Origin of the sequence: Aequorivita marisscotiae, from assembly GCF_029814825.1 — a bacterium.
In the GTDB taxonomy this organism is placed as follows: Bacteria; Bacteroidota; Bacteroidia; order Flavobacteriales; family Flavobacteriaceae; genus Aequorivita; species Aequorivita marisscotiae.
Map to the genome: position 1 here is coordinate 3,409,518 of NZ_CP122379.1, position 41,595 is coordinate 3,451,112.

The following is a 41,595-nucleotide window of genomic DNA, read 5'->3' on the forward strand; positions in this document are numbered from 1 at the left end:
GCAACGGTATAGGGTTGCGAAATAGTTTGATCTGCTGCAATCGGAAAAGCTTTGTCAACATAAGCGTGTCCCACGAAACCGGAATCCATAAAGAGATGCCGCGGAATTTTACCAATGGCCTGCAACACGTTTTTATCGGCAATACCTTTCTGTTTAAGCGTTTCAACCAATTTTTTTCGCATTCCTTGATGGGTAAATGTATCTTTCACTTTATTTCAGATTTTAGAAATTATACGCTAAACAATCAATCTTACAAAGTAACCAAATTTGGAGATGAAGCTACACGTTTCGCATAATAATTTCGAATTTATAGTTTAAGTGATAAATTTATAAAAACACAGAAAGGCTGCACGGTAAATTTCTCGAGGCTCTTACCCCCATAAACCTCCTAAAGGTTTAAACTTTCCCTCTAAAACACTTACATTTGTGAAAAATCACACGCCAATGCTAAAAGCAGGAGTTCTGGGTGCTGGTCACCTTGGAAAAATACATTTAAAATTGCTGCAACAATCTACTAAATACGAACTTGTAGGTTTCTACGATGCCAGCAAAGAGGCTTCAGAAAAAATAGAATCTGAATTTGGCTACAAGAGTTTTCCATCTATGGAAAGCCTTATAGATGCAAGCGAAATGGTAGTTGTAGTTACTCCTACCAGTAAACATTTTGAATGTGCTAAAATGGTAATTAATGCCGGCAAGCATCTTTTTATTGAAAAACCAATTACCCAAACCGTAACGCAAGCTGAAGAAATTCGCGATTTGGCAAAGCTTAAAAAAGTTCGCGGACAAGTGGGGCAGGTTGAGCGTTTTAACCCTGCATTCCAGGCAATTAAAGATAAAATTCACAACCCAATGTTTATTGAAACCCACAGGCTGTCGGAATTTAATCCACGCGGGACCGATGTTTCAGTAGTTTTAGATTTAATGATCCACGACATTGACGCTATTTTAAGTGTAGTAAAAAGCCCTGTAAAAGCGGTGAGTGCCAGTGGGGTTTCGGTTATTAGCGAAACACCGGATATTGCTAATGCCAGAATAGAATTTGAAAACGGTTGCGTAGCTAATTTAACGGCTAGCCGTATTTCGCTAAAAAGCATGCGCAAAGCACGCTTTTTTCAGCGCGATGCTTATATATCTGTAGATTTTCTTGAGAAAAAATGTGAAGTGGTAAAAATGAAAAACGCACCCGAAAAGCTGGATGATTTTGCCATGGTACTTACCAATGCCGAAGGCGTAAAAAAACAAATTTATTTTGAAAATCCAAAGATTGAAGCCAACAACGCAATTCTTGACGAGCTTGAAAGTTTTTACGAAGCAATTAAAGCAGACCGCACCCCCGAAGTATCTCTTAAACAAGGTACCGAAGCCCTGCGGGTTGCGATGTTGATAATTGAAAATTTTAAAAAAATATAGCACCTATTTCCTAAAAGGCAAATTAGAAACAAAAAAATAATCTGAGAACGGATAAAAGTTCTAAAATCTAAAATATAATATTTAAATAATGAAGAATATAGCAGTAATAGGCGCAGGAACCATGGGCAACGGAATAGCCCACACCTTCGCACAATTTGATTACAAAGTAAATTTAATTGATCTTTCTGAAACCTCGCTGGAGAAAGGAATGGCAACTGTTACCAAAAATCTGGATAGAATGGTGGCAAAGGAAAAAATTTCGGAAGCAGATAAAACGCGCACTCTAGGCAATATTTCAACATTTACAAAATTAGAAGAAGGCGTAAAAGGTGCCAACTTGATTGTAGAAGCGGCAACCGAGAACTTAGATTTAAAACTGAAAATTTTTAGGGATTTAGATAAATTTTGTCCTGCCGAAACAATTCTGGCCAGCAACACTTCATCTATTTCCATTACGCAGATTGCTTCCGCCACCTCTCGACCTGAGAAGGTAATCGGAATGCATTTTATGAATCCTGTGCCCATTATGAAATTAGTTGAAATTATTAAAGGGTACAGTACTTCTGAAGAAACGTTTAAAACCGTTGAAGAACTTTCAAAAAAATTAAGCAAAGTACCGGTAGAGGTTAACGATTATCCAGGCTTTGTAGCCAATAGAATTTTAATGCCAATGATTAACGAAGCTGTTGAAACACTTTATAACGGCGTGGCAGGCGTTAAAGAAATAGACACCGTTATGATGCTAGGCATGGCACACCCGATGGGTCCCTTAGCGCTAGCCGATTTTATTGGACTCGATGTATGTTTATCTATATTGAATGTAATGTACGATGGATTTAAAAACCCAAAGTATGCCCCGTGTCCGTTATTAGTAAATATGGTTATGGCAGGCAAACTGGGAGCAAAAAGCGGTGAAGGATTTTACGATTACAGCCAAAACCGAAAGGCAGAAACTATTTCCTCACAATTTAAAAAGTAATATTTTTTATTGCTTAACGCAGTAAGAATATAAATTATCAATTAAAATTTGGCAAAAATAATTCCTTTTAAAGCCGTCCGGCCTACGCGAGACAAAGTGAGTTTACTAGCAGCACGTTCGTACGAAAGTTACACGGCAATGCAGGTAGAATCGCGCTTGCGAGATAATCCGTTTTCGTTTTTGCACATTGTAAATCCAGGGTACAAATACCAAAAAGAGATTTCTGGCGAAGAACGTTACGGGTTGGTGCGCAATCGCTATCAAGAATTTAAGGAGGACGGAATATTTATGCAGGACGAAAAGCCTTCGTTTTACATTTATAAAATCGTTAATCGAGATGGCCGAAAATTTCACGGCATCGTGGCAGCTGCAAGCGTGCAAGATTACGAGGACGATGTTATTAAAAAACACGAAGATACGTTGGAGTTTCGAGAAGTGATTTTTAAGGAATATTTAAAAACAGTTGGTTTTAATGCAGAAGCAGTACTCCTAACCTATCCCGATAATGACAAATTAGGGGCAATTATTTCCGAAATAATGCAAACCCGGCCGGAGTACGAATTTACCACAACTTATAGAGACACCCACTATTTATGGAATGTTGATGAAAGTGCATTGTTGGAAAAAATTCAAAAAATATATGCAGAAATGCCAGCTTTATATATTGCGGACGGTCATCACCGCTCCGCCTCTTCCTATTTGTTAGCTAAGGACTTAAAGGTAGAAAACCCGCAGCATACGGGAGATGAGCCCTATAATTACTTTATGAGTTTCCTGATTCCCGAGAGCGATCTAAAAATTTATGAATTCAACCGTTTAATAAAAGACCTAAACGGTATGACCAAAGAAGAGTTTTTAATTAAACTGGATGAATATTTCAGAATTGAAAATCGCGGAATGGATTACTATAAACCTTCTAAACTGCATCATTTCAGTATGTATTTAGACGGCGAATTTTATTCATTGTACCTTCGTAAAACGAAATACCAAATAAACAATGCCCTCGATGCTTTAGACACGCATATTTTGTATGTTACAATTTTAAAGCCACTTTTAGGCATTGAAGATTTAAGAAACGATCAACGAATAGAATACGCACACGGCAAAAAAGACTTGGCGTATGTAAAAACAGTAGTAGATTCTGGCACATTTGCAGTTGGTTTTGGCTTGGTGCCCGTCACCACCGCAGAGTTGCGACAAATTGCTGATGAAGGTTTAAAAATGCCTCCCAAAAGTACGTATATTGAACCCAAACTTCGAAGTGGTGTTACGGTTTATGAGTTTTAATAAATGGATTAAAGGAAAAGAGAGAACACAATGACGATTTCAGAAAATTTAAAACATTTTAATTCCAAATTACCTACAAATGTTACCCTTGTGGCGGTTACTAAAACCAAGCCCGTTAGCGATTTAATGGAAGCTTATAATGCTGGGCACCGTGTTTTTGGTGAAAACAAAGTACAGGAAATGGAGCAGAAATGGCAAGAAATGCCAAAAGATATTCAATGGCACATGATTGGCCATGTGCAACGTAACAAGGTAAAATATATGGCACCGTTTGTGAGTTTAATTCACGCGGTAGATAGTGACAAACTTTTAAAGGAAATAAATAAAGAAGCTGGAAAAAACGATCGTATTATTAACTGCTTACTTCAAATAAAAATAGCAGAAGAAGAAAGTAAATTTGGCATGAGCGAAGAAGATGCTACAAATCTTCTCGATTCCGAGGAGATTAAAAACCTAAAAAATGTAAGTATTGTAGGGCTCATGGGGATGGCAACCTTTACAGATAATGAGCAGCAGATTTCGGAAGAATTTAAAAAATTAAAAAATACTTTTGATCACTTCAAAGAGAAATACAATCAATTTACCATTCTTAGTATGGGCATGAGCGGGGACTATAAAATTGCCATAACTAATGGCAGTACCATGATTCGCGTGGGCAGCGCCATTTTTGGAGAACGCAATTATTAATAGTCAGTAATTAAAATTAAAACCATAAATTTAATACGTGTACGCAATTTTAGACATAGAAACGACGGGAGGAAAATACAATGAGGAGGGAATCACCGAAATTGCAATATACAGGTTTGACGGCCATCAAATCGTCGATCAGTTTTCAAGTCTTATCAATCCTGAGATACCCATACAGCCCTTTGTTGTAAACCTTACCGGCATTAATAATGAAATGCTTCGGAATGCGCCAAAATTCTACGAAATAGCAAAGCGCGTTATCGAAATTACCGAAGACTGCGTAGTGGTAGCGCATAATGCACTTTTTGACAAACGAATTCTTACAACCGAATTTGACCGATTGGGATATCAATTTGAAAAGAAAACACTATGTACGGTAGAACTTTCAAAAAAATTGATTCCAGATATGCCATCGTATAGTTTGGGAAAATTAGTACGCGCATTGGGCATTCCTTTAAGCGACCGCCATCGCGCACAAGGCGATGCTAAGGCAACCGTAGCACTTTTTAAAATGTTGTTGGACAAAGACAAGTCTAAAGAAATAATTACCGAAACCCTTCGTAAAGACACCAAAAAACAGCTAGAGCCAAAGCTCTTAGATATAATTAAAGACACGCCTTCTGAAACTGGCGTATATTATATGCGCAATGAGGCCGGCAAGATTATATACATCGGGAAAAGTAAAAATATTAAGAAACGCCTAACACAACATTTCACAAGTGACAACAGAAAATCTAAAAAAATTCAGTTGGAAGTAAAGTCTGTTTCATATGAAAAAACAGGAAACGAACTTATTGCTCTATTAAAGGAATGCGAAGAAATAAAACACAACAAACCTTTGTACAACAGAGCATTGCGACATACTACATTTACGCATCAGCTTACATCGTTTGTAGATGAAAAAGGCTATATAAATCTAAAAATTGAAAAGGCAGATAATCGTAAAAAAGCCATAACTACCTTCGGCAATTATCAACAGGCCAAAACGGCACTGTTTAAAATAACTGAAGAATATCAACTTTGTGAAAAACTTACTGGACTAAACCATACAGAAAAACAATGTTTTAATTACACTATTCAAGAATGCTTTGGAGCATGTGTAAATAATGAGGCAGTTGCTGAATATAACAGCCGCGTAAATTCTTTTTTGGAAAAATGTAGTTACGAAAACCAAAACATGTTAATAATAGATCGCGGAAGGGAAATTGAGGAACGATCGGTAATTTTAATTGAAAACGGTGTTTATAAAGGATACGGTTTTTATAATTTGAACCATCAAATAAACAATCCTGAAATATTAAAATCTATCATAAATCCAATGCAAAACAATCGGGATGTACAGCATATTATCCAAAGTTATTTACGAAGGAAAAAAGTACTTAAAACGGTTAAGCTTACCGCCAATACTGTGAATTAAATTAAAGTTCCCTATTTTTAGTCTTTCAAATAATATAAATTGAAACCAAGCAATAAAAAATCCTGGCGCTATAAAATTCATGAGATAATCTATGAGGCAGATACGCCCATGGGGAAGCTTTTTGATATTATTCTACTTATATTAATATTACTTAGCGTAATAATTGTTATGCTAGAGAGCGTACGTTCTATAGATTTAGAATATCACAAATTGTTTTATGTTATTGAATGGATTATAACCATCTTTTTTACCATTGAATATATAGCTCGAATTATCACTGTAAAGAAACCAAAAAACTACATTTTCAGTTTCTACGGTATTATTGATTTGTTGTCAACCATTCCATTATACCTGTCTTTTATTTTAGTGGGAAGCAACTATTTGCTTACAGTGCGGGCCATGCGGTTGTTGCGCGTTTTTAGAATATTAAAAATAGCACGGTATATAGGTGAAGGCAATAAACTGAAAAAAGCACTTTTAGAAAGCCGAGCAAAAATATTTATATTCATTTTTGCCGTACTTATTGTCGCTATTATTGCAGGCACGCTTATGTATTTAATTGAAGGAGAAGAAAGTGGTTTTAAGAGTATCCCGGTTAGTGTATATTGGTGCATCGTTACCCTTACCACGGTAGGTTTTGGCGATATTGCCCCCGTTACACCTGCGGGTCAGTTTTTGGCAACCATAATTATGATTCTAGGTTATGGAGTTATAGCTGTACCCACGGGAATTATTAGTGCCCAATATGTAAGAAAAGAGAGAGACGATTTTGTTCACGTAAACACTCAGTCTTGTAGAAATTGCGGCGCATCTAAACATAGAGATGATGCAAAATTCTGTCATAAATGTGGCTATGAATTGCATTCAGAAACTAACCCCATAGCGTAATGCGTTCCAAAAAACCATTGCTTATTTGCGTTGTGGGCGCTACCGCCATCGGTAAAACTTCATTAGCTGTAAAACTTGCAAAGGCTTTTTCTACCGAAATAATCTCGGCAGATTCAAGACAATTTTTTAAAGAAACACACATTGGAACCGCTGTTCCCAGCGAGGACGAATTAAATGCGGCACCCCACCATTTTATTCAAACTAAAAGTATTTTAGAAGACTATTCGGTGGGCGATTTTGAAAAAGATGCCATTGCTTTGTTAACTACACTTTTTAAAAAGCACAACATTGTTATAATGGTAGGCGGTTCCGGACTTTATGTAGATGCAGTGGTAAAAGGATTAGACAATTTTCCGAAAGTAGAATCAGGCATACGCGACAAGTTAAATACCGAACTGATGGAAAGCGGAATTGAAGTACTTCAAAATGAATTAAAAAAGGCAGATCCTCATTATTTTGAAAAAGTTGATATTCAAAATCCACACAGATTGGTACGGGCGCTGGAAATATATCGAGGTACGGGAAAACCGTATTCGTCTTTCTTAAATAATAAAACCGTACATAGAAATTTTGAAACACTTTTTGTCGGCTTAACGGCAGACAGGGAAACCATCTATAGTCGAATTAATTTGCGGGTAAACAAGATGGTAGAGGCCGGCTTGGTTAAGGAAGCAAAAGCGTTACTACCTCACAGAAAAAGAAACGCGTTGCAAACGGTAGGCTATCGGGAGCTTTTTGAATATTTTGATGGAAACTTTACCTTGGAAGAAGCTATTGCTGAAATTAAAAAAAACACCAGAAGATTTGCAAAACGCCAAAATACGTGGTTTAAAAAAAATGATGCCATTCACTGGTTTGATTATAAAACCAGCGCTAAAATAATTGTAAAGTATATAAAAGAAAAAAACGCCCACTAGGAGGCGTTTTTTTACACATATCTTAATTTACACTACTAGTTGTCTACTTCGCTTTTAACAACCAATCGGAAACCTTCACCGTGAATATTGATTATTTCTACCCCATCATCTTTACTAAGATATTTTCTGAGTTTAGCAATGTAAACGTCCATACTTCTTGAGGTAAAGTAGTTATCATCTCTCCAAATCTTGGTTAGCGCCAATTCACGTGGCATTAAATCATTTTTATGAAGTGCCAATAAACGCAACAATTCGTTTTCTTTTGGCGATAATTTGATAGGGGTTTCTTTATTGTAGGTTAAGAAACGTAGCTTAGAATTTAAGTGGAAATTACCAATCTCAAATTCAAATTGCTTGCTATCTGCAATAGAATCTGTTGCCTTTCTTTGAATAATAGCTTTTATTTTCATCAACAATACTTCGCTATCAAAAGGCTTGTTTAAATAATCGTCTGCACCTACTTTATAGCCTTTTAGCACATCTTCCTTCATAGCTTTCGCTGTAAGGAAAATAATAGGTACGTCTTCATTTTTTTCACGTATTTCCTTAGCCAATGTAAACCCATCTTTGTAAGGCATCATAACGTCTAATATGCAGAGATCGAAATCGTCTTTTTTAAATTTTTCAAAACCTTCCATTCCGTTTTTTGCGTGTGTAACGTTATAATCGTTCATCGCTAGATAGTCTTTAAGAACTGTTCCGAAATTGGGATCGTCTTCTACTAAGAGTATTTTTTTGTTTTCTGTTTCCATAATTTTAAGATATTAAGATATTAGGTGTAGTTTTAATATAAAGGTGCTGCCTTTTCCTTTTTCACTTTCAACAAATATTTCGGCGTCGTGATCGTCTAAAATTCGTTTAACATATGCTAGACCGAGTCCGTGCCCTTTAACGTTGTGTATATCGCCCGTGTGTTCACGGTAAAACTTTTCAAATATTTTTTTCTGAACCCCTTTGCTCATTCCCATGCCTTGGTCGCGAATCTTTAAGATAACACTATTTTTAACGTTTTCTGAATAGATATCTATTTTTGGTTGCTCTTCAGAATATTTAATTGCGTTGTCCAATATATTTACTATTACATTTGTTAAATGCGACTCGTTTGCCAGTACCGTAGACTTAAGCGCTCCATAATGTGTGTTTATATAACCGCCTTTATCTTCAACTATTAGGCTTACGTGCGAGATTGAATCTTCGACCAAATCTTGTAAATCTACACGCTCTTTTGGTAGATCCAGCTCATTTTTTTCAAGTTTTGAAATTCGAAGTACATTTTCTACTTGTGCATTCATTCTTCTATTTTCATCTCGAATCATTCCCAAATATCGGTTCAAAAACTCTTTGTTATCCTTTACTTTCGGGTTTTTAAGGGAATCTAACGCTAAATTAATAGTCGCGATTGGCGTTTTAAATTCGTGCGTCATATTATTGATAAAATCACTCTTAATCTGAGAAATCTGACGCTGCTTATATATCTGCGAAATCGCGCTAGAATAGGCCAATATTATCACTGCCGTAAATACCAGTGAGAGGATGGCCATTCCTAAAATACTATTAATTACTAATTTCTCCTTTTCTGAAAAATTTACATAAAGCTCATAATTGCTTTTATTTTCATTTACGAACAGGGGAACGATATAGGTATTATCAGGATTGAACTTAAAATTTTTTGAACGTACTTTTGTTTCAAGGTTATTATTAAAAATAGCAAACTCAAATTTAGATTTTAACCCACGCTCCTTTAGCTCTTTTGAAATTAGTTTCGAAATCTCTTCTTCCTTAACCCGCTTGTATATAGGAACCATTGATGTTACATTACTAACAAAATCTTCAAATTGTTTGCGTTCGTAATCTTTTAATCTAGAAAACGACTCCACTCTCGTTTGGGTTGTGGTGGTTCCGTCTATTCCTTCAGTTATTTTTGTCTTTGTTTTTCTGCTGGTAAGTTTTCTAAATTGAATGCTATCCATTTCAGAATCAAAAAATCCAGAAGAAAGTTTGTAATCCTGTTCTAAAATTCCATCGGTAAAAATAAAAGTTTCATTTGTTGCCTTATTTTGAATTCGATAGGCTAACTCTGTAAAACTTTGGCTGTCGGGCACCTGTATGCTATCTACATACGCACTGTAAACTTGATAATACGCTTCGTTTTCTCGTAACTGAATTTCCCTTGCCACTGACAAAATCACCTGCTTGGAATTTATAGTAAACTGTTCCGCTTTTGTTTTATAAGCGTTTGATATCCAATATCCCTGAACAAATACTATTCCCAATAATGAGAGGCTCATGAGCGCTATAAGCAATACGAATAGCTTTTTGTTCATACCCCAAAAGTAAGATTTTAACATTTAGCCACTTGGTAGTTTAACCAAATGTTAACAAAAGAAATACAGCTATAACAACGCCTTACAACAGAAGCGTTTTATGGATTTCAGAAACGCGCTTTTTAGTTGCTTCAATAGTGGTATTTTCGATAATAATATCGGCCAATTTTAGCTTTTCTTTATCGCTCCATTGGTTATTAATGCGTTGCTCTATTGCTTCTTTCGAAGTTTTATCGCGTGCCATAACACGCGCTATTCTAATGGCTTTTGGCGCCGTAACAAGTATTGTAAGGTCGCAGTGTTTATAACCGCCGTTTTCAAAAAGGATAGCGGCTTCCTTTATTACATATGGAGCATTTTGTTTAGTAGTCCATTTTTTAAAATGCATGGCCACTCGTGGATGTATAATTTTGTTAACCGCTTGTAATAAGTTTGTATCGTTAAAGATTTTATCTGCGACGTAGGTGCGATTTAAACCTGCGTCTGTGTAGGCATTTTCACCTAAAAGAGCAATTAATTCCCTACGGATTATCTTGGAAGAATTGGTAAGTTTTTTAGCTTCAACATCGGCAATATATATAGGTACGCCTAGTTTAGAAAACATTTTTGCCACGGTAGTCTTGCCACTTCCTATCCCTCCGGTAAGACCAATAATTTTCATTGTGTAATATTTACGTTGTAATCGTTAAATTATTTAAAAATAAAGAAATCGATTTTTTTTGGCTCAAAAACAACGTTCAAAATACCCGGTGGCATTTTTTCTAAAGTAGGCAACATAAAATTGTCGTCTTTGTTTCTCTTGGCGTAATCGCATATAACCCTAAAATTTTCTTTAGAAATTTTGGTGAATTCGCTCACCGGCACATCGTACGATACGGTAACGGAGGGCGATATTAATTTTATTTCCATTTCTGGCGGAAGATTAATTACCTCTATGGGAAGGGTAAATTGTCCTTGGGAGTATTCCGCTACTTTTAAATTAATGGTTACGGTGTTGGGTTTAATTGAAACAATTTCGGAATTAGGGGAAACTAAACTTATAGATTTCGAAATACTTTTTTCTATTCCATTCAATGAAACTTCTTCGGTTCTAATTGAATTTATTTTTTTTAATGTACCCGAAGGACCCGAAATGGTTACAGAATCCGGACTTATTTTTATACTGTCCCTAGGTTTAAATCCGTCTTTAAAAGAAAGTTTTGTACTTGGAACTACTTTTACTTTTTTGAGCACAATTGGGTCCAAAACAACCTTTAATTCCTCTACCGATAAATTTTTGATACCTAAGTTTCTATTAAAATTAGAGGAAACCATTCGCGACAATTCATTTTTACTAATGGTGAAATGGTCTTTTTCATTGTCGTAAAATTCACTTACTTGTACATCAATTCTCGGTTTTTTAAATTTATAGAATAAAATTTCGAAACCATTTGCCGTTAAATCAAACATAATGGTGTGCAAGTTTTTTTCAGATAATGCCGTGGTTTCTGGTATATTTTCATAATTAATTTTGGCTTCCATTGTAGTAGTAAACTCTCTACTAAATTTGGTTAAAATCCAGAAAATAGCAGCAATTAGCAGAAAGAATAAAAAGCGTTTTATCTTTAAATTCTTATTCTTCTTAAAAATTCCTTTTGTCATACTATTTTTATTGGCCATCAATAAATTTACTTAAAAAATAAAAAAGGAAATTGTTCCTGTGGATCTTTCTTTAAAATGTTTATTAAAAAATTCGATTTTAAAAATGCAATCCCGTACCCGAAAAATTGAACAAAAACTGCTCGCAAGGTAAGAATACCAATATAGGCACTTCGATTTTTGAGGCTTGAGTCTATAAATATTAAAATTAAATACAAAAGAATTGGCAGTAAAAACCAAGGCGTTATAAGTATTGAAAGCAAGACGGAAAACAAGACAAACAATACAAATAAGGTTGGAAACCAGAATGTTATTTTAGCTGCATCCGGATGCCATTTATTTAATATAGGGCGAACCAATCCAAATTTTTTCACTTGCAAATAAAACTTACTCCAAGAAATCCGCCGTTTGTGATATACATAAGCCTCGGGTAAAAACGTAGTATCAAATCCTGTTTTTAAGATACGTTGCGAAAGATCTGGATCCTCACCTGGGTGTATTTTTGAATATCCCCCAGTTTTTAAAAATGCTTGTTTTGAAATGCCCATATTAAAACTTCGGGGTTCAAATTTATTTACACTTTTTATATTACCCCGAATCCCGCCAGTTGTAAGAAACGAAGTCATTGTATAATTAATTGCTTTCTGCAATGCAGTAAAACTTTTGTGTGCCGCATCTGCTCCGCCAAAACAATGGAAATAGTTTTCGTGAAGAAAGGTATCAACAGTTTTTAGATAATGCGGCGGCAATATACAATCTGAATCTAAAATTATAAAGTAGTTGCCTTTTGCGTGTTCCATTCCATAATTTCGAGAATCGCCCGGACCAGAATTCGGTTTAAAAAAGTATGAAATTGAAAGCTTCTTAGAAAATTGTGTCACAACCTCTTTTGATGTTTCGGTAGAACCGTCTTCCACGATTACAATTTCGAACTCTTTTTTAAAATCTAAGGCAACAAAACTCTCTAAAAGTTCCTTAACTTCCTGAGGACGGTTATATACTGGGATTATAAAAGAATAGCTTATTTGCATCGCGCTAAGTTAATGAAATAAAAAAAGCCACCCACTTTCGTGGATGGCCTTTATATAAGAATTGTGAAAAATTAGTTTTTCAAAATCTTGTATGTTCCAGTCTGGCCGTTTACGGTAACCTTTAATACGTAGGCACCAGTAGTAATTCCAGAAAGGTTAATATCTGAAGTAGTAGCACCAACTTCGGAACGCAATACTTCCTGTCCTAATAGGTTGTAGATAGAAACCGCTTCAATGTTACTTGCCGCTTTTAATGAAAGTACATCGGTAACTGGGTTTGGATAGTAAGAGAATCCTGCAAGTGCGTTATCGCTAACTCCTAAAGGATTACAGTTTCCTTCCCAGATGTAAACACCGTCCATTAATGGATCTGGAATGCCCCATGCTGCATCAAACTGAGCACTAGGATTACCTACCATAGTAGAAGAGGTAACTACCCAGAATACACTACCAGTTGCACCACCATCGGTAACCGAAAGTTCAACCCAGTAAGTAGTAGGTGATCCTGCCTGACCTGCAAAGGTAAATGGTGTAACGGTCAATTCAATCTCGTTAACGTCAAAACCAAAGTTGTTACCAATAACCGTTTGGTTGTCTATCGTAGCTGAAGCCTGAGAACCAATAAGGTTTCCTGGAAGACCAGCAGCATCGTCGTAATAGTTTACATCTACGTTGGTAATACCACCGTTTGCAAAGATACTTGCTGTAATGTTGGTTAGTTCAAAATCTTCGCCTGCGGCAACAGTTACGTCGTTAGCGGTCATAAATGCAGATGCAGAAGAGCAGTTAAAGCCATTTTCGAAAGTACCGTCGTTAGGATTCTCCTCTTGGCAAGCGCCACCGCCACCACCAATTGGGTCACAATCACCTTCCCAAATATAAACACCATCCATTAGTGGATCTGGAATTCCCCAAGCAGCATCAAATTGAGCACTAGGGTTTCCTTCCATAGTTGAAGAAGTAACTACCCAGAATACACTACCAGTTGCACCACCATCGGTAACTGAAAGTTCAATCCAGTATGTAGAAGAAGAACCAGCTTGTCCGTTAAAAACAAATGGAGTTACGCTCATTTCAACCTCGTTAACATCAAAACCAAAGTTATTTCCAATAACTGTTTGGTTGTCGATTGTAGCTGAAGCCTGAGAACCAATAAGGGCTCCTGGAAGACCAGCTGCATCGTCATAATAGTTAACATCTACATTAGTAATTCCACCGTTGGCAAAAATACTGGCAGTAATATTTGTTAACGTAAAGTTTTCGTCAGCAGCAACTGTAATATCGTTAGCGGTCATAAAAGCAGACGCAGACGAGCAGTTAAAGCCATTCTCGAAGGTACCATCGTTTGGGTTTTCCTCAGTACAGGCTGCTAAATAAGTTGGATTGTTGTTTCCCAACAAAGCAATATCTGTAACCGGTGCCGCATTGTTCGGCATGATTGTAGTTTGGTTTACTTCGGTGCGTTGTTGCTCAAAAATAACTGGATTGTCATTGCCGAGCATTTTTACTTGTTCCTGGCTAAAACCGATAGCAGCAACAAATAAGAACATCATAATTGTAATTTTCTTCATAATATTTAATGATTTAAGTTAATTAGCTATAAAGATATTTAAATATTCTTCCCCTCCAAAATTTTCTATTAATAATGATTGATTAAAAGATAGCTTAGGTAATACTCGATAACTCTTTACACTTGATAATTCTGTAGCCTATCCAATTACAAATAGTTCTGATTTTACAATGTTTGAGCTTTGGTGTACCCCTACTTTAACTCCAAGCAGTATTGGAAAATTTTCAGAAAAACATCTAAACAAAAAAAAGCCACCCACTTTTGTGGATGGCTTTTATATAAGAATTGTGAAAAATTAGTTTTTCAAAATCTTGTATGTTCCAGTCTGGCCGTTTACGGTAACCTTCATAACATAGGCGCCAGTAGTAATTCCAGAAAGGTTAATATCTGAAGTAGTTGCACCAACTTCGGTACGCAATACTTCCTGACCTAATAGGTTGTAGATAGAAACCGCTTCTATGTTACTTGCCGCTTTCAAAGAAAGTACATCGGTAACTGGGTTTGGATAGTAAGAGAATCCGGCAAGTGCGTTATCGCTAACTCCTAAAGGATTACATTCTCCTTCCCAGATGTAAACACCGTCCATTAATGGATCTGGAATTCCCCAGGCTGCATCAAACTGAGCACTTGGGTTACCAACCATAGTAGAAGAGGTAACTACCCAGAATACACTACCCGTAGCACCACCATCGGTAACTGAAAGTTCAATCCAGTATGTTGTTGGCGAAGCTACTTGTCCTGCAAAGGTAAAGGCCGGAACGGTCATCTCCACTTCGTTTACATCAAAACCAAAGTTGTTTCCAATAACCGTTTGGTTGTCGATTGTAGCCGAAGCAACAGAACCAATAAGGTTTCCTGGAAGACCAGCGGCATCGTCGTAATAGTTTACGGCCACATTGGTAATTCCACCGTTGGCGAATATACTTGCTGTAATGTTAGTTAAAACGAAATCTTCGTTCATAGCAACAGTTACGTCATTAGCTGTCATAAATGCAGATGCAGAAGAGCAGTTAAAACCGTTTTCAAAAGTACCGTCGTTAGGGTTCTCTTCTTGGCAAGCGCTGCCGCCACCGCCACCTAGAGGATCGGTTCCAAATGCTAGGTTACCAAACAATTCACCGGCATCAGCTTCCGCTTGAATTTCAATTCTACCTATAGCATCATCAGAAGTATAGCCTACAAAATTTTCAGTATTTGGTGTATTATTGACGGTAAATGTATCTAATAACGCACCTCCCATATCATAAACTCTAACCTCTGCATTTGACACAGCATCTACAAAAAGATCCATTCCAACAGCATGTGCTCCTAATGGCAAAAAGTTAACGATTGTAAAATCTGCAAAGGTATTAGCTCCCATAAGAGTTGAAGAGTTTCCTAAAGCAGTTTCGCCAATATAGATTACATCGTTTCCAGCCGTAGAAACGGTAATAGAAAATCCATCTTCAAGTTCACCTGCTGAGAAACATCCATCACCCGCACTACTTACCACGGGACCGCAAGCTTGAATAACACCAACTCCGGGACCACCAGCAAAATCCTCATTAACAAGTGTGCCGGGGTATGCAGCTTCAAAAGTAGCTCTATCTGTATATGGAGTAACTGCCATTGCACCTCTTTGTCCCGAGATTATTGAAGGACCATGGGTGGTTGTAACATTATATCTTTCAATGGGTACAAAAGCATTAAAGTCTTGAGCTCCCATTGGTTTCTCAAAACGTACAGTAGCGGTAGTAGTTACTGGATCACCCTGACTATATATAGGGTTATTGGTCGTATTTGGTAAATCCGCAATAGATTGCACATTTTGTGCACTCATAATACCTGAAAAGGCTATGAAGCAAGCAAATAACAGAGTAATTTTTTTCATAATAAGTTTTAGTTTAAGTTAATTTTATAATTATAAAGATATCCAAAATTTATTTCACTACAAAATTTTGAACTTATAACTTGGCAGAAGATCTTTCTTTGAAATAAGGACAAATATGTCATAAAACCTATGTTTGGTAAAATTTTTTTTACTGGTTTTATATTAAACAATAGTTCTAATAATTCAGGTATTATTAAATCTAATTCTATGAATCATGATTTCTTCAGAGGGTTAATTTACACTTATGTTTTTAAAGATTGTTCCAAAAAAAAAGCCACCCACTCTCGTGGATGGCCTTTATATAAGAATTGTGAAAAATTAGTTTTTCAAAATCTTGTATGTTCCAGTCTGGCCGTTTACGGTAACCTTTAATACGTAGGCTCCGGTAGCAATACCAGAAAGGTTGATATCTGAAGTAGTAGCACCAACTTCGGAACGCAATACTTCCTGTCCTAATAGGTTGTAGATAGAAACCGCTTCTATATTACTTGCTGCTTTTAATGAAAGTACATCGGTAACTGGGTTTGGATAGTAAGAGAATCCTGCAAGTGCGTTATCGCTAACTCCTAAAGGATTACAGTTTCCTTCCCAGATGTAAACACCGTCCATTAATGGATCTGGAATGCCCCATGCTGCATCAAACTGAGCACTAGGATTACCTACCATAGTAGAAGAGGTAACTACCCAGAATACACTACCAGTTGCACCACCATCGGTAACCGAAAGTTCAACCCAGTAAGTAGTAGGTGATCCTGCCTGACCTGCAAAGGTAAATGGTGTAACGGTCAATTCAATCTCGTTAACGTCAAAACCAAAGTTGTTACCAATAACCGTTTGGTTGTCTATCGTAGCTGAAGCCTGAGAACCAATAAGGTTTCCTGGAAGACCAGCAGCATCGTCGTAATAGTTTACATCTACGTTGGTAATACCACCGTTTGCAAAGATACTTGCTGTAATGTTGGTTAGTTCAAAATCTTCGCCTGCGGCAACAGTTACGTCGTTAGCGGTCATAAATGCAGATGCAGAAGAGCAGTTAAAGCCATTTTCGAAAGTACCGTCGTTAGGATTCTCCTCTTGGCAAGCGCCACCGCCACCACCAATAGGATCACCGTAAACCTGGAAAGGCATACCTTGAGGTGTTCCAGAACCACCATCCATAGCAGGTCCATAAACACCTGCCAGGTTTTGCAGTGCGTTTCCTGTAGTTGGGTCTCCCGTAATTACTATAGGCGGAGCCCAAGGTCCAGAAGCTCCTGTACCTCCGAAGGAATATTCTATCCAATAGGTTCCTGCGGTTAATGAAAGTCCAGCAGTATTTGCTTTAACTAATTGAATTTCTCTAGATGTATCACCAGGCGCACTTTCTAATTGTCTAAATGCATCAGAAGTAACCGTATTGTCTAGAATATTTGTTGTTAAGTCGCCCCAAATAACTGAAGCTCCACCGCCACTCGGGTCACCATCCCAAACTTGAAGATAAACTGCATCGATAGTTGGAGGTGCTGAACCAGTTTGATATGCATATACATCTATTGAAGTTATATCGAAATCTCCTGTTAATACCATATCGTCGGCCATACTATTAGAGCTTCCAAATTGTGCCCCAAAACCATAAGTTGACATTCCTAATGAAGCATCTTGCAACATACTTACCATAGGTGGTCCTGGGATATTATATACCAGACCGTTATCATAAACTAAAGCCGCGGTTGCATTATTATTAGGATCGCCATAAGTACCAGTAAAAGGAATCCGTTGGTTAGGATCAAAAGAAGTTGAAGTCATTCCTGCAACAGCTTCCGCCATAGGTACTGCGTTCGTATTGTTAAAATACGCAGCTGGAGCTGGAGCGGTACGTTGTGGATTGTTAATCACGTTTGGTAAATCCGCAATTGATTGCGAATTTACAAGCCCTGTAAATGCTACAAAGCATGATAGTAATAGAGTAGTTTTTTTCATAATTATAAATGATTTAGTTAAACTGGATTAAAAATATGTAAAAAAAGCATGACCACAAAACTTTTAAAGCTAAATAGTTAGCTTTTAAAGTAAAAAAACCACCCGCCATTAGCGGGTGGTTTATATTAAAGATATGCGTCAGAAATTAGTCCTTCAGCACCTTATAGGTTCCCGTCTCTCCGTTCACCGTTACCTTCATCAGGTAAGTGCCCGTACTTAGACCGGAAATGTCTATCTGTGATGAGGTAGCATCAACGCGGTTGTCCACCACTAGCTGCCCCAAAAGATTGTACAACGATACGTGATCGATATTCTCTACACTTTGTAGGTTCAATACACCCTTGGTCGGGTTCGGGTAATAACTGAAACCGGCAATGGTGTTGTCCGAAACACCAAGGTTAGTGCCATCTATCTTAATGTCCGTAATGGCACCGGTGTTCAGCACGAACACATAGTATGCCTGCCCTGCAAGTGTATAAATAGATGCAGAGGTGCCAGGTACGCACTGGTTGGTGTTCTGTGGTACCAGAACAAGATCGGTCTCGGTAGCGTTCTCATCCGGTGCGGTATAGAAAGTAACCGAACTAGCACCGCCAGGGGTAACGATCATTGCATTGGCCTGGCCATCGCCGGCAGACACAAAATTGTACCATACACCGTTGGCACCCGTAAGATCACAACCCTGTGGATTGCCATTCTCCGTGGTGGCGGCTGGCATCGCAACTGCTGGGTCCGTATATGGGAAACCAATCTCATCAACATCGATAGAGTTGGCGATCATATCGTTCGGTGGGGGGGTCGGCATACAGGTTACATCCAATGTATAGTTGCCGGTCGCACCACCAAAACTGTGAACAAGTATATAGTACTGCGTATTTCCGTCACTTGCGAAAGTAACTTCAGATTGCAGACCACAAGAATCATCGTTCCCATCAACACAAACTAACGCACTACAATCGCCACTGTAAATAGAAAGCTTAGAGTCAAAGTCCGTGCCGTTACAAAGCGATACCGTAATATCTCCCGGCAATCCACTGTTGTCGTTAAATGAATACCAAACACCTGGTGAAGTGATTGCGGGACCACAAGCAGGAGCGCCAGTATCGGTCGTTGCACCAACAGTTGAACCTGTTACAGTTTCACCACAAGTCATGGCGATAGCACCGCCACAATCATCGTTTGGCAAGGGATCCTGACAGCTAACGTCTAGGCTAAAGTTACCTGAACTAGAACCAAATCCTTCCACCATAATATAATAGGTAGAGGTGCCGTCTGAAGCAAAGCTAACCTCACTCTGTAGGCCACAAGAATCATCGTTAAAAGCTAGTTCGTTTAAAAGATCACAATCGTCAAATATGCGCAAGGCAGAGTCATAATCCGTACCGCCGCCGCAAAGCGAAATAGTAACCAATTGAGGGGTGCCTGTACCCGTGAACTTATAGAACACATCCGGTGCGGAGTTACCGCCAGAATCCGTCGCGGTTAGGGTCTCACCTACAACACTGTCGCCACAAGATAGGGCGATCGCTCCAGCGCAATCATCGTAGGTTGCTCCACCTCCAATGGGGTCGCAAGTTCCCTCCCAAATATAAACACCGTCCATCAGTGGATCTGGAATTCCCCAAGCTGCATCAAATTGTGCACTTGGAAGTCCTACCATACTTGATGAAGTAACTACCCAGAATACACTGCCGGTTGCACCACCATCGGTAACCGAGAGTTCAATCCAGTATGTGGTAGGAACACCAGCTTGTCCTGCGAAGACAAATGGAGTAACAGACATTTCAACTTCATTTACATCAAAACCAAAGTTAGTGCCAATAACCGCTTGGCTATCGATAGTAACAGAGGCTTCAGAACCTATTAAGGCTCCAGGAAGACCTCCCGCGTTAGCATAGTAGTTAACATCTACATTTGCAATTCCGCCATTGGCGAAAATACTGGCTGTAATGTTACTTAATGTGAAATCTGTATCGGCAGCAACAGTTACGTCATTAGCAGTCATAAATGCTGAAGCTGATGAACAGTTAAAACCGTTCTCGAAAGTGAAATCGTTTGGATTCTCTTCAGAACAAACTCCGCCACCGCCTCCAATGGGGTCGCAAGTTCCTTCCCAAATATAAACACCGTCCATCAGTGGATCTGGAATACCCCAAACTGCATCAAACTGAGCACTTGGAAGTCCTACCATTGTTGAAGAGGTAACTACCCAGAATACACTGCCGGTTGCACCACCATCGGTAACCGAAAGTTCAATCCAGTATGTGGTAGGAACACCAGCTTGTCCTGCGAAAACAAATGGAGTAACAGACATTTCAACTTCATTTACATCAAAACCAAAGTTGCTGCCAATAACCGCTTGGCTATCGATAGTAACAGAGGCTTCAGAACCTATTAAAGCTCCAGGAAGACCTCCCGCGTTGGCATAGTAGTTTACATCTACATTTGCAATTCCGCCATTGGCGAAAATACTGGCAGTTATATTACTTAACGTGAAGTCTGTATCTGCAGCAACAGTTACGTCGTTAGCAGTCATAAACGCTGAGGCTGAAGAACAGTTAAAGCCGTTCTCAAAGGTGAAATCGTTTGGATTCTCTTCAGAACAAACTCCGCCACCGCCGCCTATTGGCGCGCAATTTCCTTCCCAAATATAAACACCGTCCATAAGTGGATCTGGAATTCCCCAAACTGCATCAAACTGTGCACTTGGAAGCCCTACCATACTTGATGAAGTAACTACCCAGAATACACTGCCAGTTGCACCACCATCAGTAACTGAAAGTTCAATCCAGTATGTGGTAGGAACACCAGCTTGTCCTGCGAAAACAAATGGAGTAACAGACATTTCAACTTCGTTTACATCAAAACCAAAGTTGCTGCCAATAACCGCTTGGTTATCGATAGTAACAGAAGCTTCAGAACCTATTAAAGCTCCAGGAAGTCCTCCAGCATTGGCGTAATAATTAACGTCTACGTTAGCAATTCCGCCGTTGGCGAAGATGCTCGCAGTTATATTACTTAATGTGAAGTCTGTATCTGCAGCAACAGTTACATCGTTAGCTGTCATAAACGCTGAGGTTGATGAACAGTTAAAACCGTTCTCGAAAGTACCATCGTTTGGATTCTCTTCAGAACAAACTCCACCGCCGCCACCGCCTGCAGTAACATTGATACTATAATCCTCTGCTTGACCAAAGCCAGAACCAGGAGTACAGGAATCTGGAGCATAGGAAGCCAAGAATTTTTTAATAACACGCATTCTAGTTGTGCCCGCGGTAACACCAGCTGGAACTAAAATGTTATTAGTAGCCTGTTGGCCATCTGTACCTGTAGAACCGGTTATTGTTCCTATTTCATAACGTTCGCTTGCGTTATCCATAATTCCGTCTTGGTTCCAGTCTATAAACACAGTGAAGCTATTTGTAAAACCTCCACCAGTATTACCTTCCAAAGCAATAGGGTAAGACATCCCTTCTTCCATATCGCCTACAATTGCCGTAAAATCTTCGTGGGCTGGTGAACCATCTATAACAGGATCACTTACATTGCTTATACCCGCAACCTCTACTAATGTTATAGGCTCGACTCCTGAGTTAAACTCAAGCGGCCCACAATATGGCGCTGGGAACGCCCCACCGCCACCAGAGAGCACCTCAACTTCCCAACCACAAGTATTTACTACTCCAGTTGCATGAAATTCAAAAGTTAACGCTCCTGTGGTAGAAGTAAAAACAGCTGAACCATTTGCGGCAATCATTCCTGCAAGCTCATCTGTATCAGTATTTAAATTACTGTCGTAAATTTGTGGAGAACTAGTGTCTGGCCCATCGTAAATATTTAGGTAATCGAAAGTTCCGAATACTCTAAATGATAGAAATTCTACAGACAATCCTGCCCCAGTTAATGTTGTAACAGTATCACAATTACAGTTAGGATAATCTCCGGTGTTTCCAGAAGAAGTTGTAGAACAATCACCTCCCGGTCCTCCTGTAGCACCGTCTGATGGATCGTAAAAGAAATCGCCGGGAACTACTGCGAAAGTTTCGGTTGCCCCCGCTGTTGGTATAATATCTGAAAGCGGGCCTCTATTTTGAACCACTGGTGTGTAATTCAAATTAGTATTAACACCTTCTTGTTCAGCAGCTAAAAGCTCCGCTTGATCTCTAGCCTCTATAGATAAGAATAAAGGTGAATAGCTCGACCCGTTTCGCATTCCAGAAATTGGGTTATTAGCACCTTCACTACTAATCTGAGCATTGTGATTAGAGCGATTTCCTTGTGGCAAGTTTAAAACTTGAGGATTAGTGGTTTGATTTTTGTAAACAACGGGGTTGTTTACCCCCTTTTTCTGAACACTAGCGTCAGAAGGACTGACGGAAACGTTTGAAGGCGTGACAGCTTGATTTTTTTGCTGTTGATTGAAATGAATAGGATTATCGGTCCCATTCGTTTTTATCATTGGTTGTTGGCCATAGCTATAGCTGACCGAGAACACCAGTAATAAAATTAACATTGTAAATTTTTTCATAATTTAAATGGTTTAGTTAAATATTTAGTTTTGAGGAATTAAAGCTATTCTAAAAAAAGCACAATTCAAAGTTTTTCAGGGCAAGAATTTAAGCCACAGAAAAAATCGCGTGCTTTTAACTCACTAAAAATTATGTTTTTGCAGAATAAAACGGAAGCAGCTTCTATCTGTACTCCTTACCTATGCTATGTTTACTGAAGAATTATACAATTATCTAAAATGTATTTTCTGTGTTAAAATATTTTAAATTTAGCAGTTCGTCCGATTTCGAATTCGCATCAAAATCATTATATATAAATTAAATTTTAACAAATGAGCACCGATTTTACGATTTGAATTTCATAAAATCTATCAAGAATCGCACTTTAAAATTCTATAAGAAATTCAAAAGCTGAAATTATAAACAAAAAATCACTGACTACTACGAAACCATAAATTGTTCTAAAATTATAAACTCATAAAAAAACCACCCGCCATTAGCGGGTGGTTTATATTAAAGATATGCGTCAGAAATTAGTCCTTCAGCACCTTATAGGTTCCCGTCTCTCCGTTCACAGTTACCTTCATCAGGTAAGTGCCCGTACTTAGACCGGAAATGTCTATCTGTGATGAGGTAGCATCAACGCGGTTGTCCACCACTAGCTGCCCCAAAAGATTGTACAACGATACGTGATCGATATTCTCTACACTTTGTAGGTTCAATACACCCTTGGTCGGGTTCGGGTAATAACTGAAACCGGCAATGGTGTTGTCCGAAACACCAAGGTTAGTGCCATCTATCTTAATGTCCGTAATGGCACCGGTGTTCAGCACGAACACATAGTATGCCTGCCCTGCAAGTGTATAAATAGATGCAGAGGTGCCAGGTACGCACTGGTTGGTGTTCTGTGGTACCAGAACAAGATCGGTCTCGGTAGCGTTCTCATCCGGTGCGGTATAGAAAGTAACCGAACTAGCACCGCCAGGGGTAACGATCATTGCATTGGCCTGGCCATCGCCGGCAGACACAAAATTGTACCATACACCGTTGGCACCCGTAAGATCACAACCCTGTGGATTGCCATTCTCCGTGGTGGCGGCTGGCATCGCAACTGCTGGGTCCGTATATGGGAAACCAATCTCATCAACATCGATAGAGTTGGCGATCATATCGTTCGGTGGGGGGGTCGGCATACAGGTTACATCCAATGTATAGTTGCCGGTCGCACCACCAAAACTGTGAACAAGTATATAGTACTGCGTATTTCCGTCACTTGCGAAAGTAACTTCAGATTGCAGACCACAAGAATCATCGTTCCCATCAACACAAACTAACGCACTACAATCGCCACTGTAAATAGAAAGCTTAGAGTCAAAGTCCGTGCCGTTACAAAGCGATACCGTAATATCTCCCGGCAATCCACTGTTGTCGTTAAATGAATACCAAACACCTGGTGAAGTGATTGCGGGACCACAAGCAGGAGCGCCAGTATCGGTCGTTGCACCAACAGTTGAACCTGTTACAGTTTCACCACAAGTCATGGCGATAGCACCGCCACAATCATCGTTTGGCAAGGGATCCTGACAGCTAACGTCTAGGCTAAAGTTACCTGAACTAGAACCAAATCCTTCCACCATAATATAATAGGTAGAGGTGCCGTCTGAAGCAAAGCTAACCTCACTCTGTAGGCCACAAGAATCATCGTTAAAAGCTAGTTCGTTTAAAAGATCACAATCGTCAAATATGCGCAAGGCAGAGTCATAATCCGTACCGCCGCCGCAAAGCGAAATAGTAACCAATTGAGGGGTGCCTGTACCCGTGAACTTATAGAACACATCCGGTGCGGAGTTACCGCCAGAATCCGTCGCGGTTAGGGTCTCACCTACAACACTGTCGCCACAAGATAGGGCGATCGCTCCAGCGCAATCATCGTAGGTTAAAACAGGACCACCGCAAGAAACTGTACCTGCCCCTGTGATTGTATTTTCAAAGTCACCAAAATCACCAGCGCTAAAACCAGTAGTGATTAAATAATATTCGGTACCTGCGGTTAAAGTAACATCTAATATTTGAGAAGTACCCAATCCACCTGGACCGTCATCATCACCTGCAACAAAGTTTGTTGTTTGGTCTAAGGGATCAAAACAAGTTTCATATAGGAAAATATAACCGTCCCAAGCGCCTCCGTCTTGATCACTATCCACGGTGTACAGACCTGTTACATCAACAGTAAATGGGCCATATACATCGTAAGATACAGGACCTAAACCTGAGCAGCACGTACCATCGGCAAACGGTCTGTCCCAAATATTCGGACTTGTTGCATCGTCTGGCGTTGCATCTATTAAATTACAGTCACTAACTATAGGGCAGCCACCGCCTCCGCCACACACGAGACCAGGGAAGGTATTGTCCGTACCGCCAACAACTGTACCAGTAATTATTACATTACCACTACAAGAAACAGTGTAAGTAGGTGTATTATCACCAAATGTTCCTATGGCCTCTATATAAAATTCTAATGGCTCATTTGAAGTCGTTACCATTTGAGTATCTGAATAAGGTGGCGCACCATAAGGACCGCCACTTAATATTACAGCTCCCAGATTGTCTCTCAATTCCCAAGATACCTCATCACCAAAATTAACAGTATCTTCTACGGTCACGGTCCAATTATTACCACCACCGCCACTATCGCAACTATAAGTTCTGAAAGTATAATCATAAGCTGGAAACGGATCGTAATTAGGATTTGCAAATACATTACCATCAGGATATGGATCAACCAGAGATCCTGCAACACAAGGCAATGTTATGTCGCCTTCGATAACTATATAATATGTATTACCAACTGTTAAATCTACTACAGGATCCCAATAAACATCGGCCCAATTTGTTCCATCTGTTTGTGTGGTTCCGCTGGCAAGCATTGTACCTCCAGCATTCGGAAGTCCATCCCATAAAGACAAATCTACATCTAATCCAGTTGATGGATCTCTAAATTTAATGCCAGCACCTGCAGATTGCGCTTCTAACGCAATATAAGACTGTGCCAAACCTCCTTGTGAAATATTCGCCATACAAGCGTCGTCTATATCTTGGTTAACCTCCAAAATTGGGGTACCACAAACACCGCCGCCACCGCCGGTACCCTCTTCAATAGTTAACGTATCAATACCTATATAATCTGAATTGCTTCCGGCAGGTCCTGCATCGGTTACCCAATATCTAAATGCAACTCTGGTATCAGTTGCTCCGGTAAGTCCAGTAATTGGCACTGTAAATTGTGTCCAAACTTCAGGATATCCACCAGTTGTTAATGTAGGGTTTATTTCTAATAATAATTCTGTATATGAACCCACATCGGCAGGACCTGTTGGATCCGTATTTGCTCCTGTAGGGTCTATTCTAACTTCCAATCTATCTGGGAAACCACTACCGGTTGGTACGCGTGTCCAAAAAATAATTTCATCTCCATTTTCCAGATTAAGCATAGGAGTTATCATAAAATTATTAATTACACTTCCAGCTGTATTATTAAAATTTGCTCCAATATAAGCAGTTGGAGCTCCAGATTGTGCCGGAAAAACAGTTTCATTTCCCTGAAACCAATCGGTAAGACCTACTGCATCACTTGCATTCACAAAGCTAAAACCTGCTCCTGGCAAGGTAGTAATGTCGTCAAAGCCTTCGTCTAACAATATTGCTTGAGGCCCTCTCTGCCCTACACTCTGATTGTTTAGTACACGTTGCTCAAAATAATAGCCCGATTGAGGGTCGTAAGTAGCCGATTGTACCAAGTTTTGTAGTACAGTTGTTGGCTGCTGCATATTTTCTACAACAGGGATCCGCGATCCGTAAACCGTGGCGTTTTGCTGAATAAATTGTGCCTCCATGGTAGTTATAATACCAAACAGCACAAAAACTAACATCGTAATTTTTTTCATAGTTATAAATAGGATTAGTTAATATATCCTTAAAGATAGTTAAAATTACATCGAAAAATCAAAAATTCACTTAATTAATTACCCATCAAAAAAAAATCCTGCCTTATTAAAATATAGTGCAGGATTTAATATATAAATTAGTACAACTGTTAGTTGCCTTCCACAAAAGCTTTCATCACACCATCGCTTACTCCCATATTCGAAAAGCCTCCGTCATTGTATAAATTCTGAAGTGTTACTCGCTTGGTTAAGTCGCTAAACATAGCTACTGTATAATTGGCACAATCTAATGCTGTTGCATTACCCAATGGCGACATTTGATCGGCATAGCTAATAAAACCGTCAAAACCTTTTACACCTTGCCCAGCAGTTGTAGGCGTGGGCGATTGTGAAATAGTATTAACTCGAACTTTTTTATCTCTTCCAAAGAAATAACCAAAACTGCGAGCTATGCTTTCTAAATATGCCTTATTATCGGCCATATCGTTATAATCCGGAAAAACACGTTGCGATGCCATATAGGTAAGAGCAATTATACTTCCCCATTCGTTCATTGCATCTTTTTGATAAAGAACTTGCATTGTTTTATGAAAAGATCCAGCCGAAATATCCCACCCCTTATGGGTAAAATCGTAATTTTGATTGGTATAATGATTGCCCTTACGCACATTTACAGACATGCCAATAGAGTGCAATACAAAATCTAATTTACCTCCTAAAATTTCAGTGGCTTTGGCAACCAAGTTTTCCAAATCTTCTATACTCGTAGCATCGGCAGGAATAACTTCAGCGTTTGTTTTTTCGGCAAGTTCGTTTATTTGTCCCATTCGCAATGCAATTGGCGCATTGGTTAGCACAAATTTACCGCCTTCTTCGTGAACGCGTTCTGCGGTTTTCCAAGCAATGGAATTAGCGTCCAATGCTCCAAAAATAATTCCCCGTTTTCCTTTTAGTAAGTTATACGACATGTTTTAAATATTTTATAGTTGAATAAATTCTATTTTATTTTCAGTTTTTAACCAATGAGTAAAGATACATTTTAATTCAATAATTCCTTTGCATTTGCAATTGCGGCTTCCGAAACATTTTTGCCACCGAGCATCTGTGCAATTTCAAGAACGCGCTCGTTCTTATCTAAAATTTTTAAATGGGTTGCAGTAATATCGTCACTATCGTCTTTATACACCTTAATATGGTGGTCGCCTTTTGCCGCTACTTGCGGTAGGTGCGTAATGCTTATCAACTGCATAGAATTGCTCATTTCTTTCATAATTGCCGCCATTTTATTCGCCACTTCGCCTGAAACACCCGTATCAATTTCATCAAAAACAATAGTTGGCAATTTTTTGTATTCAGCCAAAACAGCTTTTACAGCTAGCATAATTCTACTCATTTCGCCACCAGAAGCCACTTTTTTTAAGGGTCCAAATGCCAAACCTTTATTTGCGGTAAAAAGCAACTGCAATGTATCTGTCCCGTTGGTTTTAAAGGATTCTGAGGCAGTAAGTTCAAATTGAAAACGGGCATTTGGCAAACCGAGGGGAAAAAGTGTTTTTTCCAGCTTTTCCTTCAATTCCGGTATTGCCTCCATTCTTTTTAGGTGAAGTTTACCAGCAGTTTCCAAAGCGGTTTTCTGAACAGTATTTTTTTGCTTTTCTAAATGGGCTATCTGCTCGTCCAGGCCTAGGGTGGTATTTACCTTTTCCTCAAGATTATTGGTTATTTCAATTAATTCGGTAACCGTAGAAACCGTGTGTTTTTGCTGCAATTTATAAAGCATTTGTAGCTTTTCATCAATTTCAGCAAGCATCTCGGGGTCTGCTTCAATTGTTTCTGCAGTTTTGGATATATCTGTTGAAATATCTTCCAGTTCAATAATAACGCTATTTAAGCGTTGCCAGAATTCCGAAAAGGTTTTTGAAAATTCCTTAATTTTCCCCAAGCCTATGCGTGCTTCTTTTGCAGTGTGTATTGCACCTATCTGTTCTGTTTCAAACAAGCTGTTTACACTGGCCAACGCTTGTTGTATTTCCTCTGCGTTGTTTAGTGTTTCATAGGTTTTTTCTAAGTCCTGTTGATTGAGCTTTTCTAAACCAGCAAGCTTTAATTCATTTAAAAGAAAAGTGTTGTAATCCAATTCTTTTAATTCATTTTCCTTCTGAAGTTTTAAAACTGAAAGTTGGGACGAAATATTTTTATATTTCTCCAATTCCAATTGATACTTTCGCAACATTTCGGCATTGCCTGCAAGTGCATCAATCACTTCCATCTGGAACGTTTCTGAAACAACTTCTAATGTTTCGTGTTGACTATGCACATCTACCAAATATGGCGCCAACGCTTGTAGTTGTATTAACGAAACCGGCGTATCGTTAACAAATGCCCTGCTTTTTCCGCTAGGCAATATTTCACGCCTAATAATAGTATGGGCTTCGTAGTCTAACTCAAGCGTTGCAAAAATAGCTTGCAGTTGATAATTAGCTATTTTAAAGTGTCCTTCTATTACACATTTTAGAGACGCATCCTTTACACTGCTTAAGTCGGCGCGTTTTCCCAACAGTAGCGACAAAGCACCTAAAACAATAGATTTTCCCGCTCCCGTTTCGCCAGTTATAATGGTTAAACCCTCGCTTAAATCCACGCGAATATCTTTAATAAGCGCATAGTTTTTTATGGCAAGACTGGTTATCATTTTTAGATGTTAGATTTTAGACGTGAGACGCTAGATTTTTCAAAATTAAGATTTCAAAGTTGGGTTTTTGAATAAAAAATCCTGAATCTATTTTAAACCTATAAATTTAAAGGAAAGATACTAATTGGTTCAATCTCGCTAAAACTAAAATTTAATTTCGGCCCAATTGCTTCGTTTTGTAGGTGCCAATCTATTTAGGTTTTCTGTAAGTTTTGTAATATCAACCTGCGGGCCGCCACTAAAGATAGCCTGTATTTCATCGCTTTTGGCATCAAAAAAAGTACGTACTAAAAAAGAGTTTGGACGACGGTCATTAATTCCTTTAAGATTGTTTATAGCTTCGGCAATTGTTTGTTTTGCAGCTTTTTGATCTGCAGCCATAATATCCATTCCCTCGCGGTGATATTGATACATTACATCGTGGAATTCCTTGTAAACCGAAGACAATAAAGCATCGTTGTAACGATATCTAGATTGATTGCCATCCGTGGCTCTCCAACCTTGGTAATTGCTAGAAGCGGCTGTATTTGTTATCTGTTTTGCAATTTCAAAATAAGGAGCTCCGCCATTTAATGTAAAGGTATCGGCATCTAAACCTATAACGGTATAAACATGATATGCAATTACCGAAACAAGGTTAGAATCAAAACTATTTATATTAAAAGAGAGGGGTTCAAATTCTTTATAGTTAAATTTTACCTGCCTATCAAAATAATTATAAACCGGAGTGTCGTAAGTAGATTGAAAAACGGGCCGTGAAGACTGAATTTGCAATGTACCGGTAAAAGAATCGCCATCGTATTGACTAACGACCAACGTCATATTACAATCTATACGTTCTTGGTTTTTGTATTCTTTATCGGTCCATTTAGTATTGTTAACAAACTCTCGCAACTGGGTTTCCAAGGTTCGGAAAATTTGCAAATTTGGTTGTCCGGTTTGTTCGGCATCAATAGAAACGGTGCAATTAAGTTCTTGGGCCTGTGCAGAAAACACAGCGATAGCACATAGTAAGAAAAGTAAAATTTTACGCATTTGTCTGTTCTATAATATATTTTAAAATATCTTCGGCTACTTCTTTTTTAGGTTTAACAGGAAAAGGAAGCACTTTATTGTCTTTTGTTATAAAAGTAATTTTATTTGTGTCCACCTGAAAACCTGCGCCTTCATCTCGAAGCGAATTTAACACAATTAAATCTAAATTCTTTTTTTTCAGTTTCAATTTTGCATTTTCTTCTTCGTTTTGAGTTTCTAATGCAAAACCAACCAGAAATTGCTGTTTCTTAATTTGGCCAAGTGAAGCCAAAATATCCTTTGTTTTTGTAAGCTGAAGTGTCAATGCACCGGTTTTCTTTTTGATTTTTTCTGAAGCAACATCCGCAGGGCGATAATCGGCTACGGCGGCGCTCAAAATAGCAACATCGCTTTTATTGAAATATTCGTGTGCGGCATTGTACATTTCTTCCGCAGAAGTAACTCGGATGATCTTTATAAAATCGTTTTCAAGTTTTAATGCCGAAGGGCCCGAAATTAAAACAACCTCAGCGCCAAGCTCGGCAGCGGTTTCGGCAATGGCGTAACCCATCTTTCCACTGGAATGGTTGCCAATGAACCGAACAGGGTCAATAGCCTCATAAGTTGGGCCGGCGGTAATCAAAAACTTTTTGCCGCGAAGGGGAAGTTTTTTCAACAAATCATTTTCCAAAAAGGATACTATTTCATCAGGCTCTGCCATTCTTCCTTGCCCTACCAAACCGCTGGCAAGTTCGCCAAAAGCTGCTGGAATCTGGATATTTCCAAAGCTATCCAATTTTTTAAAGGTTGCCGCCGTACTAGGATGGTTATACATATCCAAATCCATAGCAGGTGCGTAATACACAGGGCATTTTGCAGAAAGGTAACAAGCTAACAATAGATTGTTACAAGTGCCATTTGCCATTTTAGAAAGTGTATTTGCCGTAGCGGGTGCTATCAAAAACAAATCGGCCCAAAGGGCCAATGCTACGTGATTGTTCCATTTGGGTTCTTTAAAACTGTCTTCATCTTTTTCATCTGTAAATGATGAAAACACTTCATTTTTGGAAAGTGTGGCAAGGGTAAGCGGAGTAACAAATTCTTTGGCAGCATCGGTCATAACCACCTTTACATTTGCTCCATTTTTTACTAATAACCGAACCAAAAAAGCAGTTTTGTATGCGGCAATCCCGCCAGTTACGCCAAGCAAGATATTTTTCCCGTTCAAAACAGACATCTTTCGGTTTTCAGTTTTCAGTTATCAGTTGCATGTAATCAAATAAACGCTCTAAATCCCTTTTTAAGAGTAAGGGGCTTTACTCCTCTACTACTTCGTCAGCAGTATTGCGGTAGTATATTTTGTTTTCCAACCATTCTTGCACTGCCAATGCATGCGGTTTTGGAAGTCTTTCGTAAAATTTTGAAACCTCTATTTGTTCTTTGTTTTCAAAAATTTCTTCCAAACTATCGTTGTATGTAGCAAACTCGTCAAGTTTTTCAAGAAGTTCCTTCTTAATGTCACCGTTTATTTGTGTGGCTCTTTTCGCAATAATTGAAATAGCCTCATAAATATTTTCTGTTGGAGCATCAATTAAGTTTTTGTCTAAAGTAACTGTATTGATGGGTGCGTCTGAATTTTTAATATCCATAGTAAAATTAATTAAATAGTGGGTTCTGTTTCTAAAGGTATCAACTTGCTCTCTATATCCTGATAATATTCTAAAGCCTGGGGAGCCACGTCTGAATCTTTATAGTATTTTATAAAATTATTATAATGTCCTTTTGCATCGCGTAAACGTTCTTGTACCAAAACAGGAATACTGTTTATGGCCAATTTATAAGCAGAAACAAACCTTCCGAAAAAGGCGTCCTTTCTGTAAATAGAACCTGGATTATCTGTTATAAAATTGTCAAAAGCTTCAATTGCCGCTTTGTAATCTTCAACGCGCAGGTATTGTTTCGCAACTTCAAATTCTTTCTTCTCCAACTTCGTTCTTAACTCTGCCACCAATGTATTGGCCTCTGCTCGTTTTTCAGAATTTGGATATTCGTTTATAAATTCCTGCAATTTTTCCAACCCTTTATAAGTATCTTTTTGATCCAAAGAGTATCTCGGAGAAAGCTGGTAAAAGCTTTTCGCAGATTTAAATGAGGCAGTTTCTATACTATCGCTCATTGGGTACGCCTGGGTAAATCTTTCAAATTGATAGCCAGCAAGATAGTAATCTTCTAAATTGTAGTACGTATTGGCATACATATACATTAGTTTCTCGCCCTGTGGCTTACCTCTGTATGCGGGCACTAACTGCTCCATCATTTTTAGCCCCTTTTTGTATTTACCTATTCTGTAAAGCGAATCGGCATAAACATATTTTTTACTCATATCGTCTTTACGCAATACCTCCTGATATTCACTACAGGACGAAAGAAGAATTGTAAGACAAAGTATTAAGAAAAGTGGTAATCGCATGGGCTTAAAAAACATCGTGCAAAAATAGGGAATTAAACATGATTGAACAAACTTATTATTTGGCTAAAATATTGCGCCGAAGGCTATTATTTGCAAGCCTTTTGAAATATTTAACTTCTAATTGGAAAAGTGCTAAATTAAAACTTTTCAACAAAAGCGTCTATTTTAGATCGCAAACCATCGCTAACACCTACCAATGGAAGCCGAACTGTATCTCCACAAATATCTAACTTTTTAAAAACCGCCTTGATTCCGGCAGGATTTCCTTCGGCGAATATATAATCTATTGCAGGGGCAATTTTATAGTGAATTTCATAAGCCTCATCCACCTTTTTCTGCAAACCAAGTTGTACCATTTTTGAAAATTGTTCCGGAAAACCCTCTCCAATTACCGAAATAACCCCAGCGCCGCCGGCAAGAATCATCGGGAGCGTAATCATATCGTCACCAGAAATTACTAAGAAGTCTTTAGGACAACCGGCAATTAATTTCATTGCCTGAACTATATCGCCCGCAGCTTCTTTTATTGCAACAATTTTTTCGAAATCGTTTGCCAATCTTATCACCGTTTCCGGGAGCATATTTGAAGCCGTTCTGCCCGGAACATTATATAAAATCACTGGCAGAGGAGCCGCATTTGCAATGGCCGAAAAATGCTGATATATCCCTTCTTGCGTAGGTTTGTTGTAATAGGGCGAAACCGAAAGAATAGCCGTAAATGCCGAAAGATCGCGCGTTTTCATTTCCGAAATAACTGCTTGCGTGTTGTTACCGCCAATTCCTAAAACTAAAGGTAAACGGCCGTTATTGGCCTCAATTACGGTATTTATAACCACCTGTTTTTCGTCGTTGGAAAGTGTAGCATTTTCGGCGGTCGTTCCTAAAACCACCAAATAATCTATGCCATTGTCAATATTGTAATTTACCACATTTTTAAGCCCTTCCACATCTACTGAAAAGTCGCTTTTAAAAGGTGTGATTAACGCTACGCCTGTTCCAATTAATTCTTTCATATTTTTTATTTTGATACTATTGATACTTTTGTTTTTATGGATTCTAAAATTTGACTTTTTCCACTTCCTACTTCCAGCTTCCAACTTCCAGCAACCATTAAATCTTTTTAAAGATTTTCAAATATTTAATTACTTCACTTTTAAAATCGTCTAAATTATCGGGAGCCACCGCTAATAGCAAGTCGTAAAGCCGCTCGTCCGCACCTTTAAATCCAATGGTGAATTTTGCCTTACTCTGCACTACCATTGCACTTAAATACTCGTGTTTTCCGGGATAAAAACCTATTAAAACATCTAATGGCACTTCTAAAAATTCTTGCGCGTTTTTGCTTTTTATTTCGCCGCGCCAAGTAAATTCCTTGTTTGTAATTTGATTTTGCCGTAGCGAAGGTAATTTTTTGCGAGTTTCAACAAAACTGAAAATTTTCACGTCTTTAGGTTGCAAGCCTAACGATGTTCCAAACTCGTACAATTTTTCAAAATCATTATAAAAAGCTTCGTCTACTACAAATCCCAAACTTTTTAAAGGTTCGTTACGCTTCGAAAAATCTCGTTTAGAGAGGTTTTTTTCGATATGTTTTTTTAATGAATTCTGCTTTACTTTTCGTAACATAGAACGTTAATAATTATAGCTTTAAATTAGTTTTTTCATTCTTTAAAACGCTTTAATTTGCAATCATTTGTAAAAATTCATCTTCAGATATTATTGAAATATCCAAACTCTCAGCTTTTGTTTTTTTACTCGGCCCCATATTATCGCCCGCCACAACATAATTAGTTTTAGACGAAATGGAACTGGATACCTTTCCGCCGTTGTCCTCAATCAATTTTTTTAATTCGTTGCGTGAAACTTTTGTAAAAACTCCAGAAACTACAAAGGTGCTTCCTTTTAATACTTCGGTTTGATTAGCCAATTTTTCTGCTGAAATTTCCAGCTGCACCCCGTAACTTTTCAGTCTTTCAATGATAGCGATATTTTCTTCAGAAGCAAAAAATGAAACTACACTTTGAGCTATGCGTTCCCCAATTTCATCAATGGTGGTAAGTTCTTCTTCGGAAGCATTTCTTAAGGCGTCAATGGTTTTGTAGTGCTTTGCCAGTTTTTTGGCTACGGTTTCGCCCACGTAACGAATTCCCAGTCCGAAAAGAACTCGTTCAAAAGGAATGTGTTTCGAAGCTTCAATTCCCGTCACAATATTTTCGGCACTTTTTTGCGCCATTCGTTCCAGTGGAATTATCTGTTCGGCTTTTAAAAGATACAGATCTGCATAGTTATTAATTAGACCGTTATTCACTAAAAGCGCCACAGTTTCGCCACCCAAACCTTCAATATCCATCGCCTTCCGCGAAATAAAATGTTGAATTCGCCCAATAATCTGCGGCGGACAACCAGCTGCATTTGGGCAATAATGCTGGGCTTCACCTTCATTGCGAACCAAAGGCGTGCTGCACTCGGGACATTGGTTTATATAATTTGTAGGATTTGTATTTGGGTCGCGCTGAGTAAAATCTACCCCGATTATCTTTGGAATAATCTCGCCGCCTTTTTCAACAAAAACCGTGTCGCCTTCACGAATATCGAGCTTTTCAATTTGATCTGCGTTGTGAAGCGACGCGCGTTTTACAATTGTTCCTGCCAATTCCACAGGTTCCAAATTTGCAACGGGCGTTATTGCACCCGTCCGGCCAATCTGATAGGTAATTTGGTTTAATACGGTTGAAACCCGTTCGGCCTTAAATTTGTACGCCATAGCCCATCTTGGAGATTTGGCAGTGTACCCAAGCTCTTCCTGCTGTTGCAGATTGTTTACTTTTACCACTACCCCATCAGTCTCGTACGGCAATTGGTGACGGTGAATATCCCAATAATTTACAAAATCCAATACCTCATCCAAGTTTTTGGCCAGCTTGGCAGCTTCGGGGACTTTAAAGCCCCATTGGCGTGCTTTTTCCAAACTTTCAAATTGTGTTTTAATTGAGAGCCTTTCGCCCGTAATACTATATAAAAGACAATCTAATGGGCGTTTTGCAACTTCGGCGCTATCCTGCAATTTTAAACTGCCCGAGGCCGTATTTCGCGGGTTTCGGTAGGGTTCTTCGCCTAATGCTACTCTTTCAGCATTCATTTTTGCAAACCCTTCAAAGGGCAACACAATTTCGCCGCGAATATCAAACAATGGTGGGTAATCGCCCTTTAACTGTAGCGGTATGGAGCGTATGGTTTTTACGTTTGCAGTAACATCATCGCCCTGAAAACCATCGCCGCGCGTAACGGCTTTTAACAATTTTCCGTTTTCGTATGTTAAACTAATGGAAGCCCCATCGTACTTTAGTTCGCAGGTAAATTCTACCCTGCCATCAACAGTTTTTTCAATGCGTTTTTCCCAGTCTTCCAAATCTTCTTTTGAATACGAATTATCTAAAGAATACATTCTGTAGGTGTGGGGCACAGTTTCAAAGTTTTTTGTTACCGCTCCCCCAACCCGAAGTGTTGGCGAATTGGCATCATAAAATTCGGGATGCGCCTTTTCTAAATCTTGAAGTTGTTTTAGTTTTTGATCAAATTCGAAGTTCGAAATGGTGGGATTATCTAAAACGTAATAATTATAATTATGTTCGCGAAGTTGGTTGCGAAGCGTGGTTATTTGCTGTTCGATGTTCATGCAACAAATATAAAATTTAAACAGTAGAGGTTATAAACACCTGTGAAGTTTTTTTATGCCCTTTCTTCATTCAACCATTTAGGCACGTCGGGACGTTTAAATTCCTTCATTTTTTTTATAAGATTCACCGGATTGGTATCTACCAGAAGCAAGTTGTAATTATCCATAGACAAAAAGCCTTTGCGAACCATGGTTTCGAGCATTTTTATTAAATCGTTATAAAACCCGTTTATATTCAGTAGCCCAATTGGTTTTTGATGTAAGCCCAGTTGGAGCCAGGTAATAATTTCAAAAAGTTCCTCGAGCGTGCCCATACCGCCGGGCAATGCGATAAAACCGTCGCTTTCTTCTTGCATTTTCAGTTTTCGCTCGTGCATATTTTTGGTGGTAATTAGCTCGGTAAGCCCTAAATGAACAACTTCTTTTTTCTTTAAAAAGCTAGGTATTATCCCGACTACCTTTCCGCCATTTTTTAAAACACTTTTTGCAAGTATTCCCATCACCCCTATTTTTGCGGCACCGTAAACCAAAGTAATACTGCGTTTAGCAAAAATTTCACCCAAATTTTTCGCAGCATCGGTTATTGCTAGATCGTTACCATCACTACTTCCGCAAAAAACACAAATTTTGTCGAGTTTGTTCATAGAGCTTTTTTTTTGAAATATTTGTTAGCTTTAACGCAATTTGCTGATAAACTGTATTTTACAACAAATTAAAACACACATTTAATCATTCGATCCTTTCCGAAGATGTCTTTTTTCACTTTAATATTTTTGGCACCTTCGGTCAGTAAAAGTTCAGATAATTCTTCACTAAGGTACTCATTAATCTCGAAAAAAAGTTTTCCATTTGGTTTTAAATAGTTTTTTGCCAGCTTCACAATAGCTTTATAAAACAGTAACGGATCTGCATCCGAAACATATAAAGCTCTTTCGGGTTCGTATTTTAAAACGTTTTCCTGCATCTGTTTTTTTTCCAACTCGCGTACATACGGCGGATTGGAAACTATTACGTCGTATTGCTTCGGAAGAGCTTCGGTCGTTAAAATATCTCTTTGAAAAAAATCTATCGTCACTTTATTTCTTTCGGCATTTTTACGTGCCACTATTAATGCTTCTTCGGAAATATCTAAAGCAGAAACCTGCGAATCTAACAGGTTTTTAGCAAGCGAAATTGCAATACAACCTGTGCCGGTACCAATGTCTAAATACATTTTTGCGCCTCTTTTTAACATAGAAGCTTCGTTCAATATCCAAGCTACCAATTCCTCGGTTTCGGGACGTGGAATTAAGGTGTGGCGGTTAACGATAAAGGGCAGTCCGAAAAATTCGGTCTCGCCAACAATGTACTGAATAGGTTCATGATTCTTTAGTCGAAGTATCGCCTGTTGAAATTTTTCTACAGCATTTTCTGAAATTTTCCTTTGCGGATTTAAAGCAATCTCCAATCGGGAGAGCTTGAGGTATTCTTCGGAAAGTATATTGAAAAACGACAATACTTCTTCCGCAGGATATAATTCTGAAATTGAATTTTTAAAATGATTTTTTAGCTCTGTAATTTTCAAATTATATTGGTCATTAGTACCTCGACGGCGCTCAGTGTAAATTTAAGTATTGCTTATTTCCAATTACAATGTTTTAATCATATGCACGGGGCACGAGTAATGGCCCGTGTCTCCCAATGCACCTTCAATATAGCTAAACCCAGCTTGTTTGTAAAGTTTTTGGGCGTGCGACATATATTCCATTGTTTCAAGGTAAATTTTTTCATACCCAAATTCGCGTGCTTTTGCCAAACAAAACTCCATCATTTGCGCGCCAAGACCCTTACCGCGGGCAACGGGCAAGAAATACATTTTTTGGAGTTCACAAAAGTTTCCCTCATAATTGTCTAATTTGGCTATGCCTGCACCGCCAATTATTGTATTGTTTTCTTCAATTACAAAGTATGCCGCTTTCGGTTTTTGGTAGGTTTCAAACATACAATCCAACGCTTCATCGGCATACGCAGTACCCACTTTTGGAACATTAAAATCTATTAAAACACTGCGTATAACCTTGGCAATTTGCAGATTGTCCTGCTTTTCAATAAGGCGAATAATTGGTGTGTTCATTCTAATTAAATCCTTGTATTTTTACGCGGTGAAGATACACGAAAAATATATGACGCGCTGTATTCAGCTAGCCAAAAATGGGCTTGGCACCACCTATCCCAATCCGTTGGTGGGCAGCGTAATTGTTTATAACAAAACAATTATTGGCGAGGGTTGGCACTACAAAGCGGGCCAGCCGCACGCCGAAGTAAATGCTATTTCGGCCGTACGCCAAACCAATTATTTAAACGATTCCACCATCTACGTAAGTTTAGAGCCTTGTAGTCATTTTGGGAAAACTCCGCCCTGCGCAGATTTAATAGTTAACAGCGGAATTAAAAAAGTGGTAATTGGCAGTTTAGACCCTAATCCACAAGTAGCTGGCCGCGGCATAAAAAAATTAATCGAAGCCGGTTGCCAAGTTATTGTAGGGGTTTTAGAAGATAAATGTAATTTGTTGAACAAACGATTTTTTTCATTTCACCAAAAAAAAAGACCGTATATTATTTTAAAATGGGCGCAGACTGCAGATGGTTTTATAGCACCAAAAGAAACCACCCGAAAGGAAACAAAACCCGTTTGGATTACCAATGAATTTTCTAGGCAACTCGTTCATAAAATGCGAAGCGAGGAACAAGCAATTTTAGTGGGGACAAATACCGTTTTACAGGACAATCCATCACTAACGGTTCGGGATTGGACGGGTGAAAACCCAACACGGATCGTGCTGGATAGGCAGTTAAAAATTTCGAGGGACGCATCTGTTTTTGACGCAAATTCAAAAACTATTGTTTTTAGTGAAAAAGACAGTGAAAATTTGGAAAATGTAATTTTTGAAAGGATTGATTTCTCCAAAGAAATCCCGCAGCAAATTTGCGCTGTGCTATTCCAAAAAAACATTCAATCGGTTATTATTGAAGGTGGGGCAAAAACGCTTCAAACTTTTATTGATGCCAATTTATGGGATGAGGCGTTTGTATTTAAAGGAAATAACGCATTTATCGAAGGTGTAAAAGCACCTGTTTTTACGGGTGAAATAATTTCTGAACATAAAATCACAAACAACATGCTATACATCTTTAAAAACCCTCACTCTTGATAGCACTGGCTCTAAGCATTCTTTCGTCCACAATGATTTTTGTGGTTTTTAAGCTATTTTCAAAATTTAAAATTAATACCCTGCACGGCATTGTTTTTAATTATGTAACAGCTTGTATTTGCGGAATTGTCTTTCAGAAAAATACGGTAGCTTTTGCTGAAATACCAAGTTATACTTGGTTTCCATTCGCCTTGATTTTGGGTGCGCTTTTTATTACCGTTTTCAATTTAATGGCTGTTACAACACAGCGTAGTGGACTTTCAGTGGTTTCGGTGGCCACAAAAATGAGTGTTGCAATCCCCATTCTTTTCGGACTTATTTATTACAATGAAAGTTTGGGGTTTTTAAAAATTACTGGCATTGTTCTCGCGTTAATCGCCGTGTATTTATCTTCCATAAAAACGAAAGACGGAATAAAAATAAAACGCTCAAATTTTATATTTCCTATTTTGGTTTTCTTGGGAAGCGGCATTATAGACACAACTATTAAATATTTAGAAGGCGAATTTATAGCCGAAAACGACATTCCTATATTTTCGGCCACAATATATGCGATGTCTGGCGCAATCGGTTTCTCAATTTTGGCCTATCAGGCAATTCGCGGAAAATTTAGGTTTCAATTTAAAAATGTTCTCGGCGGAATAGCCTTGGGAATTCCCAATTATTTTTCCATTTATTTTTTGGTGCAGGCGCTGCGCAGTGGTATTTTTGACAGTTCGGGCGTTTTTACCATTAACAACGTAGCAATTGTAATGATTTCAACCTTAATAGGAATTCTGTTTTTTAAAGAAAAATTATTGTTCAAAAACTGGATAGGAATAGTATTGGCCGTGCTCAGCATTATTTTAATAACCTCAGAAAAACTGTAGCTTTCTATATAAAAAATTGAAATGTTTGGATAGTGAAAAAGATACATATAAAACCATTTTAAAACCCTCCAAAGAAGTACTTTTTAAAGAAAAAGGAAGTAAGTTTTTTGGATATGCGTTTCCTGTTACTTCGGAAGAAAATATAAAGGAACACCTTGACGCGCTCAAAAAACAGCATCACAGCGCCCGACACTGGTGCTACGCATGGCAGTTGGGCAAAGGGTACGAACACTACCGCGCAAACGACGACGGCGAACCTTCTAACAGTGCAGGTATGCCTATTTACGGCCAATTACAGTCTTTTGATGTTACAAATATTCTGGTTGTGGTTGTGCGATATTTTGGCGGCACAAAATTGGGGGTGGGCGGATTAATCCAAGCGTATAAAACTACTGCGCAAATGGCTTTGGAAACTTGCAAAATTTTAAAAAGAACCATCGACGAATCCTATGTGTTAAAATTTGAATACCCCGAAATGAATACCGTAATGCGAATTATAAAAGATGAAGATTTAAAATTGATAAATCAAAAAATGGAGCTTAGTTGTGAATTTGAAATTGCAGTTCGGAAAAAAGATGCGGAACGTATTTTTGAGCTATTTAAAAATACGTACAAAGTAACCATCAAACAATTAACGGATTAATTAATCTTCTTTTAATTTTTCAAGTAAATAATCGGGAGCTTTCATTAGCTTTTTGGTAGTGCTATTTACAAAAACCAAAATTGTGGTTGCCGTAACCAACAGTTGTTTGGATTGATTATAAATTTCGTACTCAAACTCAATTTTTACTGTAGGAATTTGCTTCAAAGTTGTCTTTACGGTTATTATATCGTCGTAATAGGCAGGGCGTTTATAATCTATATTTAAATGCACTACAGGAAGATGTACATTGTTGGCTTCCATCCATTTATAGCTAAAACCAAGGGCTCGCAACCATTCGGTTCTGCCTTGTTCTAAGTATTGGGCATAGTTACCGTAATACACCACACCCATTTGGTCGGTTTCACCATAACGCACTCTAATATCTGTAAATGTTTTCTTCAAAATTATGTACTGTTTAAAGAAAGTTTTTTGTAGTTTTATCGAAAGTCAAGTATGGCGAAAAAAAACTAATAATTCAACCCCAAAGTGGTTTTTTTTATAACTTTTTTGTTCACATATTTGCATTGTTAATAAATAGCCCGGAAATACTCCATCCCCTATTTTTTGGCCATACTTTTTAAAACAAAAAAACAGAAATTTTAACT

34 protein-coding genes (1 of these 34 cut by a window edge) are annotated in these 41,595 nt (G+C 38.4%); 10 read left to right on the plus strand and 24 right to left on the minus strand.

Going from position 1 to position 41,595, the window contains the following annotated elements:
- Positions 1-209, minus strand: the beginning of a protein-coding gene (locus QCQ61_RS15325; RefSeq protein WP_279448603.1) for a protein-L-isoaspartate(D-aspartate) O-methyltransferase. It extends 433 nt beyond the left edge of the window; 209 of the gene's 642 nt are visible here — the first part of the coding sequence; the start codon lies at positions 207-209; the stop codon falls past the left edge of the window.
- 235 nt (positions 210-444) lie between these two features.
- Here QCQ61_RS15325 and QCQ61_RS15330 point away from each other — a divergent pair, with 235 nt between their 5' ends.
- From QCQ61_RS15330 to miaA, 7 genes are all read left to right on the plus strand, one after another.
- Complete coding sequence (locus QCQ61_RS15330) at positions 445-1,413, plus strand: Gfo/Idh/MocA family protein (RefSeq protein WP_279450277.1); 969 nt, start codon at positions 445-447, stop codon at positions 1,411-1,413.
- A gap of 88 nt (positions 1,414-1,501) precedes the next feature.
- On the plus strand, positions 1,502-2,392 hold the full coding sequence (locus QCQ61_RS15335) for a 3-hydroxybutyryl-CoA dehydrogenase (RefSeq protein WP_279448605.1): 891 nt from the start codon (positions 1,502-1,504) through the stop codon (positions 2,390-2,392).
- A 48-nt stretch (positions 2,393-2,440) separates the two neighbouring features.
- A complete protein-coding gene (locus tag QCQ61_RS15340) occupies positions 2,441-3,679 on the plus strand; it encodes a DUF1015 domain-containing protein (protein ID WP_279448607.1) in 1,239 nt (412 codons plus the stop codon).
- A gap of 30 nt (positions 3,680-3,709) precedes the next feature.
- A complete protein-coding gene (locus QCQ61_RS15345; RefSeq protein WP_279448609.1) occupies positions 3,710-4,366 on the plus strand; it encodes a YggS family pyridoxal phosphate-dependent enzyme in 657 nt (218 codons plus the stop codon).
- A gap of 37 nt (positions 4,367-4,403) precedes the next feature.
- Complete coding sequence (locus QCQ61_RS15350; RefSeq protein ID WP_279448611.1) at positions 4,404-5,783, plus strand: exonuclease domain-containing protein; 1,380 nt, start codon at positions 4,404-4,406, stop codon at positions 5,781-5,783.
- Between the two features lie 39 nt (positions 5,784-5,822).
- Entirely contained in the window at positions 5,823-6,671 is an 849-nt protein-coding gene (locus QCQ61_RS15355; RefSeq protein WP_279448612.1) for an ion transporter, read from the plus strand.
- Positions 6,671-7,588, plus strand: a complete 918-nt coding sequence (gene miaA, locus QCQ61_RS15360) for a tRNA (adenosine(37)-N6)-dimethylallyltransferase MiaA (RefSeq protein ID WP_279448614.1) — start codon at positions 6,671-6,673, stop codon at positions 7,586-7,588. Before QCQ61_RS15355 ends, miaA begins: the two co-directional genes overlap by 1 nt.
- 35 nt (positions 7,589-7,623) lie before the next feature.
- Here miaA and QCQ61_RS15365 read toward each other — a convergent pair whose 3' ends face one another.
- From QCQ61_RS15365 to QCQ61_RS15470, 22 genes are all read right to left on the minus strand, one after another.
- Positions 7,624-8,340, minus strand: coding sequence for a response regulator transcription factor (locus QCQ61_RS15365; protein WP_279448616.1), 717 nt, complete (start codon positions 8,338-8,340; stop codon positions 7,624-7,626).
- Between the two features lie 12 nt (positions 8,341-8,352).
- Complete coding sequence (locus tag QCQ61_RS15370) at positions 8,353-9,912, minus strand: sensor histidine kinase (RefSeq protein ID WP_279448617.1); 1,560 nt, start codon at positions 9,910-9,912, stop codon at positions 8,353-8,355.
- An 82-nt stretch (positions 9,913-9,994) separates the two neighbouring features.
- Positions 9,995-10,573: a dephospho-CoA kinase gene (gene coaE / locus QCQ61_RS15375; protein WP_279448619.1), complete on the minus strand. Its 579-nt coding sequence runs from the start codon at positions 10,571-10,573 to the stop codon at positions 9,995-9,997.
- Positions 10,574-10,602: 29 nt separating this feature from the next.
- Positions 10,603-11,553, minus strand: coding sequence for a CdaR family protein (locus tag QCQ61_RS15380; protein ID WP_279448621.1), 951 nt, complete (start codon positions 11,551-11,553; stop codon positions 10,603-10,605).
- A 26-nt stretch (positions 11,554-11,579) separates the two neighbouring features.
- Complete coding sequence (locus tag QCQ61_RS15385) at positions 11,580-12,581, minus strand: glycosyltransferase family 2 protein (RefSeq protein ID WP_279448623.1); 1,002 nt, start codon at positions 12,579-12,581, stop codon at positions 11,580-11,582.
- A 71-nt stretch (positions 12,582-12,652) separates the two neighbouring features.
- The gene (locus tag QCQ61_RS15390) at positions 12,653-14,152 is read right to left on the minus strand and encodes a T9SS type A sorting domain-containing protein (protein WP_279448625.1); all 1,500 of its coding nucleotides are present in this window, start codon (positions 14,150-14,152) and stop codon (positions 12,653-12,655) included.
- Positions 14,153-14,446: 294 nt separating this feature from the next.
- Positions 14,447-16,021, minus strand: a complete 1,575-nt coding sequence (locus tag QCQ61_RS15395) for a T9SS type A sorting domain-containing protein (protein ID WP_279448626.1) — start codon at positions 16,019-16,021, stop codon at positions 14,447-14,449.
- Between the two features lie 318 nt (positions 16,022-16,339).
- The gene (locus QCQ61_RS15400) at positions 16,340-17,980 is read right to left on the minus strand and encodes a T9SS type A sorting domain-containing protein (protein ID WP_279448628.1); all 1,641 of its coding nucleotides are present in this window, start codon (positions 17,978-17,980) and stop codon (positions 16,340-16,342) included.
- 145 nt (positions 17,981-18,125) lie between these two features.
- Complete coding sequence (locus tag QCQ61_RS15405; protein WP_279448630.1) at positions 18,126-22,508, minus strand: GEVED domain-containing protein; 4,383 nt, start codon at positions 22,506-22,508, stop codon at positions 18,126-18,128.
- 513 nt (positions 22,509-23,021) lie between these two features.
- Positions 23,022-26,435: a T9SS-dependent choice-of-anchor J family protein gene (locus QCQ61_RS15410; RefSeq protein ID WP_279448631.1), complete on the minus strand. Its 3,414-nt coding sequence runs from the start codon at positions 26,433-26,435 to the stop codon at positions 23,022-23,024.
- A 149-nt stretch (positions 26,436-26,584) separates the two neighbouring features.
- A complete protein-coding gene (locus QCQ61_RS15415) occupies positions 26,585-27,403 on the minus strand; it encodes an enoyl-ACP reductase FabI (RefSeq protein WP_279448633.1) in 819 nt (272 codons plus the stop codon).
- 71 nt (positions 27,404-27,474) lie between these two features.
- Entirely contained in the window at positions 27,475-29,127 is a 1,653-nt protein-coding gene (gene recN / locus QCQ61_RS15420; protein ID WP_279448634.1) for a DNA repair protein RecN, read from the minus strand.
- A gap of 144 nt (positions 29,128-29,271) precedes the next feature.
- Positions 29,272-30,162 (minus strand): type IX secretion system protein PorD, encoded by an 891-nt coding sequence (porD, locus tag QCQ61_RS15425; protein ID WP_279448635.1) that lies wholly within the window; start codon positions 30,160-30,162, stop codon positions 29,272-29,274.
- Positions 30,155-31,378 (minus strand): bifunctional phosphopantothenoylcysteine decarboxylase/phosphopantothenate--cysteine ligase CoaBC, encoded by a 1,224-nt coding sequence (coaBC, locus tag QCQ61_RS15430; protein WP_279448637.1) that lies wholly within the window; start codon positions 31,376-31,378, stop codon positions 30,155-30,157. Before coaBC ends, porD begins: the two co-directional genes overlap by 8 nt.
- Before the next feature lie 79 nt (positions 31,379-31,457).
- Positions 31,458-31,790, minus strand: a complete 333-nt coding sequence (locus tag QCQ61_RS15435; protein ID WP_279448639.1) for a DNA-directed RNA polymerase subunit omega — start codon at positions 31,788-31,790, stop codon at positions 31,458-31,460.
- Positions 31,791-31,801: 11 nt separating this feature from the next.
- On the minus strand, positions 31,802-32,611 hold the full coding sequence (locus tag QCQ61_RS15440; protein ID WP_279448640.1) for an outer membrane protein assembly factor BamD: 810 nt from the start codon (positions 32,609-32,611) through the stop codon (positions 31,802-31,804).
- A 137-nt stretch (positions 32,612-32,748) separates the two neighbouring features.
- Positions 32,749-33,624, minus strand: a complete 876-nt coding sequence (gene dapA / locus QCQ61_RS15445; RefSeq protein WP_279448641.1) for a 4-hydroxy-tetrahydrodipicolinate synthase — start codon at positions 33,622-33,624, stop codon at positions 32,749-32,751.
- Between the two features lie 97 nt (positions 33,625-33,721).
- Positions 33,722-34,237 carry a DUF6913 domain-containing protein gene (locus tag QCQ61_RS15450; RefSeq protein ID WP_279448642.1) on the minus strand — a complete coding sequence of 172 codons (516 nt, stop codon included), beginning with the start codon at positions 34,235-34,237 and terminating at the stop codon, positions 33,722-33,724.
- Positions 34,238-34,289: 52 nt separating this feature from the next.
- Entirely contained in the window at positions 34,290-36,287 is a 1,998-nt protein-coding gene (gene ligA / locus QCQ61_RS15455; protein WP_279448643.1) for an NAD-dependent DNA ligase LigA, read from the minus strand.
- 53 nt (positions 36,288-36,340) lie between these two features.
- Positions 36,341-36,931 carry an LOG family protein gene (locus QCQ61_RS15460; protein WP_279448644.1) on the minus strand — a complete coding sequence of 197 codons (591 nt, stop codon included), beginning with the start codon at positions 36,929-36,931 and terminating at the stop codon, positions 36,341-36,343.
- Positions 36,932-36,999: 68 nt separating this feature from the next.
- Positions 37,000-37,851, minus strand: a complete 852-nt coding sequence (prmC, locus tag QCQ61_RS15465; protein ID WP_279448645.1) for a peptide chain release factor N(5)-glutamine methyltransferase — start codon at positions 37,849-37,851, stop codon at positions 37,000-37,002.
- Between the two features lie 63 nt (positions 37,852-37,914).
- The gene (locus QCQ61_RS15470) at positions 37,915-38,400 is read right to left on the minus strand and encodes a GNAT family N-acetyltransferase (RefSeq protein ID WP_279448646.1); all 486 of its coding nucleotides are present in this window, start codon (positions 38,398-38,400) and stop codon (positions 37,915-37,917) included.
- A gap of 28 nt (positions 38,401-38,428) precedes the next feature.
- Here QCQ61_RS15470 and ribD point away from each other — a divergent pair, with 28 nt between their 5' ends.
- The 3 genes from ribD to QCQ61_RS15485 are packed head-to-tail and all read left to right on the plus strand — an operon-like array spanning position 38,429 to position 40,990.
- Positions 38,429-39,478 carry a bifunctional diaminohydroxyphosphoribosylaminopyrimidine deaminase/5-amino-6-(5-phosphoribosylamino)uracil reductase RibD gene (ribD, locus tag QCQ61_RS15475; protein WP_279448647.1) on the plus strand — a complete coding sequence of 350 codons (1,050 nt, stop codon included), beginning with the start codon at positions 38,429-38,431 and terminating at the stop codon, positions 39,476-39,478.
- Entirely contained in the window at positions 39,475-40,347 is an 873-nt protein-coding gene (locus QCQ61_RS15480; protein ID WP_279448648.1) for an EamA/RhaT family transporter, read from the plus strand. Before ribD ends, QCQ61_RS15480 begins: the two co-directional genes overlap by 4 nt.
- A gap of 25 nt (positions 40,348-40,372) precedes the next feature.
- Positions 40,373-40,990 (plus strand): IMPACT family protein, encoded by a 618-nt coding sequence (locus QCQ61_RS15485; protein ID WP_279448649.1) that lies wholly within the window; start codon positions 40,373-40,375, stop codon positions 40,988-40,990.
- On the opposite strand, the gene QCQ61_RS15490 is transcribed toward QCQ61_RS15485, so the two are convergent.
- Complete coding sequence (locus tag QCQ61_RS15490) at positions 40,991-41,392, minus strand: acyl-CoA thioesterase (RefSeq protein WP_279448650.1); 402 nt, start codon at positions 41,390-41,392, stop codon at positions 40,991-40,993.
- Between the last annotated feature and the right edge of the window lie 203 nt (positions 41,393-41,595).

Excerpts from the sequence above, each read along its gene's own strand:
- QCQ61_RS15330 (WP_279450277.1), top strand. The coding sequence starts at position 445 with ATGCTAAAAGCAGGAGTTCTGGGTGCTGGTCACCTTGGAAAAATACAT.
- QCQ61_RS15335 (WP_279448605.1), top strand. The coding sequence starts at position 1,502 with ATGAAGAATATAGCAGTAATAGGCGCAGGAACCATGGGCAACGGAATA.
- QCQ61_RS15345 (WP_279448609.1), top strand. The coding sequence starts at position 3,710 with ATGACGATTTCAGAAAATTTAAAACATTTTAATTCCAAATTACCTACA.
- miaA (WP_279448614.1), top strand. The coding sequence starts at position 6,671 with ATGCGTTCCAAAAAACCATTGCTTATTTGCGTTGTGGGCGCTACCGCC.
- QCQ61_RS15365 (WP_279448616.1), bottom strand. The coding sequence starts at position 8,340 with ATGGAAACAGAAAACAAAAAAATACTCTTAGTAGAAGACGATCCCAAT.
- QCQ61_RS15370 (WP_279448617.1), bottom strand. The coding sequence starts at position 9,912 with ATGAACAAAAAGCTATTCGTATTGCTTATAGCGCTCATGAGCCTCTCA.
- coaE (WP_279448619.1), bottom strand. The coding sequence starts at position 10,573 with ATGAAAATTATTGGTCTTACCGGAGGGATAGGAAGTGGCAAGACTACC.
- QCQ61_RS15380 (WP_279448621.1), bottom strand. The coding sequence starts at position 11,553 with ATGACAAAAGGAATTTTTAAGAAGAATAAGAATTTAAAGATAAAACGC.
- QCQ61_RS15385 (WP_279448623.1), bottom strand. The coding sequence starts at position 12,581 with ATGCAAATAAGCTATTCTTTTATAATCCCAGTATATAACCGTCCTCAG.
- QCQ61_RS15390 (WP_279448625.1), bottom strand. The coding sequence starts at position 14,152 with ATGAAGAAAATTACAATTATGATGTTCTTATTTGTTGCTGCTATCGGT.
- QCQ61_RS15395 (WP_279448626.1), bottom strand. The coding sequence starts at position 16,021 with ATGAAAAAAATTACTCTGTTATTTGCTTGCTTCATAGCCTTTTCAGGT.
- QCQ61_RS15400 (WP_279448628.1), bottom strand. The coding sequence starts at position 17,980 with ATGAAAAAAACTACTCTATTACTATCATGCTTTGTAGCATTTACAGGG.
- QCQ61_RS15405 (WP_279448630.1), bottom strand. The coding sequence starts at position 22,508 with ATGAAAAAATTTACAATGTTAATTTTATTACTGGTGTTCTCGGTCAGC.
- QCQ61_RS15410 (WP_279448631.1), bottom strand. The coding sequence starts at position 26,435 with ATGAAAAAAATTACGATGTTAGTTTTTGTGCTGTTTGGTATTATAACT.
- QCQ61_RS15415 (WP_279448633.1), bottom strand. The coding sequence starts at position 27,403 with ATGTCGTATAACTTACTAAAAGGAAAACGGGGAATTATTTTTGGAGCA.
- recN (WP_279448634.1), bottom strand. The coding sequence starts at position 29,127 with ATGATAACCAGTCTTGCCATAAAAAACTATGCGCTTATTAAAGATATT.
- porD (WP_279448635.1), bottom strand. The coding sequence starts at position 30,162 with ATGCGTAAAATTTTACTTTTCTTACTATGTGCTATCGCTGTGTTTTCT.
- coaBC (WP_279448637.1), bottom strand. The coding sequence starts at position 31,378 with ATGTCTGTTTTGAACGGGAAAAATATCTTGCTTGGCGTAACTGGCGGG.
- QCQ61_RS15435 (WP_279448639.1), bottom strand. The coding sequence starts at position 31,790 with ATGGATATTAAAAATTCAGACGCACCCATCAATACAGTTACTTTAGAC.
- QCQ61_RS15440 (WP_279448640.1), bottom strand. The coding sequence starts at position 32,611 with ATGCGATTACCACTTTTCTTAATACTTTGTCTTACAATTCTTCTTTCG.
- dapA (WP_279448641.1), bottom strand. The coding sequence starts at position 33,624 with ATGAAAGAATTAATTGGAACAGGCGTAGCGTTAATCACACCTTTTAAA.
- QCQ61_RS15450 (WP_279448642.1), bottom strand. The coding sequence starts at position 34,237 with ATGTTACGAAAAGTAAAGCAGAATTCATTAAAAAAACATATCGAAAAA.
- ligA (WP_279448643.1), bottom strand. The coding sequence starts at position 36,287 with ATGAACATCGAACAGCAAATAACCACGCTTCGCAACCAACTTCGCGAA.
- QCQ61_RS15460 (WP_279448644.1), bottom strand. The coding sequence starts at position 36,931 with ATGAACAAACTCGACAAAATTTGTGTTTTTTGCGGAAGTAGTGATGGT.
- QCQ61_RS15470 (WP_279448646.1), bottom strand. The coding sequence starts at position 38,400 with ATGAACACACCAATTATTCGCCTTATTGAAAAGCAGGACAATCTGCAA.